Source organism: Streptomyces spiralis, assembly GCF_014654675.1.
In the GTDB taxonomy this organism is placed as follows: Bacteria; Actinomycetota; Actinomycetes; order Streptomycetales; family Streptomycetaceae; genus Streptomyces; species Streptomyces spiralis.
This window is the reverse complement of sequence record NZ_BNBC01000045.1, coordinates 1-56,514: the sequence shown is the minus strand read 5'-3', so window position 1 is coordinate 56,514 and position 56,514 is coordinate 1. Positions and strand designations below refer to the sequence as shown.

Sequence of the window (56,514 nt, the reverse complement as noted above, 5' to 3'; positions counted from 1 at the left end):
ACTGCGCGTGCCGTACGGCGATCCCGGCCACCCGGGCGGCCCGCTCGGGGTCGGCGACGTACACCGGCACGTCGTCGGGACCCTGCTCCTTGAAGGAGAACGGCACGGTGATCAGCCGGCCGTCGAACTCCGGGATCGCGACCTGCATCGCCGCGTCCATGGGGGACAGGGCGGCGTCGGACTCGTCCCAGGCGTTCTTCGACGACGTCAGGCACAGTCCTTGCAGGACGGGGATGTCGAGGTCGGCCAGCGCGCCGACGTCCCAGGACTCCTCCTCACCGCCCGCCGACGCCTGCGAGGCGTGCGTGCCGCCGGCGGCGAGCACGGTGGCGACCAGGGCGTCGGCCTGCCCCAGCAGCTCGTACAGCCCGGCGTCCGCGCCGCGCAGCGAACCGCAGTACACCGGCAGCGCGTTGGCGCCCCGGGCCTCGATCGCGTCGCACAGGGTGTCCACGAAAGCGGTGTTCCCGCTGAGTTCGTGGGCGCGGTAGAAGAGCACGCCGACGGTCGGGCGGCCGTCGCGGAGCTCGTGGGAGCCGTGGACGCCGTACTCCGGCATCTTCCGCGGTTCCTCGAAGCCCTCGCCGGTCAGCAGCACGGTGTCGGACAGGAACCGGGACAGCTCGAGCAGGTTCGCGGGGCCGCCCTCGACCAGGTACCTGAGCGCCTCGGCCACCACACCGGCCGGCACGGACGACTCGGCCATCAGTTCGGCGTCCGGCACGGCCTCCCCGCCCAGCAGCACGGTCGGGACCCCGGACGCCTTCAGCGCGGCCAGCCCCTCCTCCCAGGCGCGCTTGCCGCCGAGCAGCCGTACGACGGCGAGGTCCGCGCCGTCGAGCAGGCCGGGCAGCTCCTGCGCCACGTCCACCCGGGTGGGGTTGCCGATCCGGTAGGCGGCGCCGGAGGCCCGGGCCGCCAGCAGATCCGTGTCGGCGGTCGACAACAACAACACTGTGCTCATGCGGGCGCTCCCGGTGGGATGAAAGGCAGTCCTTGCGGCGCGCCCGACTCGATGAGCCGCCACAGCGCGTCCGTGTCCGCGTGCTGTTCGATCAGGTCGCCGAGCCGGTCCAGCTGCTCCTCGCGCAGCGCGGCGAACGAGGTGTCCGGGGCCGGCGTGAAACGGCGGCCCGCGGCGGCCGCGACCTCGCGCAGGAACGCCCGCCGGAAGGCGTCCGACTCCAGCGAGCCGTGCCAGTGCGTGCCCCAGGTCTGGCCGACCCGGCAGCCGTCCAGGCCGTGTCCCCGGTCATCGAAGATGAACGCCTCTCCGCCCGTGACGTCGGCGACCCCGTGATGGATCTCGTACCCCTCGACCGGCTCGCCGAGGGCCTCGCCCACCGGCCGGGTGAGGGTCTTCTCGCGGGCGAACCGCACCCGGACCGGGAGCACACCGAGGCCGGCGACGGCCCCGGCGCGCGACTCCACCTCGTCCTCGATGTGCTCGCCGAGGATCTGGAAGCCGCCGCAGACCCCGAGGACCGGACGTCCCTCGGCGGCCCGTCTCACGAGCGCGTCGGCGAGCCCGCGCTCGCGCAGCCACTGAAGCGCCCGTACGGTCCCGCGCGTCCCCGGAACCACCACCAGGTCGGCGTCGGCCAGCTCCTCCGGGCGGTCCACGAACCGCACGACGACACCGGGCTCGGCGGCGAGCGCGTCCACGTCGGTGAAGTTGGACATCAGCGGGATCGCGCACACGGCGACGCGCAGCACGTCCTCGCCGACGGGCGCAGCCACGGTCGACTCGCGGACGGTGCCCCGCAGGGACACGCGCAGCCCGTCCTCCTCGTCGATGCCGAGCCCGTGCCGGAAGGGCAGGACGCCGTACGTCCGCCGCCCGGTGAGGTCCTGGAGCATGTCCAGTCCGGGCTCCAGGAGACTGACGTCCCCCCGGAACTTGTTGACGAGGAACCCGGCGACGAGCTCCTGGTCCTCCGGTGAGAGCAGCGCGACCGTCCCGAAGAACGAGGCGAAGACACCCCCGCGGTCGATGTCCCCGACGACCAGCACAGGAAGCCGCGCGTTCCGCGCGATCCCCATGTTCACGATGTCCGTCCGGCGCAGATTGATCTCCGCCGGAGACCCCGCCCCCTCACAGATCACGGCGTCATACGTGCCCCGCAGCTCGGTGAGGCAGTCCAGCACGGTGCCCAGCAGCCGCTGCTGGCGTCCGCCGTGGTAGCCGCGCGCGCTCAACTCGCCCACCGGCTTGCCCAGCAGCACCACCTGGCTGCTCTGCTCCCCGCCCGGCTTCAGCAGCACCGGGTTCATCAGCGCGGTCGGCTCGATCCGGCAGGCCTGGGCCTGCATGGCCTGCGCCCGCCCGATCTCCGCGCCCTCGCGCGTGACGAAGGAGTTGAGGGACATGTTCTGCGCCTTGAAGGGCGCGACCTTGACGCCTTGCCGCACCAGCCACCGGCAGATCCCGGCCGTGACGACGCTCTTCCCGGCGTCGGAGGTGGTGCCGGCGACGAGCAGACCACCGCTCATGACCTACGTCCCTTCGTCGGACGGTTGCTGCGGATGCCGCGGTTGCACAGCAGCTTGACGGCGGCGCAGGTGCCGAGCGCGAGCCAGCTCACGCGCCGTGAGAGCCGTACGGCCCGCTCGATGTCCCCGACCCGCACGGCGCGCCCGGCGCCGTTGAGCACCGGCCGGTGCTCAACGCGCCCCCCGTACGACAACGTGCCGCCCATCCGCACCCCGAGCGCCCCCGCGAACGAGGCCTCGACCGGGCCGGCGTTGGGGCTCGGGTGCCGGTCGGCGTCGGCGCGCCAGGCGCGCAGGGCGCCCCGCGGGTCCGGGCCGGCCGCGGCCGCGAGGACGGCGGTGAGCCGCGCACCCGGCCAGCCGGCCAGGTCGTCCAGGCGCGCCGAGGCCCAGCCGAAGCGCCGGTACCGGGATGACTTGTGCCCGACCATGGCGTCCAGGGTGTTGACGGCCCGGAACCCGGCGAGCCCCGGCACCCCGGCGACGGCGCCCCACACCAGCGCGCCCACCACCGCGTCGGAGGTGTTCTCGGCCACCGACTCCACCACGGCCCGGGCGATACCGTCGGCGTCGAGCGCCTGCGGGTCGCGCCCGCACAGGTGCGGCAGCCGCGCGCGGGCGGCCGTCACGTCGCCCGCTTCCAGCGCCCGGCCGATGGTGCGCGCCTCCCGGGCGAGGGAGGTCCCGCCGACGACGGCCCAGGTGGCGACGCCGGTCAGGGCGGCGGAGGCGACGGGGGAGGTACGGACGGCGCGCGCGGCGGCGGCACCGAGCGCGGCGGCGCCGCCGGCGCACAGGGCCGTATGAAGTGCGCCCCAGCCCCGGTGGTCCCGCCACAGCACGCGTTCCACGGCGCCCGCGGCCCTGCCGAACACGGCGACCGGATGTCCCCGGCGAGGATCGCCGAGGAGGAGGTCACCGAGGAGGCCGGCGGCGGCGCCGTACGCGAAGACGCGATCGGCACCCATGGGTTCAGCCGACTTCGGGGTCGGGCAGAGCGTTGCTGATGGACCTCGGTCGGCAGCCGCGCATGGCGATATGTCCTCACTCAGGGTGTCCACGCCCTGGTTCGACGAGACCGGCGGTGAGAGTTCCTGGCTCCCGGGGTTCCTACCCCGGTGACAGTGGCGGGACCGCGCCGGATTCGCACCGGCTTCCTCTCCTGCCGCCGTACATGGCTCCGGCAGTCCACCACGCGCCGCGAACAGCCGTCAACTCGCTGTTGACCTGCGAAGGGATACTGAGATGAGGCCCACACCGGCGGCGCGAAAAGCCCGCCCCGCCCGTTCGCCGAGGTGGCGACGCGGACGGGGCGGGCGGTGGGACGCTCTTGACTTCCGGGGTCCGGACAGCGGTTCTGACCGGCTGTCAGCCCTTGCCGACGATGAGGTAGATGCCGTAGGCCACCGCGGCGGCACAGGCGGCGAAGCAGACGTAGGCGCCGGTGACCGCGAGGGCCCCGCCGCCGTCGCCCTGCGCGACGGTCCGCTCCCGCCGGGACAGACCCGCGATGCCGAGGGTGAACAGTGCCACCAGGCCCACGGTGACCGCGAGGCTGACGCCGAAGACGGAGCCGAGGGCTGCCCAGTCGATCTTCATGGTGATGCTTCCTTGGGTGCCGGGTGTGCGGGGGTCAGACGGTGGCGGCCGGCGGGGTGGCCGGAGTGGACGCGGCAGGCGCGGGCGCCGGATCGATGACGGACATGTCGATGACGGGCGGGTCGATGACTGTCGCGTCGATCACCGGCGCGTCGATGACGGGCGTGGTCGGCTGGGCGGGGATCGTCGCCGTGAGCGACTCGACCGCGGGGGACTCGTCCGTGGAGACCGGTGCCGTGGAGGCGGGCGCGGGGGCCGCCGGGGGCGGGGTCACGGCGGCGATCGCCTGGGTCACGACCCCGGCCGGCTCCTCGCTCGCGGTCCGGGTGACGTTGGTGTGGTCGACGACCTGGCGGCGGGAGATCTTCCAGATCGCCGCGCTCGAGGCCACGAGGAACACGGCGACGAGCGCGGTGCCCCAGTCGCCCAGCCCGGTGACCTCCTCCGCGCCCGCGCCGACCAGCGCCGCGGCCGGCAGCGTGAGCACCCAGGCGACGGCCATGCGGCCCGCGGTGGACCAGCGGACCACACCGCCCTTGCGGCCCAGGCCCGCGCCCATCACCGAGCCGGAGACGACGTGCGTGGTGGAGAGCGAGAAGCCGAGGTGGGACGAGGCCAGGATGGCGGTGGCCGCGCTGGTCTGAGCGGCGAAGCCCTGCTGCGGCTGGAGGTCGGTCAGGCCCGTGCCCATGGTGCGGATGATCCGCCAGCCGCCGATGTAGGTGCCGAGCGCGATCGCCAGACCCGCGGAGAGGATGACCCAGGTGGGAGGGTTGGAGCCGGGGGCGATGGCGCCGCCGGCGATCAGGGCGAGGGTGATGACACCCATCGTCTTCTGCGCGTCGTTGGTGCCGTGGGCGAGCGAGACCAGGCCGGCGGAGGCGATCTGCCCGGCGCGGTGGCCCTTCTCGGCCGCCTTGCCGTCCGCTTTCCTGCCGATCGTGTACGACAGCCGGGTCGCGAGCATCGCGGCGAGGCCCGCGACGACCGGGGCGGCGACCGCCGGGATGATGACCTTGGTGACCAGGGCGTCGCCGTGCACGGCGCCGACGCCGGCCGAGGCGATCGTGGCGCCGATCAGACCGCCCATCAGGGCGTGCGAGGAACTGGACGGAAGCCCGACCAGCCAGGTCAGCAGGTTCCAGAGGATCGCGCCGACCAGGGCGGCGAAAATGACCTCGGGACGGATGCCGGCCTCGTCGACGAGGCCCTTGGAGATCGTGTTGGCGACCTCCACGGAGAGGAAGGCGCCCACCAGGTTGAGCGCGGCGGACATGGCCACCGCGACCTTGGGCTTGAGTGCGCCGGTCGAGATGGTGGTGGCCATCGCGTTGGCGGTGTCGTGGAAACCGTTCGTGAAATCGAACGCGAGTGCGGTTACCACCACAATCGCGAGGATCAGCGAGAAGCTTTCCATTTACCCAGGCAATCGTTCGAGCGTCATTGGCTGGTTGAACGTAGGTAACCAGGGTGAACGGAAGATGAACTGGGTCGGTCCTCGGAGTGTCCGAATCTGCTTCCCCGAGGTTCCGTTTCGCCGGCGCGGGCCGTTGCCCGCGGCCCGGAGGACCGGCTGTCCCTGGCCTGCCGCACGTCCGGGCTGAAAGGATCACGGCATGGCTGAGCGGGACATGCGAGTGACGGATGCAACAGATCCCGGGGGCGCGCGGGAGGTGCGGGAGCCGGAGGCCCGCGCCTGGGGCGAGCTGGTCGCGACGGCCCGGCGCACGGTGACCGACGGGCTGGTGGTCGGCACCTCCGGCAACGTGTCGGTGCGCGTGGGGGAGATCGTGCTGGTCACGCCGTCGGGCGTGCCGTACGACCGGCTCACGCCGGACGACATCACCGGCGTCGGACTCGACGGCCGGCAGGTGCTCGGCACGCTGGTCCCGACCAGCGAGCTGCCCCTGCACCTGGCGATCTACCGCGCCACCGAAGCGGCCGCCGTCGTCCACACCCACGCCGTGCACGCGACGGCCGTCTCGACACTCGTCCCCGAGCTGCCCCTGGTCCACTACATGGCCGCCGCGCTCGGCGGTCCGGTGCGTGTCGCCCCCTACGCGACCTACGGCACCGAGGAACTGGCCCAGAACATGCTGCGCGCCCTCGCCGACCGCTCCGGCTGCCTCCTGCAGAACCACGGCACCGTCACCTACGGCGCCACCCTCGACCAGGCCTACGACCGCACGGCCCAGCTGGAGTGGATGTGCCGGCTGTGGCTGACCGCGTCCTCGGTGCCGGGCCTGGCCCCGTCCCTGCTGTCGAGCGAACAGCTGGCCCGGGTGACGGAGCGGCTGCGGGGCTACGGACAGCCGGCCAGTGAGGGGTGAAGCCGGCTCTTTCTGGAACTCGCAGGAACATGTCACCCCGACCCTTCCTCCCACTGGCCGGTGACCGGGTACGCCACGACACTGGACCTGTGCGCACAGTAGTCAGAGCGACGGCAGCGGCCGTCACCGCGACCCTGGCGGCCGGCGCGGCGAGCGTCGCCGCCGGCCGGCTCGCCAGCGACGCCGCGCTCAAGGCGCCCCCGGGCCGGCCCCTGCCCACCGAACCCAGGCTCACCGTGCACAGCACGGCCGCGGGCCAGATCACGCTCACGCGGGACCTGGCCTCCCTGCGGCCCGGCACCTACGGCCTGGCCGGCAACGGCTCCCACGCGGTCGTCGGTCCCGTCCTGCCGGACGCCCCGCACCTGCCCGACACCGTCGTACGCCGACTGGAACGGGTCACGCACGGCCTGCCGCACCCCCGCGACAAGGTCTGGCTCACCCCGAACCTGTACGTCGGCGACCCCCGTTCCGCCCTCGGCCTGCACCACGACGACGTGGAGGTCCCGGGCGAGCTCGGCACGCTGCCCGCCTGGCTCGTGCCGGGGGTCCGCGAGACCTGGGTGATCACCGTGCACGGGCTGGGCACCACCCGCGAACTCCCCCTGAACATCATGGAGTTCCTGCACCGCAGGCACTTCCCGGTGCTCGACGTCACCTACCGCGGCGACCCGGGCGCGCCCCGCTCCCCGGACGGCCTGAACCACCTCGGCGAGACCGAGTGGCGCGACCTGGACGCGGCGATCGGCTACGCCGTGCGGTACGGCGCCGAACGGGTCGTCCTGCACGGCTGGTCCACCGGCGCCACCATGGCGCTGCGCGCCGCCCTCGAGTCGGACCTGCGCGAGCGCGTCTCCGGGCTGATCCTGGACTCGCCCGTGCTCGACTGGGAGGCGACACTGCGCGCCCTGGCCAAGGCACGGCACACACCGCGCCCCCTGCTGCCGCTCGCGGTGCGTGCCGCGCAGGGCCGCGTGGGCCTGTACGGCGACCGGCTCGCCCGGGCGAACGACCCGGCGCGGCTCACCGTGCCGACGCTGATCTTCCACGGCCCCGGCGACGAGGTGGCCCCCTGGCGCTACTCCCGCCGCCTCGCCGCCCGCCACCCCAACCTGGTGGCCCTGCACACGGTCCCGAACGCCCCCCACAGCGCCATGTGGAACGCCGACCCCGACAGCTACGAGGAAGCCCTGCGCCGCTTCCTCACCCCGCTGATGTGACGGGGCCGCGCGGCCCCGGCGGACGGGCGGCCCGACGGGCGGGTGGGGGCGACCGGGCAGCCCGGGCCGAACACGCGGACGAGGCGTGTCGGGTGGGCCCCGCGCCCGGGCCCGACGGGACTGATCACGGGGGACCGGAGCGGCTGCGGAGACTCGGCCGGCCGCGGGGGGCGGTGGGCGGCCGAGGTGGTTCCGTTTGGGGATGTGGGGCTGGCTTGTTCCGCTCTGTCGGGCACCCTGGGGACCCCTGCGTTGGCCATCTCCGTCGCCCGCCGTGACATTCCGTTTGGGTTTTCGGACCGTCAAACGGAAGACTGCACCCGTGACGTCCCGTATCCCGCGCGACTCCAGGCTTCGACTCGTCCGACCACGACCCCTGGCCGCCGCCCCCCGAGCCGTGAACCAGCGGCGCCCGCGCCGCGCCGCACCGCGCCCCCCGGAGGGCACCCCGGCACCCGCGGAACTGGCCAGAATGGCGCGCTCCGGCCTCGCCGGGGCGGTCCGCGTCGCCCGCTGGGCCGACGCCGCCCTCGGACCCGGCCGGAACGGGGCGACCGCCGACGGCAAGGCCACCCTCTCCGAGGCGACCGCGCGGCAGGCCGCCGCCGAGCTGCGTCTGGGCGTCGACCAGGTCCGCGCCGACTGGGACACCGCCCGCCTCGCCGGCCTGGTCGAGGTGCACGGCGACAACGCCCGCCCCGGCTGGCGGCTGCGCGCCTGGGACCGCGACGACAGCGCCGTGCTGCGCGGCTGGGTCGCCCTCTTCGACGCCTGGTCGCTGGCCTGTCCGGAGCCCGGGGACCAGGAGGCCGCCGCCGTCGCCGAAGTCGTCTCGGCCATGCCGCAGGTGCTGTCCTTCCTCCAGCTCTCGGCCGGCCCCGTCCCGGTCGAGCAGCTCCTCGACCTCCTCCGGCAGCGCGTCACCGAGCTGCGCACCGCACGCTGCGAGGTGCCCTACGACGCCCAGCCCGCCGTACCCGCCGCCGAGCCGGCGAGCCTCGCGGGCCCCGCCGAGGCCGGTGCACTGGCCCCCCTGCTCGACTGGGCGCTGCGGGCGCTCGCCTCCGTCGGCGCGCTCACCTACGGCGACGGCCAGGCCACGCTCACCCCGCTGGGCAGCTGGGCGGTCTGGGTCAAGCTGGAGCAGATCTGCGTCGCCGCCCAGAGCCCCGCGGGGAACATCGAGCAGGCGGCCGAGGACATGCTCCGCGGCTGCGCCCAGCTGCGCCCGAACGCGGCCCGCGCCGAGTACCGGGCCTGGCTCGCCGCCCGCCCCGTCGGCAGCGCCGTCACCGAACTGCTCGGTGCCGCACGCGGCGAGGACGCCCTGCTGCGCGGGCTCGCCTTCGAGGCGCTGCGGGTCGTGGGCGCCCCCGCCGAGCCCGACGTACGCGCCGTGCTCGACGAGCCCGCGCTGCGGCCGTACGCCCTGCTGTGGCTGGCGGAGCACGACGGCGTCGACCCGGAGGACGCCCACGAGGTCCTCACCCGCGAGGAGGCCACGTGGCTGTGGGTGGACACCGCCGCCGCCGTCGCCGACCACGGAGAGGCCCCGATGCTCGTCCGCCACCTGGAGGCCGCGCTGCAGCCCACCGTCCCCGCGCTGCTGGACGAGGTACGGGCCGTCGGCCACCCCCGTACCGTGCAGGTGCTGGTCGCGCTCGCCGCCGCCCACCCCGACCCCGCCCTGGCGAAGGCGGTCCGCCGGGCCGCCTTCCAAGTGCACACCGGCGGCAGTTAGGCGCCTGCCCGCGGGAGGCGGCTCAGCCCTCCATGCGCGGGGCGTACGTGCCGAAGCTCCAGATGTTGCCCTCGGCGTCCCGGGCCATGTAGTCCCGGGACCCGTAGTCCTGGTCCGTCGGGGGCATCAGGATCTCCACGCCGTGGTCCACAGCGCGCTGGTAGTGGCCGTCCACGTCGTCCACCACGACGTACACCCCCACGGGGCCCGCGCCGCGCATCGCCTCGTCGAAGCGGCCGCCACGGCCCTTGGAGCCCAGCATCACCGCGCCGTTGCCCTGCACCAGCTCGGCGTGGTGAACCAGGCCGTCCTCGCCCTCGTAGACCGTCAGCTCGGTGAAACCGAGGGCCTCGGTGAGCAGTTTGATCGCCGCCTTCGCGTCCGCGTACAGCAGCGTGGGGTAGACGCTCGGGCGCCCGCCGCCGGTGTCCGCCATGCCGATCACTCCCTTGTGAGTCGGTACTCGCCGGAAAGTCCGGTTCGCCGCTCAGTCTGGCACCGGCCACTGACAACGCCCCGGCGCTCACGCCGCGAGCGGACGGGAAAACCGCTTGCACACCCCCGTTAGACTGTTTCGCATGGCCATTCTCCTTGCGCATTAGAGGGCGGGTACGTCCACAGCCGCCCATCCGCCCCCACCTGCCCTGGAGTCTGTCCGTGATCTCCGCTTCCGGCATCGAGCTGCGCGCCGGTGCCCGCATCCTCATCGAGAACGCCACTTTCCGCGTCGCCAAGGGCGACCGCATCGGCCTGGTCGGCCGCAACGGCGCCGGCAAGACGACCCTGACCAAGGTCCTGGCCGGCGAGGGCATCCCCGCCGCCGGTACCGTCACCCGCTCCGGCGAGGTCGGCTACCTCCCGCAGGACCCCCGCACCGGCGACCTCGACGTGCTCGCCCGCGACCGCATCCTCTCCGCCCGCGGCCTCGACGTACTGATCCGCAAGATGCGCGAGAACGAGCAGCGCATCGCCACCGGCAAGGGCTCCACCCGCGAGAAGGCGCTCAAGCAGTACGAGCGCCAGGAGACCGAGTTCCTCACCAAGGGCGGATACTCCGCCGAGGCCGAGGCCGCCACCATCGCCGCCGCGCTCAACCTGCCCGACCGGGTGCTCGGCCAGCCCCTGCACACGCTCTCCGGCGGTCAGCGCCGCCGTATCGAGCTGGCGCGGATCCTGTTCTCCGACGCGGACACGCTGCTCCTGGACGAGCCGACCAACCACCTCGACGCGGACTCGATCATCTGGCTGCGCGACTACCTGAAGACCTACCGCGGCGGCTTCATCGTCATCTCGCACGACGTCGACCTGGTCGACACGGTCGTCAACAAGGTGTTCTACCTGGACGCCAACCGTTCGGCGATCGACGTCTACAACATGGGCTGGAAGCTCTACCAGCAGCAGCGCGAGGCCGACGAGAAGCGCCGCAAGCGGGAGCGGGCCAACGCCGAGAAGAAGGCCGCCGCGCTCAACGCCCAGGCCGACAAGATGCGCGCCAAGGCGACCAAGACCGTCGCCGCGCAGAACATGGCCCGCCGCGCCGACAAGCTGCTCTCCGGTCTGGAGGCCGTCCGCCAGTCCGACAAGGTCGCCAAGCTCCGCTTCCCGGAGCCCGCGCCCTGCGGCAAGACCCCGCTGATGGCCGAGGGCCTGTCGAAGTCGTACGGCTCCCTGGAGATCTTCACCGACGTCGACCTGGCCATCGACAAGGGCTCCCGGGTCGTCATCCTCGGCCTCAACGGCGCCGGCAAGACCACCCTGCTGCGCCTGCTCGGCGGGGTCGAGACGCCCGACACCGGCGAGGTAGTCCCCGGTCACGGCCTCAAGCTCGGCTACTACGCCCAGGAGCACGAGACCCTCGACCCGGACCGCACGGTCCTGGAGAACATGCGCTCGGCGGCCCCCGACATGGACCTCGTCGAGGTCCGCAAGGTGCTGGGCTCGTTCCTCTTCTCCGGTGACGACGTCGACAAGCCGGCCGGCGTCCTCTCCGGCGGCGAGAAGACCCGCCTGGCCCTGGCCACCCTGGTCGTCTCCTCCGCGAACGTGCTGCTGCTCGACGAGCCGACCAACAACCTCGACCCGGCCAGCCGCGAGGAGATCCTCGGGGCGCTGCGCACCTACAAGGGCGCGGTCGTGCTCGTCACGCACGACGAGGGGGCGGTCGAGGCGCTCCAGCCGGAGCGGATCATCCTGCTGCCCGACGGTGTCGAGGACCTGTGGGGCTCCGACTACGCGGATCTCGTCGCCCTGGCGTGACCGGGACTCGCCCGGCCGGGGCTCCGGTCGGGCTCCGTGCCGCCTCCGGTCACCCTCTGCTCATCCTCTGATCAACGGCGTATGGATCATTCGGCCCATCGGTGATCCATCATCTGTGTGAGATCTCCTGGTATCGAGGTGTGTCGTACACGGATTTTCCGGCCGAGCCCTTACGTACCAAGGGTTCGGGCGTCGTGCGCCTGTGACCTGGGGCTTCGTGGAACAACCCGTTCGGCGGTATCGACGGCACCGTATGGAATGCCTGATTCCGCTTGTGGGGGCCGACTCCTGTCGTCACAACCATGTCTCACAGACCTTGCCGAATGGGTGGCCATCGGGCCCGGGAGGGGTGATCATGAGGAGACCAGAGCGCACTTCCCATGAGGAGGCACGGGTGGCCGAGACTCTGAAGAAGGGCAGCCGGGTGACCGGCGCCGCGCGCGACAAGCTCGCGGCAGACCTGAAGAAGAAGTACGACGCCGGTGCGAGCATTCGGGCGTTGGCCGAGGAAACCGGCCGCTCGTATGGCTTCGTGCACCGGATGCTCAGCGAGTCGGGCGTCACGCTTCGTGGGCGTGGCGGGGCGACGCGGGGCAAGAAGGCCCCGTCGGCCTGACCTCGGGAGGGGCCATCGGCTTCGATGGTGACCACCCGGTCGGGCAGCCGAACGACCGGGTGGTTACTGTGCAGTCACTTAGGATGCCCGCGCTGGCGTCCTGGACGACCGCACCCATCGGAGGCGCACCATGGCTTCGCCCGAGCACGACCTCGACCCGGTACGTGACCCAGTATCCGACGTACTCGACAAGGACGGCGTGCGGCTCACCGTGGACGACTCGATCGCCACGGTGACGCTGACCAACCCGGCCAAGCGCAACGCGCAGAGCCCCGCCCTGTGGCGGGCGCTCGCCGAGGCCGGGCGGCTGCTGCCGGGCTCCGTCCGTGTCGTGCTGCTGCGCGCCGAGGGCAAGTCCTTCTCCGCCGGCCTCGACCGGCAGGCGTTCACGCCGGAGGGATTCGACGGCGAGCCGTCGTTCATCGACCTCGCACGCGGCAGCGACGCCGAGCTGGACGCGACCATCGCCGAGTACCAGGAGGCGTTCACCTGGTGGCGGCGCAGCGACCTCGTGTCCGTCGCCGCGGTCCAGGGGCACGCCATCGGGGCGGGCTTCCAGCTGGCGCTCGCCTGTGATCTGCGCGTCGTCGCCGACGACGTGCAGTTCGCGATGCGCGAGACCAGCCTCGGGCTGGTACCGGACCTCACCGGCACGCATCCGCTGGTGGGGCTGGTCGGCTATGCCCGCGCCCTGGAGATCTGCGTGACCGGCCGGTTCGTGACCGCCGAGGAGGCGGTGAACACCGGGCTGGCCAACCTCGCCGTGCCCCGGGACCAGCTCGACGCGGCGGTCGGCGACCTGGCCTCGGCGATCCTCGCCGCGCCCCGCGACGCGGTGGTCGAGACCAAGGCCCTGCTCCGGAGCGCCCAGACCCACACCTACGAAGCCCAACGCACCGCCGAACGCCAGTCCCAGGCCCGCCGCCTGCGCGACCTGGCCGGCCTCGGCGAGTAACCGCCCAGCCGGCCCACGCGCTACGGCCGCGCCGTCCGGCCGGACCCGGTCGTCACTTCTCGCACCGGGCGCGCCGCCCGGTCCACCGGTGGTCGTCTTCACCGGCGACGACCGTCTGCGAGGAGCGGCGCGCGCCGTCGGGTCCGGGCCCAGGACGGCCGGTCGTACTCACCGGGCCTGTCTCCAACGGGCCCGCGTCCGGCCACGGCGTGACCACGTGACGGAGCCGCTTCCGGACGGCACCGCGCCTCCGGGGACGCCCGTCCGTGGGGCCAGCGGTCCCTGGAGGGGGACGGTGCCGTCGTGTGGGCGCCGTGGGCAGGTGACTGCCCGCGCGCCCGCGAGCCGGGCGGGGGTCAGAAGCCGTGCCGTGCGCCGCCGTCGACCGGGAGCATGATGCCGGTCAGGTAGGACGCCGCCGGGGACAGGAGGAACGCCGCCGCACGGCCGAACTCCTCCGGGGTGCCGTACCTGCGCAGGGGGATCCTGGACTCGTTCGCCGTGCGGGTCGCCTCCGGGTCCGCCGAGAGCCCGTCCAGCTCGCGCACGCGGTCCGTGTCGATGCGGGCCGGAAGCAGGCCGACGACCCGGATGCCGCGCGGTCCCAGCTCGTCCGCCAGGGACTTGGCGAACCCGGCGAGTCCGGGCCGCAGCCCGTTGGAGATGGTCAGCCCCGGGATCGGCTCGTGCACCGAACCGGACAGCACGAAGCCGATGACACCGCCCGCCTCCAGCTCCGCCGCCGCGGCCCGGGCCAGCCGCACCGCGCCCAGGAACACCGACTCGAACGCCGACTGCCACTGCTCGTCGGTGTTGTCGGCGACGAAGCCCGGCGCCGGCCCGCCGACGCTGACGAGGACGCCGTCGAAGCCGCCGAAGTGCTCCCGCGCGGCCGCGATCAGCCGCGCCGGTGCCTCGGCGTCGGCGTTGTCCAAGCCCACCCCCACGGCGTTCGCACCCAGCTCGGCCGCCGCGTCGGCGGCCCGCTTCCCGTCCCGTCCGGTGATGACCACCTTCGCCCCGTCGGCGACCAGCTCGCGCGCGGCGGCGTTGCCCAGCCCGCGGGTGGCCCCGGTGACGACGTACACCCTGTCCTTCAATCCAAGATCCATGGCCCCTATCCTGCCCGGTCGTCCCCGAACAGGGCGAGGGCGGTGTTCACCAGGCCGATATGGCTGAACGCCTGCGGGAAGTTCCCGAGCTGCCGGCCCGCGCCCGTCGCCTCGTCCACCCGGTACTCCTCCGCCAGCAGCCCCACGTCGTTGGCGAGGCCCACCAGCCTCTCGAACAGCTCCCGGGCCTCCCGGGTCCGGCCGGTCATGTGCAGCGCGTCGGCGAGCCAGAACGAGCACACCAGGAAGGTGCCCTCGCCGCCGGGCAGCCCGTCCACGGCGTCCGCGTCGGCGGCGTCCGTGTCGGTGCTGTAGCGGTGCAGCAGGCCGTCCTTGCCGAGCTCCGCGCGGACGGCGTCGATGGTGCCGGTCACCCGCGGGTCGTCCGGCGGCAGGAAACCCACACGGGGGATCAGCAGCAGGGCGGCGTCGAGCTCGCGCGAGCCGTAGGACTGCGTGAACGTGTTCCGCTCGGGGTCGTAGCCCTTGTCGCACACCTCGCGGTGCACCTCGTCGCGCAGCGCCCGCCAGCCCTCCAGGTCGCCGCGCAGCGCCCGCCAGCCCTCCAGGTCGCCGCGCAGCGCCGGGTTCTCCTCGAGCGTGCGCACCATCCGGTCGGCGGCCACCCACACCATCACCTTGGAGTGCACGAAGTGCCGCCGGCCGCCGCGCACCTCCCAGAGCCCCTCGTCGGGCTGCCGCCAGGCCCGGCGCAGGAAGTCCAGCAGGGAGCACTGCATCGACCACATGTGCGGCTGGGAGGACAGGCCCGAGCGACGGGCCAGCGACAGCGAGTCCAGGACCTCCCCGTACACATCCAGCTGAAGCTGTTTCACCGCGTCGTTGCCGATCCGTACGGGCGCCGAGCCGGCGAAGCCGGACAGCCACGGCAGCTCGTACTCCGGCAGCCGGCGCTCACCCGCGAGCCCGTACATGATCTGCAGATCCGCGGGGTTGCCCGCGACCGCGCGCAACAGCCAGTCGCGCCACGCCTCGGCCTCCTCCTGGTAGCCCGCCGACAGCAGGGCGCCCAGGGTGAGCGTGGAGTCGCGCAGCCAGCAGTAGCGGTAGTCCCAGTTGCGCACCCCGCCCAGGTCCTCGGGCAGGGAGGTGGTCGGGGCCGCGACGATGCCGCCCGTCGGGGCGTAGGTGAGCGCCTTCAGTGTGATCAGGGAGCGGACGACGGCGTCCCGGTGCGGGCCGGTGTAGCGGCAGCGCGCCGCCCAGGCCCTCCAGTCGACGACGCTGTGGTCCAGCGCCCGGAACGGGTCGACCAGCGGCGGGCGCGGATCGTGCGAGGGTGCCAGGTCAGCACGAACGCCACCTTCTCGCCCTCGGCGACGGTGAACTCCGCGTGGGTACGGAAGTGCTCGCCCCAGGTGCGCACCGGTGGCTCGCTGCGCAGCCACGCCGAGTCCGGCCCGGCGACGGCGACCCGGTGGCCGTCTGCCTTGCGCACCCAGGGGATGATCGAGCCGTAGTCGAAGCGCAGCCGGAGCGTGCTGCGCACGGTCACCCGGCCGCTGAGGCCCTCCACGATCCGTACCACGTCGGGGGCCCGGTCGCGCTGCGGCATCAGGTCGGTGACGCGGACCGAGCCCTCGGGGGTGTCCCACTCGGTGTCGAGGACCAGCGTGTCCGGGCGGTAGGCCCGGCGGGTACAGGGGCCCTCGGCGCCCTTGGGGGCGAGGCGCCAGTGGCCGTTCTCCTCGTCGCCGAGCAGCCGCGCGAAGCAGGCGCCGGAGTCGAAACGGGGCAGGCAGAGCCAGTCGATCGAGCCGTCCCTGCCGACCAGGGCGGCGGTCTGCTCGTCACCGATGAGCGCGTAGTCCTCGATCCGCGGGTACACGGATGTCCGGATTCCCGTTGGAGGCACCGGGCAATCAGGCGCCTTACACGGCGGCGGGTTCCGTCTCCTTCTTCGCCGCTTCCTTCGCCGCCCCCGCGCGCTCCTTGAGTTCGCGCCGGACCAGCACCAGCCAGCCCACGGGGACACCCGCGGCGAACAGCCACCACTGGACGGCGTACGGCAGGTTGATGTCCCCTATGCCGATCCAGCTGGTGTCCTCCTTGGGCGAGGGGAGCAGTTCGGGACTGCCGCCCTTGGGCGCGGGAGAGGTCAGCTCGATGTAGCCGCCGAACACCGACTTGGCGGAGGCGTCGCCCGAGTCACGCAGGAGCGCGCCGACCTGTTCGCTGTTGATCAGCATGATCTGGCGGTCGGGCAGCCCCTTGAGGTTCTTGATGCCGCTCGCGGCCGTCGTCTCGTCCCGCATCAGCCGGCCGGTGACGGTGATCTCGCCCGACGCCGGTGCCGGAATGCTGGGGAAGGCGGTCTGCGAGGCGGAGGAGGGGATCCAGCCGCGGTTGACGAGGAGGGTCCGGCCGTCGTCCAGCACGAACGGGGTCAGGACGTGATAGCCGACCTGGTCGTCCGCGTTCGTACGCCGGCGCACCACCAGTTCGTGCGCCGTGTCGAAGTGGCCCCTGGCGGTCACCCGGCGGTAGATGGCGTCGTGCGCGACGGATCCGCCGACCGAGGTGAGCGACTCGACGGGCACGGGCTTCGCCGCCAGCGAGGCGGTGATCACCTGGTTCAGCTTCTGCCTGTGGTCGTGGCGGTGCAGCTGCCAGAAACCCAGCCAGATCATCGTCGGGATGAGCAGGAGAGCCACGAGGGTGATGATCACCCACTGGCGGGTCAACAGGAAGCGGTACACCCCACGACGGTACCTCCCCGGCCGTGGGGTTCTTCCCGCAGGGGGTGCCGGGTGTCCTCAGACATGGTCGACGATTCCGACCTTCCCCTCAGCGCGGGCGCAGTGCCCGCCGCAGAACCAGTGGCCCTCGACCTCGACGCCCTGCCCGATGATCTGCACCCGGCAGTGCTCGCAGATCGGCGCCATGCGGTGGATCGCGCAGGCGAAGCAGTCGAAGACGTGCACCGCGCCCTGGGCGTGCACCTCGAAGGTCATACCGTAGTCATTGCCGCATACTTCACATCTGGCCATGCGCCACAGGGTGGGCCGTGGCCGCCTCGCGGGCGAGCGGCCGCCGGGCGAGTCGCCCGGCAATCACCCGTACGCCCGCCGGTCACCCGTACGCGCGCTCGTCCGCCGCTCCGGCGGTCCCTCAGTCGCCGTCCGCCGGTTCCACGTCCCCGAGCAGCTGCCCGAACGCCGCCTCGTCCACCACCGGTGTGCCGTACAGCCGCGCCTTGACCACCTTCGACGTGCCCGAGTCCGGGTCGTTGGTGACGAGCAGGCTGGTCAGCCGGGACAGGCTGGTGGCGACATGCAGCCCGGCCTCCGTCGCGCGGTCCTCCAGCAGCTCGCGGTCGACGGAGGTGTCACCGGAAAAGGCGATCCGCATGCCCTGCTTGAGACGTTTGCCCTCTTCGTAACGGCCCGGGTTGGGATAGGGGCAGGCGGGTCTTTTGCGGGACGGGCGCCAACTGCCCGCCCGGTAGCCGCCGTAGCCACCGGACGGCTGCCGGGGGACGGGCCGGTCCGACCACTCCGTCAGCGGCCGGCACTCCAGCAGCGGCAGCCGCACGCCGTCGGCCGCCGCGGCCGCGAGGCTCGGCCGGAACGCCTCCGCCAGCACTCGCGCGTCGTCCAGCGCGTGGTGTGCCCGCCGCTGTACGACGCCGAAGTGCGCCGCCAGCGACTCCAGTTTGTGGTTGGGCAGCGGCAGCCCCAGCTCCTTGGAGAGCGCGATGGTGCACAGCCGCTGCCGCACCGGTGCCTCGCGCTTCGCGCGCGCGTACTCCCGGGCGATCATCTGCCAGTCGAACACCGCGTTGTGCGCGACGAGCACCCGGCCGGCCAGCCGGGCGGAGAACTCGTCGGCGATGTCCTCGAAGAGCGGCGCCCCTTCGAGCACCTCGCTCGTCAGACCGTGGATCCACACCGGTCCCGGATCCCGCTCCGGGTTGACCAGCGTGTACCAGTGGTCCTCCACCTCGCCGCGCGCGTCCAGCCGGTAGACCGCCGCCGAGATGATGCGGTCGTCCCGGGCCAGGCCGGTGGTCTCCACGTCAACGACCGCGTATCCCTGCGGATACGCGGCCGGCCACGGTGTGGGGGACGGCCCTGCGAGCGTGCGGTCTTCGAGCATGGTCACTGAGGATACGGGCCGCGACTGACAGCCCGGTCCTTCAGGTGGCCATCGCACCACACGCGCACACCGGCACGCCCGCACGCCACTTCGCGCGCCGGTCACGCGCGCGTGCCGCAAACCGGGCGAAGCGCATCAGAGTTCACCCGGCCGGGCGCCACCCCGCCGCGCAGCGGCGCCGGCCACCTGTGCGTCAGCTCCAGCGGATCGGCAGCGGCAGAGCCGTCAGCAGCCCCGACACCATGACCACCACGGCCAGGCCGGCGACCTCCGCGCGCGCGGGGGTGCACGCCGTCAGCGGGTCGGGCGCCCGGCGCAGCCGGAGCCGCGCCCGGAGGGCCAGCAGGACGACGCAGGCCACCAGGACCACCTTGGCGAGCAGGGTGCGGCCGTAGGCCGTCGCCGTCAGCTGGTGCAGCACCGTCTCCGGCGGCATCCGGCGCAGGGTGCTGCACACGCCCGTCGCGGTGACCGCGGCGAGCAGCACGGGCGCCACGCGCGCGTAGCGGCCCAGCAGCGCGGCGGCCGCCTCGGTGCCGCGCCGGCGCCGCAGCGTGCGCAGGGTGTGCAGCAGACCGCCCGCCCACAGCGCCCCGCACACCAGGTGCGCGAGCGTCAGACCGGAGCCGAGCAACGGGCCGCTCTCGGTGGGGGGATGGGCGCGCAGCGCCTCGGCCACGGCCACCGCGGCGAGCGGCAGGACCTGGAGTCGCAGGTGGCGTGAGAGCGCGCACAGACCGGCCAGAAGGAAGGCGTTGACCTCGAGCAGGGCCAGTGAGCCGTCCCGGGTGCGGTAGAGGCCGCCCATGTCGATCCGGGTCGGGCTGTGCGGCACCAGGTTGCCGGTGGCCACCATGGAGGCGAGTCCGAGGGCGGCGAGGAAACCGGCGGCGGCCGCGTACAGGGACCGGCTGCGGGGCGGCTCCGCCGTGGGGCCGGGGAGGCCGTCGGCCAGCCGGTTCACGAACAGTTCGCCGACGGGGACGCACAGCGCCGCGAACAGCACCGTCCGCAGCAGCGCCGTGCCGCCGGTTCCGGGGGCGGCGGCCTCTCCGGTGCCGTGCAGGGCGGCGGACGGACCGAGCAGCGGGATCAGCGCGGCGAGCGCCACCAGGGCGAGGACGGCGGCCGCCCGTAACGTCGCGGCCCGCCGCCCCCTCCCGCCGGCGTCTGCCGCCTCGGAGGCCGGTCGTATGAGCGTCACCCCAGGATCTTCACCAGCCGCCACAAACGGGGCAAGTGGGTACAAGCAACTGAGGGAACGGCATTCCGCCCGACGGCGTCCGCTCGACGCCACGCCCGTGTGCTCACGCCCAGCGGGCCACGTCCGCCCCCCAGTGGCCGGGTGGCCGGGCCCAGAGGGCGGGGCCGCCGGCGAAGGCCACGGGCGGCAGGGCGTACCGCAGCCGGCCGATCCCGCTGTCCGTCTCGCCGAGCCACGGCTCCGGCCCGTCGTACGGGGCGCCCGGCACGGAACTCGGGACCGCGCCCGTCCCGGCGGAACCCGGCGCACCGCCCGGCTCGCTCGCACCCGGACCGCTTCCCTGCGTCAGCCACGTCGCCGTCCGCGCCAGCGACAGCCGTACGACCCGGCTGCCGCCCTCGGCGGACTGCTCGGTCAGGGCCCGCAGCACCGCCCCCGCCAGGAGATAGCCCGTGCCGTGGTCCAGCGCCTGCGCGGGCAGCGCGCCCGGCCGCCGCGCCGACCCCTCGACCGCCGCGATGCCGGTGGCGACCTGGACGAGGCTGTCGAAGCCGCGCCGTCCGCCCCACGGCCCGTACCCGCCCCACGCCGACAACTGCGCCACGACCAGTCCGGGCCGCCGCTCGGCCAGCGCCTCGGGGGAGAGGCCGAAGCGGTCCAGGCCGCCCGGGCGGTAGCCGGTGACGACGACGTCCGCCTCGGCCAGCAGTTCCTCGAAGGCCGTCCGGCCGGCCGCCAGGTCCAGGAGTGCCGACCGCTTCCCGAAGCCCGTGTCGGCGTGCTGGTCGGCCAGTTCGGGCAGTTGCGGCGCGTCCAGGCGCAGCACGTCCGCGCCCAGCAGGGCGAGGGCGCGGGTGGCGACGGGCCCGGCGATGACCCGGGTCAGGTCCAGGACGCGGAGCCCGGCGGCGGGCAGCGCCGGCGAGCCCTCGAGGGCAGGGAGCACGCGCGCGCGTGCCTCGTCCGGCCGCTCGCTCTGAACCAGCGGCCGGGCGGCCACCGCGGTGGCCTGCTCGTGCGCGCCCCACTCCTCGGGCGTGCGCAGCGCGACGGCGAGGCCGCCGGCCGCGTACACGGCCTCCTCGACGTCGAGCGCGGACCGCTCGGCGAGCGCGGCCTCCACGGCCGCCGGCTCCGCGTCCTGCGGCAGCCCCAGCGCCAGGAGCAACCGCTGCCGGTGGTGCGGGTAGTTGGCGTGTGTGCGCACCCAGCCGTCGGCCGTCCGCCAGAACCGTGACAGCGGCGCGAAGGTGAGCGGTGGCCGCCCGTCGACCAGGAGATGCCGCTCACTGGTGAACGCGGTGGCCACGGCACCGTCGTCCACGCGCACCGCGGGCACCTCGGCGAGCCCGGCCCGTCGTGCGGCCAGCTCCGCGGCGGCCAGCGCGCAGGCGCCCACGCACGCGCGTGCCAGCTCCCGTACGGGAAGGCGCGCCCCGAGCGCGCCTTCCCGCTCCACGGTGGTGATCCGTGACACGAGGGCGGGATCGCCGCCCAGCGCGGACCATGCGAACCTGATGTCAGTCATGACTTCACTATGCAGTATTGACTGAATCAATATACGGTCCCGCGTACCCCCACTGGACGGCTATGTGTCGGCTACTTGGTCACCGCGGCCAGCGCGTCCGCCGTGCCCCAGCCGTAGAAGCCGTTGCGGTTCTTCGTGCCCTCGCACACCGCGTCGACCTTGCCGTCCCCGTTGATGTCGTACGGGTCCGTGCACGGCGTGGCGCTGGCCTCCGCGTACAGCAGCGCCTTCACCAGGGCCGCGGGGGCGTTCGGATGCGTCGACTTGATCAATGCCGCAACCCCGGCGACATGCGGGCTCGCCATCGACGTACCGGCCATGTAGCCCCACTTGCCACCCGGCAGCGGACCCAGGATCAGGCCGCTGGTCGCCGGCGGCTCGGGCTTCTGGTACACCGTGGAGTCGCCGCCCGGCGCGGCGATGTCGATGACACCGAGACCGTAGTTGGAGAAGGACGACTTGACGCCCTTCGCACCGGTCGCCGCCACCGTGACGACACCCGGCAGCTGGGTCGGGATGTCGTAGCACTTGTGCGGGTCGATCACCCGGTCCCCGGGCGTGGAGTCGTTCGGGGAGGCCGGGTCGGTGATCGAGTGGGAGGCCAGGTCGTAGTTCTCGTTGCCCGCCGCCGCGACGTTGACCGTGCCCTTGCGCTCCGCGTACTGCGAGGCCCGCCGGACGGCCTCCACCAGCGCCTTCTGGTCCGGGTCGTCCGTGCAGTTGAAGTACCACGGGTCGGTGTAATAGCTGTTGTTGGTCACGTCGACACCGTGCTCGGCCGCCCACACGAAGCCGCACACCACGGCCTCCGTGTAGAAGAACCCGTCCGGGTTGGCGACCTTGATGCCGGCCACCTTCACCCCCGGCGCCACACCCGTGATGCCGACGCCGTTCTTCGCGCCCGCGATCTCCCCGGCCACATGCGTGCCGTGCGGGCTCTCGGCGGCGCTCGGCCGCCAGGCGCCGTCGGTGGTGTCCGGCTTGCCCGCCACACAGTTGACGGAGGCGGCGCGGTCGAAGTTCGGGGCGATGTCCGGGTGGGTGTCGTCCACACCCGTGTCGATGACGGCGACGGTGACCTTCGGGCTGCCGAGCGTCTTCTCGTGCGCCTTGTCGGCCTTGATGGCGGGCAGGTCCCACTGCAACGGCTCCAACGGGTCCTGCCCGTCGGCCGCTTCGGACCCCGCCTCGGCCACCTGCGCGGCGGTCAGCGCCTTGGGCGTGCCCAGGTCGGTCGTCGACTGCGCGGGCAGCGGCGCCGTACGCGTGGCGCCCGCGGATTCCACCCCGGGCGTCCTGCGTATGGCCTTGGCGAAGCCCGGGTCGGCGGAGTGGACGACGATGACGCCTATCTGGTCGTACGACGTCACGATCGTGCCGCCGGCCGTCGCGATCGCCTTCTTCACCTGGGCCGAGACGCCGTGTCCGGGACGGACGTTGACGACGTAGCTCAGCGAGGCCGCGTCGGTCTCGGTGGCGGTGGACTGCGCTCGGGGCGACGCCGAGGCCACGGCCGGCAGGAAGCCGAGTGAGGCGGTCAGCGACAGCGCGACCGGTACGGCCAGGGCGAGTCGGCGTCTGGAACGCAGATGAGCCATGGGGTCTCCACATCATCCGGATACAGAACCGCCCGAGACACAGGTGTGCTGCTCGGGCGGTCACATGACGGTGGTGCAGGGCGAAGCTATCCCGCGCCCTCACCGGCCAGCAATGACTTGGCAATGACTTCCCCAGGCCACTTGCGAAAGAACGCGCGGAACTTGAACCGGTTCTCGTGCGGCGCCGTGGACCTTGGACGGGAGCCCCAGCACCCTCGGGCCCCTGTCACATACGCATCCGCATCCGGTCCGACCGCAGCCGGACCCGCTGTCGCAACGCGAGGAGACTGACGTGGCCACCGAGACACCGCCACCCTCGAATACCCAGGTCCCCCTCCCCTCCACCGAGGAGTTCGCCGCGGTGCAGGAGAGCGCCGAGTTCGGTGAACTGCGCCGCTCCTACCGCTCCTTCGCCTTCCCCCTGACCATCGCCTTCGCCGCCTGGTATTTGCTGTACGTCCTGCTGTCCAACTACGCGGGCGACTTCATGGGCACCAAACTCTTCGGCAACATCAACGTCGCCCTGGTCCTCGGACTCGCCCAGTTCCTCACCACGTTCCTCATCGCCTGGTGGTACGCGCGGCACGCCGCCGCCAAGCTCGACCCCAAGGCGGAGGCCATCAAGTCCCGGATGGAGGGCGGAGCATGACCACCGCACACCCCGCAGCGCACACCCTGCTGGCCGCCGGTGAGGCGAGCGAGCACCGCACCCTGATCATCACCCTGTTCGCCGTCTTCGTCGCCGCGACCCTCGTCATCACCGTCTGGGCCGGCCGCCAGACCAAGGACGCCGCCGACTTCTACGCCGGCGGACGGCAGTTCACCGGATTCCAGAACGGCCTCGCCGTCTCCGGCGACTACATGTCCGCCGCGTCCTTCCTCGGCATCGCCGGCGCCATCGCGCTGTTCGGCTACGACGGCTTCCTGTACTCCATCGGCTTCCTGGTCGCCTGGCTGGTCGCCCTCCTCCTGGTCGCCGAACCGCTGCGCAACTCCGGCCGCTACACCATGGGCGACGTCCTGGCGTACCGGATGCGCCAGCGTCCCGTCCGCACCGCCGCCGGTGCCTCCACCATCGTCGTGTCGATCTTCTACCTGCTGGCCCAGATGGCGGGCGCGGGCGTCCTGGTCTCGCTGCTGCTCGGCATCACCAGCGACGGCGGCAAGATCGGCATCGTCGCCCTGGTCGGCGTACTGATGATCGTGTACGTCACCATCGGCGGCATGAAGGGCACCACCTGGGTGCAGATGGTCAAGGCCGTGCTGCTGATCGTCGGCGCGATCCTGCTGACCTTCCTGGTGCTGCTGAAGTTCGACTTCAACGTCTCCGACCTGCTCGGCAGCGCCGCCGACAACAGCGGCAAGGGCGCCGCCTTCCTGGAGCCCGGCCTGAAGTACGGCGCCACCGGCACCACCAAGCTGGACTTCCTCTCGCTCGGCATCGCCCTGGTGCTCGGCACCGCCGGCCTGCCGCACATCCTGATCCGCTTCTACACCGTCCCGACCGCCAAGGCCGCCCGCAAGTCCGTGATCTGGGCGATCGGCCTGATCGGCGCCTTCTACCTGATGACCCTCGCCCTCGGCTTCGGCGCCGCCGCCCTCATCAAGCCGGACGAGATCATCGCCTCCAACAAGGCCGGCAACACCGCGGCCCCGCTGCTGGCCCTGCACCTGGGCGGCGTGGACTCCAACTGGGGCGCCATCCTGCTCGCCAGCATCTCGGCCGTCGCCTTCGCCACGATCCTCGCCGTCGTCGCGGGCCTGACCCTCGCCTCGTCGTCCTCGTTCGCCCACGACATCTACGCCAACGTCATCAAGAAGGGCACCGCCACCGAGAAGCAGGAGCTGGGCGCGGCCCGCTGGGCGACCGTCGGCATCGGCGCCGTCTCCATCGTCCTCGGCGCCCTCGCCCGCGATCTGAACGTCGCCGGACTGGTGGCCCTCGCCTTCGCGGTCGCCGCCTCCGCCAACCTGCCCACGATCCTCTACAGCCTTTTCTGGAAGCGGTTCACCACCGCCGGCGCCCTGTGGTCGATCTACGGCGGCCTGGTCACCGCGGTCGGCCTGGTGCTGTTCTCGCCGGTGGTCTCGGGCAAGCCCACGTCGATGTTCCCGGACGTCGACTTCCACTGGTTCCCGCTGGAGAACCCGGGTCTGATCTCCATCCCGGTCGGCTTCCTGCTGGGCGTCCTCGGCACCCTGCTGTCCAAGGAGACCCCGGACAAGGGCAAGTACGCGGAACTGGAGGTGCGCTCGCTGACGGGCACCGGGGCCCACTGAGACGTCGGGTGCGGCCGTGTCGTAGGTCCCTACGACACGGCCGCGTCCGACCTCGTCGGGATCACCCCTCGGCCGATGTCGGTGGTGTCACGTAGGCTCACAGGTGACGGAAGACGAGTGTTCCGGACGAGGGAGGGGGCCACGTGCTCATCGACACCTACGGCCGAGTGGCCACCGACCTGCGGGTCTCGCTCACCGACCGATGCAATCTGCGCTGCACCTACTGCATGCCCGAGGAGGGCCTGCAGTGGCTGGCCAAGCCCGACCTGCTCACGGACGACGAGATCGTCCGCCTGATCGACATCGCGGTCACCTCCCTGGGCGTCAATGAGGTCCGCTTCACCGGCGGCGAGCCCCTGCTGCGCCCCGGTCTGGTCGGCATCGTCGAGCGCGTCGCAGCCTTGGACCCGCGCCCCCAGATGTCTCTCACCACCAACGGCATCGGTCTGAAGCGCACGGCGACGGCCCTCAAGGCGGCCGGTCTGGACCGGGTCAACGTCTCCCTCGACACGCTCCGCCCGGACGTCTTCAAGGCGCTCACCCGCCGCGACCGCCACAAGGACGTCATCGAGGGGCTGCACGCCGCCCGCGAGGCCGGCCTGACCCCGGTGAAGGTCAACACCGTCCTGATGCCGGGCCTGAACGCCGACGAGGCCCCGGACCTCCTGGCCTGGGCCGTGGAGCGCGACTACGAGCTGCGCTTCATCGAGCAGATGCCCCTGGACGCCCAGCACGGCTGGAAGCGCGACGGCATGGTCACAGCCGGCGACATCCTCGCCTCCCTGCGCACCCGCTTCGAGCTGACCCCCGAGGGGGCCGGGGCGCGCGGCTCCGCGCCGGCCGAGCGCTGGCTCGTCGACGGCGGCCCGCACCGCGTCGGTGTCATCGCCTCCGTCACCCGCCCGTTCTGCGCGGCCTGCGACCGCACCCGCCTCACGGCCGACGGGCAGGTCCGCACCTGTCTGTTCGCCACCGAGGAGACCGACCTGCGCGGCGCCCTGCGCTCCGGCGCCCCCGACGAGGAGATCGCCCGCATCTGGCGGCTGGCGATGTGGGGCAAGAAGGCGGGCGCGGGTTTGGACGATCCGTCCTTCGTCCAGCCGGACCGGCCGATGTCCGCCATCGGCGGCTGAGGTTCCGCCCCAGGGGGTGTCTCCGCCCGGGCTCGGGCGCCTTCGGAGGATCAGGAGCCGTCAGGCGCTTCGGGGCGTTCGGAGGCTTCCCACTCCTTCAGAAGGACCACGTCCTTCAGGAACCCCCGCACCCCGAGGAACTGCGACAGGTGCTCCCGGTGCTCCTCGCACGCCAGCCATGTCTTGCGGCGCTCCGGTGTGTGGATCTTCGGGTTGTTCCAGGCCAGCACCCACACGGCGGCGGCACGGCAGCCCTTGGCGGAGCAGATCGGGGTCTCGTCAGTCACAACTTCGTCTCACAGCCACGGCATACAAGGCGACGCCGAGCAGCCACGGGGGGAGCTGCCCGGCGTCGGTCTGTCGCTCCGACGGGGGATGCGGAGCGCGTACGAAGTATGTCACGGGTAACCCGTCGCCCGGCACCGGAACAACATGATTGATCTGAGCATTTCTTGAGCTTCCCGTCGAATGCCCGTCCGGGCCGGCCGTCGGCGCCGTCACACCCCGTCGTGGGGCTCGCGTGCCGCGCCCGAGGCGCTGCCAGGGGTGCCGTTCGGGGTGCCGTTCGCCGGGCCCGCCGCCGGGTCGGCGGTGGTGTCCCGCGCGCCGGACTCAGCGAAGCCGTCCTCCTCGTTCCGCTGCGACGTGATCATCGGCTTCGTCGGCATGGCGACGAACGTCGACGGCAGCTTCGGGGCGTTCTCCCGCCCCGCGTTGGCGATCACCACGGCGATGTAGGGCAGCACCAGCCCGAGCACCAGCGCCACGATCGCCACATACCGCTCGACGTTCCACAGCGCCACCGCGAGGAGCACCGACACCGTACGGACCGACATCGAGATGACATACCGGCGCTGACGGCCGCGCACGTCCTCCTGCAGGCCCGTCCGGGCTCCCGTGATCCGGAACACCTCGACGTGGCCACCGCCATGCTGCTTCCGCATCACAACCCACCATTCGCCCGCATCGGACAGTTCCTCGGCTCCCTGCCCGGTCGCCCACCCACAGGGAACACCGGTCCGCACCTGCTCCACGTTACGCCGCGCCGACCGCGCCTACGAGGCCGGGGCACCCTCTGCCTGCGCGAACGACCCGCGTGCGTTCACGCGGGCGCACGCGGTGCCTCCGCCCGGCCACGCCCCCGGCGCCCGACGCGTACAGCCGCGCCCGGCATGCGGCGCGGGGCCGTCCGGCCGACACTGACCGTAACGGTCACATCGAGCCGGAGGAGGCGGCCATGGGCTGGTTGTGGGCGATCATCGTGGGCTTCGTGCTCGGCCTGATCGCCAAAGCGGTGATCCCCGGCAAGCAGCACAGCCCGCTGTGGCTGACCACCATCTTCGGCATGATCGGCGCGGCCGTCGGCAACGCGGTCGCCCGCGCCGCCGGCGTCGCCGAGACCCGCGGCATCGACTGGAGCCGGCACATCTTCCAGATCGTGGCCGCCATCATCATCGTCGCCATCGGCGACATGGCGTACATGGCGCTGTGGGGCAACAAGAAGCGGCAGCGGGAGCGGGCGTAGCGCGCCGCGCACGAGGAAGGGGGTGGCCTCCTGGGAGACCACCCCCGTCCTCATGCAGCGTCCCTTCAGGCGCCGGTGACCTCGACCGCCGCCAGGTTCTTCTTGCCCCGGCGCAGCACCAGCCAGCGGCCGTGCAGCAGGTCATCGGCGGCGGGGACCGCGTCCTCGGCGGTCACCTTGACGTTGTTCACGTAGGCACCGCCCTCCTTGACCGTGCGGCGCGCGGCCGACTTGCTGGCGACCAGGCCGACCTCGGCGAACAGGTCGACCACCGGGCCCAGCTCGGTCACCCGCACGTGCGGCACCTCGGACAGCGCCGCGGCCAGCGTCCGCTCGTCCAGCCCGGCCAGCTCGCCCTGGCCGAACAGGGCCTTGGAGGCGTCGATCACCGCGGCCGTCTGGTCGGCGCCGTGCACCAGCGTCGTCAGCTCCTCCGCCAGCGCGCGCTGCGCGGCCCGGGCCTGAGGACGCTCCAGGGTCTGCTCCTCCAGCTCCTCCAGCTCCTCCCGGGAACGGAAGGACAGGATGCGCATGTACTTGGAGATGTCCCGGTCGTCCACGTTCAGCCAGAACTGGTAGAACGCGTACGGCGTCGTCATCTCCGGGTCGAGCCAGACGGCGCCGCCCTCGGTCTTGCCGAACTTGGTGCCGTCCGCCTTCGTCATCAGCGGAGTCGCCAGCGCGTGCACGCTCGCGTCCGGCTCCAGCCGGTGGATCAGGTCCAGGCCCGCCGTCAGGTTGCCCCACTGGTCGCTGCCGCCCTGCTGGAGCGTGCAGCCGTGGCGCCGGTAGAGCTGCAGGAAGTCCATGCCCTGCAGGATCTGGTAGCTGAACTCGGTGTAGCTGATGCCCTGGTCGGACTCCAGACGGCGGGCCACCGAGTCCTTCGTCAGCATCTTGTTGACGCGGAAGTGCTTGCCGATGTCCCGGAGGAACTCGATCGCCGACAGGTTCTGCGTCCAGTCCAGGTTGTTCACCATGACCGCGGCGTTCTCGCCCTCGAAGGACAGGAACGGCTCGATCTGGCGGCGCAGCTTGTCCACCCAGCCGGCGACCGTCTCCGGGTCGTTCAGCGTGCGCTCCGCGGTCGGGCGCGGGTCGCCGATCAGGCCCGTTGCGCCGCCGACCAGCGCCAGCGGCCGGTGACCGGCCTGCTGGAGCCGGCGCACGGTGAGCACCTGCACCAGGTGCCCCACGTGCAGCGACGGCGCGGTCGGGTCGAAGCCGCAATAGAACGTGACGGGACCGTCCGCGAGCGCCTTCCGCAAAGCGTCCTCGTCAGTGGACAGGGCGAACAGCCCCCGCCACTTCAGCTCGTCGACGATGTCCGTCACGGTTCTCGTGTCTCCTCGATGATCTCGTGGGTGGTCCCGCCGGTGATCACGGGTGATCGTGCCGGCGGTTCCGGGCCAGTCGGGTGACAGCCGACTACGAGGTTATACGCCCTGGCTGACAGAGCTCATATTGAAATCGGGGACGCGCAGCGCCGGCATCGCGGCCCGGGTGAAGTAGTCGCTCCACTCCCGCGGCAGGGTCTTCTCGGTCCGCCCGGCCTCCGTGGCCCGGCCCAGCAGGTCCACCGGCGACTCGTTGAACCGGAAGTTGTTGACCTCGCCGGTCACCTCGCCGTTCTCGACCAGGTACACCCCGTCCCGGGTCAGCCCCGTCAGCAGCAGCGTCGCCGGGTCAACCTCGCGGATGTACCACAGGCAGGTCAGCAGCAGGCCGCGCTCGGTGGCGGCGACCATCTCCTCGAGGGAGCGCTCGCTGCCGCCGTCCAGGATCAGGTTCCCGGCCGACGGGGCCACGGGCAGCCCGGTCAGGCCCGCGCTGTGCCGGGTGGTCAGCAGGTTCCGGAGCTCTCCGTCGCCGATCCACTCGGTCGCCCGTACCGGCAGCCCGTTGTCGAACACGGACTGGTCGCCGCCGGAGGAGTGCGCGACCACGAACGGGGCGCACTCCAGACCGGGCTGGTCCGGATCGCTGCGCAGGGTCAGCGGCAGCCCGCTGAGCTTCTCGCCGACGCGGGTGCCGCCGCCCGGCTTGGAGAACACCGTCCGCCCTTCGGCCGCGTCCCGGCCCGACGAGGACCACGTCTGGTAGATGAGCAGATCCGCGACGGCGGTCGGCGGCAGCAGCGTCTCGTAGCGCCCCGCGGGCAGCTCGATCCGCCGCTCGGCCCAGCCGAGCCGTACGGCCAGCTCCGCGTCCAGCGCCGCCGGGTCGACGTCCTTGAAGTCCCGCGTGGACCGTCCGGCCCACGCCGAGCGCGTACGGTCCGGGGACTTCGCGTTCAGCTCCAGCGTGCCGTTGGGCTGGTCGTGGCGCAGACGCAGACCCGTCGAGGTCCCCAGGTAGGTGGACACCAGCTCGTGGTTGGCGAAGCCGTACAGCTCACGGCCACCGGCACGCGCGCGTGCGAAGGACTCGCCGAGGGCCGGGGCGAAGTCCGCGAACACCGCCGAGGAGGTCTCGGCGGGCGCGTCGGTGAAGTCCGGGGACTCCGGCACGCCCGTGACCAGCGGCTGCGCGTCCTCGGCGGGCCCGGCCCCGCGTGCGGCGGCCTCCGCGGCCCGCACCAGCGGCTCCAGCTCCTCCTCGGTCACGGCCGACCTGGACACGACACCCGACGCGGTGCCCTCCTTCCCGTCGACGGTCGCGACGACGGTGAGCGTGCGCCCGCGCGTGACACCGTTCGTGGTGAGCGCGTTGCCCGCCCAGCGCAGGTTGGCGGTGGAGTGCTCGTCCGCGATGACGACGCACCCGTCCGCCCGGGACAGTGCGAGGGCACGCTCGACGACCTCGTGCGGCTTGCTGGTACGCGGGCTCATCGACCGGCCTCCTGGGTGGTGTTCAAGATGTTGACGCCCTTGAAGAGGGCGGAGGGGCAGCCGTGGGACACGGACGCGATCTGGCCCGGCTGGGCCTTGCCGCAGTTGAAGGCGCCGCCGAGGACGTACGTCTGCGGGCCGCCGACGGCCGCCATGGAGCCCCAGAAGTCGGTCGTGGTCGCCTGGTAGGCGACGTCCCGCAGCTGCCCGGCCAGCCGCCCGTTGACGATCCGGAAGAACCGCTGCCCGGTGAACTGGAAGTTGTACCGCTGCATGTCGATCGACCACGACCGGTCGCCGACGACGTAGATGCCCCGGTCGACGCTGCCGATGAGATCCTCGGTCGACATCCCCGCCGGATCCGGCCGCAGCGACACGTTCGCCATGCGCTGCACCGGCACCCGGCCGGGGGAGTCCGCGTAGGCGCACCCGTTGGACCGTTCGAACCCGGTCAGCTTCGCGATCCTGCGGTCCAGCTGGTAGCCGACCAGCGTGCCGTCCTTCACCAGGTCCCAGGACTGCGCCTCGACTCCCTCGTCGTCGTAGCCGACGGTCGCCAGGCCGTGCTCGGCGGTGCGGTCGCCGGTGACGTTCATCAGCTCCGAGCCGTACTTCAGCTTGCCGAGCTGGTCGAAGGTGGCGAAGGAGGTGCCCGCGTAGGCGGCCTCGTAGCCGAGGGCCCGGTCCAGCTCGGTGGCGTGCCCGATGGACTCGTGGATGGTCAGCCACAGGTTGGAGGGGTCCACGACCAGGTCGTAGACGCCCGCCTCGACGCTCGGCGCGCGCATCTTCTCGGCCAGCAGCTCGGGGATCTGTTCGAGTTCGGCGTCCCAGTCCCAGCCGGTCCCGGTGAGGTACTCCCAGCCGCGCCCCACGGGCGGGGCCAGCGTCCGCATGGAGTCGAACTCCCCGCTGGAGTCGTCCACGGACACGGCCGTCAGCTGCGGATGCAGTCGCACCCGCTGCTGGGTGGTCACGGTGCCCGCCGTGTCGGCGTAGAACTTGTTCTCGTGCACCGTGAGCAGCGAGGCGTCGACGTGGTCCACGCCGTCGGCCGCCAGCAGCCGCCTGCTCCAGTCGGTGAGCAGTGCGGACTTCTCCTCGTCCGGCACGGTGAAGGGGTCGATCTCGTACGACGACACCCAGGTCCGCTCGGCGTGCACGGGCTCGTCGGCCAGCTCCACCCTCTCGTCGGCCCCGGCCGCCTTGATCACCTGCGCGGACAGCTGCGCCATCGCCACGGCCTGCGAGGCCACCTTGGCGGCCGCGTCCAACGTCAGATCCACTCCGGAGGCGAACCCCCATGTACCGCCGTGCACGACCCGCACCGCGTACCCGAGGTCGGTGGTGTCCGACGACCCGGCCGGCCGGGCGTCCCGCAGCCGCCAGGACGCACTGCGCACCCGCTCGAACCGGAAGTCGGCGTGCTCGGCCCCGAGCGCCCGCGCGCGTGCCAGCGCGGCGTCGGCGAGGGCGCGCAGTGGAAGGGCCGTGAAGGCCTCGTCGATCGTATGTGGCACCGGGATCTCCCTGCTCTCGTCGCCTGTCGGACCGATCATGTCTCGCGGGCGGCGGCGCGGACCACACGTTTGCGGGCCCGGTCCGCCGTTTTCTGTAGGGACTCGACAGCGGGGCCCGTACGTCACTGTCGGTGCCCGATTGTCCGCTCTCGCGTCCGGACCGATAGGTTTTCGGGTGAAGCCGCCTGCTCATCGAGGTGTCCGGGCGAGCTGTGAACGCTTCAGACCGCTACGAAAGGGTGATCCGTTGAGCCGCTCGGTTCTCGTCACCGGAGGCAACCGGGGCATCGGCCTCGCCATCGCCCGCGCGTTCGCCGACGCCGGCGACAAGGTCGCGATCACGTACCGGTCGGGTGAGCCGCCGGCCGACCTGACGGATCTGGGCTGCCTCGCCGTCAGGTGCGACATCACCGACCCCGAGCAGGTGGAGCAGGCCTACAAGGAGATCGAGGCCCAGCACGGCACGGTCGAGATCCTCGTCGCCAACGCCGGCGTCACCAAGGACCAGCTCCTGATGCGCATGTCCGAGGAGGACTTCGCCTCCGTCATCGACACCAACCTCACCGGCACCTTCCGTGTCGTCAAGCGTGCCAACCGCGGCATGCTGCGCGCCAAGAAGGGCCGTGTCGTCCTGATCTCCTCGGTCGTCGGCCTGCTCGGCTCCGCGGGGCAGGCCAACTACGCCGCCTCCAAGGCCGGCCTGGTCGGCTTCGCGCGCTCCCTCGCCCGTGAGCTGGGCTCGCGCAACATCACCTTCAATGTCGTCGCCCCCGGCTTCGTCGACACCGACATGACCCGGGCACTGAGCGACGAGCAGCGCGAGGCGATCATGGCGCAGGTGCCGCTGGGCCGCTACGCGCAGCCGGAGGAGATCGCCGCCGCGGTGCGGTTCCTCGCCTCGGACGACGCCTCGTACATCACTGGAGCCGTCATCCCCGTTGACGGCGGACTGGGAATGGGTCACTGATCACCATGAGCGGAATTCTCGAGGGCAAGCGCGTCCTGATCACCGGTGTGCTGACGGAGGCCTCCATCGCCTTCCACGCCGCGAAGCTGGCCCAGGAGCAGGGCGCCGAGGTCATCCTCACCGCGTTCCCGCGGCCCACGCTGACCGAGCGCATCGCCAAGAAGCTCCCCAAGCCCACCAAGGTCGTCGAGCTGGACGTCACCAACGACGAGCACCTGGCGCGCCTGGCCGACATCGTCGGCGAGGAGCTGGGCGGCCTCGACGGCGTCGTGCACTCCATCGGCTTCGCGCCGCAGGACGCGCTCGGCGGCAACTTCCTCAACACGCCGTTCGAGTCGGTCGCCACCGCCATGCACGTCTCGGCCTTCTCGCTGAAGTCGCTGACCATGGCCTGCCTGCCGCTGATGCAGAACGGCGGCTCGGTCGTCGGCCTCACCTTCGACGCGCAGTTCGCCTGGCCGCAGTACGACTGGATGGGCCCGGCCAAGGCCGCCCTGGAGGCGACCAACCGCTACATGGCGCGTGACCTGGGCAAGCAGAACATCCGCTGCAACCTCGTCTCGGCGGGCCCGCTCGGCTCCATGGCCGCCAAGTCCATCCCGGGCTTCAGCGAGCTGGCCTCCGTGTGGGACACCCGCTCCCCGCTGGAGTGGGACCTGAAGGACCCCGAGCCGGCCGGGCGCGGCATCGTCGCCCTGCTGAGCGACTGGTTCCCGAAGACCACCGGCGAGATCATCCACGTGGACGGCGGTCTGCACGCCATCGGCGCCTGACCCGCACAGCCGCTCAAGGGCCCGCTTCCCCCAGGGGAGCGGGCCCTTCGCGTCACCCGATCGGCTCATCCGGCCGGGCGGGGCGGACCGGTCCTCGCGCACCCTGGGACTGCGCTCACCTCGCGTTTTCCCTCCCCAGCACGGCCGAGGAGGTCCCCTGTGCGTCCGTTCCGCAGCGTGGCCTCGGCGACCCTGGCCGCGGGGCTGGGACCCCTCCTGCTCCTGCCGTACGGCGCATGGGCGGCCGAGCCGTTCGGCGCGACGTGCCGCAGCACCGTCTCCGGGTCCGAGGTGACCGCCTACTGCCACAACCCGTACCCCGAGACCGACCGCGTCGCCCTGCATATCGAGTGCGCACGGTGGTGGGACCTGGACGGCGACGGCGCCCCGGTGGACGTGGGGCCCGCGCAGACCGTCCGGATGACCGGCCGCTGCTGGAAGGAGATCCGCGCGGTGTGGATCAGTCACCTGCGGGCGGACTGAACCCGAGCCGGGCCGCACGGCACAGGAACGGGTAGCTCGCCGCCTCGGCGGCGGCCGCCTCCGCGTCGCCCGTGCGGATGGCGTCGACCAGCCGCGTGTGGTCCATGTACGTGTCCGGGGTCAGCCCCGCGCCGACGTCCGCGCGCAGCCAGTCCCGCAGCACCTCGCCCAGGTCCGCGTACATCGCGGTCATCACGTCGTTGTGGGAGGCGGCCACCACGGCCAGGTGGAAGGTCGCGTCCGCGGTCACGAACGCCTCCGCGTCGCCGGAGGCCCAGGCCTCCTCCCGCCGCACGAGCAGCGCGTCCAGCTGCTTGAGGTCCTTCTCGCCGCGCCGCTCGGCGGCCAGCTTCGCCGCGGCCGACTCCAGCGTGGAGCGCAGCTCGGCGATGTGCCGCGGGTCGGCGCCGGCGAACCGGCGGTGCATCACGCCGGCCAGCTCGCTGGTCGCCACGACGTACGTGCCGGAGCCCTGGCGGATGTCCAGCAGGCCGTTGTGCGCCAGTGCGCGGACCGCCTCGCGCACGGTGTTGCGGGCGACACCGAGCTGCTCCACCAGCTCCGGCTCCGTCGGGATGCGGGAGCCGACCGGCCACTCGCCCGACGTGATCTGGTGCCGCAGCGCTGCGATGACCTGCTCGGACAGCGCCGACCGGCGTGGATGGCTCAGGGGCATGGCACACCTTCGCACGCGGGACCCGGAAGCCGACTCCCGGGCCGTGGACAGTCAATCATCCCATCATTCTATGATGGGCCTCATGCCACGCGAGGAAACCACCCGGACGACGACGCCCACGACCGAGCCGCAGCCCCCGGCCGCGACCGCCGCTTCCCGGGTACCCGGGACACCACCGGAGCCCGGGAAGGCATCCACGCGCGCGTGGGCCACGCGCCTCGTCATGGTCGGCATCGTGCTGGCCGCCGTGAACCTGCGTCCCGCCATCACCAGCCTCGGCGCCCTCCTGGAGGAGGTCCGCGACGGACTCGGGATGAGCGGCAGCGTGGCCGGTCTCCTCACCTCCGTGCCCCCGCTCTGCTTCGCCGTCTTCGGCGTCATGGCCCCCCGGCTGGCCCGCCGCTTCGGCCCCGCCGCGGTGGTGTGCGCCGGCATGGTTGCCATCACCGCCGGGCTGCTCATACGTCCCTACGCCGGGAACACGGTGGGCTTCCTCGTCGCCAGCGCGCTCGCGCTCATGGGCATCGCCGTCAGCAACGTCCTGATGCCGGTCATCGTCAAGCGCTGGTTCCCCGACCGGGTCGGATCCATGACCGGCCTGTACTCCATGGCCCTGGCCCTGGGCACCTCGACCGCCGCCGCGGTGACCGTGCCGCTGACCGGCGCCCTCGGCGGCGGCTGGCAGCCCGGCCTCGCGGTGTGGGCGGCGCTCGCGGCCGTCGCCGTACTGCCGTGGCTGCCGCTGGTACGCGACCGGGGCAGCGCGCCGGCCGACCGGGCACCGGCCGAGCAGCAGTCCGTGCGGCGCGAGACCGCGCGCGCGGAGCAGGCCCCGCAGGCCCCCGCGCTGCGGATCACCCGCAGCCGCACCGCCTGGGCGCTGGCCGTCTTCTTCGGCCTCCAGGCCACCGCCGCCTACATCACCATGGGCTGGATGGCCCAGATCTTCCGGGACGCGGGCGTGTCCGCCGGCACGGCCGGACTGCTGCTCGCGGTCACCATGGTGATGGGCGTACCGCTGGCCTTCGTCATCCCCCGCCTGGCCACCCGGCTGCCCCACCAGGGCTCCATCGTGGTCGTGCTCGGCGTCTGCGGCCTGGCCGGATACGCCGGTCTCTACCTCGCGCCGGCCGCCGGCGCCTGGGCCTGGGCGCTGCTGCTCGGCGTGTCGAACTGCGCCTTCCCGCTGGCGCTCACCATGGTCGGCATGCGCGCCCGGACCGGCGCGGGCGTCGCCCAGCTGTCGGCGTTCGCCCAGAGCACCGGCTACCTGATCTCCATCCCGGGACCGCTGCTGGTCGGCGTGCTCTACCAGAGCAGCGGCGGCTGGGGGGTGCCCATCGCGCTGATGACCGGCCTGATGATCCCGCAGATGGTGGTGGGCTGGCTGGCGGGGCGCGACCGCACCGTGGAGGACGAGGCGACGCGCTGAACCGCCCCCGGCGCACCCGCGCCGGGGCCCGGGTGCGAGACTGGGGCCATGCAGCCTGTGCTCGACCCGAACCCCCAGAACAGCCAGAAGAAGATGCTGCTCGTCTTCGGTGCGTTCTTCGCCATCTTCGTGATCATCGGCATCATCGCGACGATCGCGTCCCCCTGACCCCCACGACGATCGCGTCCCCCTGACCCCGGGGTGGGGGTAACCCCCGATCCCCTAGGGGGTGAGGGTCAGGGTCAAGTGGGTGGATCACCGGATGGGCCGGGGCCCGCCGGTTCCGTAATTTCGAGGTGTGGTCGCGAGTGGCGGTCACAGGAGCACTCGAAGCCCCACGGAGGCGATCATGTCGGCCCGAACGCACTCCCGGCCCCACCCGGCGACCACGGGCGGCGTCGACATGCGGTTGCCGTGGTGGGCCCTGGCCCTGCCCGCCCTCGCCTTCCTCACCCTGCTCGCCCTGATACTCAACCCGTCGGGCGGCCATGCGAGCGCGGGCGACCCCGCGATCACGCAGCTGCTCCAGCACGCCCAGGACCTGTTCTCCCGCTGACGCGGTGGCCCCGCCCCGGCACCTCCGGCGCGAGCCGCGCCGGCCGCGAAGCCGCATGTCAACTCCCTGCGCCCCATGGCCTGTTTCGTGCGAAGCTGGGAGCCATGAGCGTCGCAGAACCCCGCAGGATTGTCCTCTTCCGGCATGCGAAAGCCGACTGGCCCCAGGTGTCCGACCACGAACGACCGCTGGCTGAGCGGGGCCGCATGGACGCCGCTGTGGCCGGCCGCAAGCTGGCCGACTCCGGTGTTCCCTTCGACCTTGCCCTGTGCTCGACCGCGACCCGGACCCGTGAGACCTGGAAGCTCGCCGTCCACGAGCTGCCGCACCGGCCGAAAACCGTCTACGAGGAGCGGATCTACGAAGCCTCGCCCGGCGAGCTGATCACGGTGCTCAACGAAACGCCGGACGACATCCACAACGTCATCCTGATCGGCCACAACCCGGGTGTTCAGGGACTCACCGAGGTGGTGTGCGGCGCGTCCGAGGCCGAGGCCCGCGAGCGCATGAGCCGCCGCGGCTTCCCGGCCGCCGCCTTCGCCGTCGTCACCTTCGAGGGCTCCTGGAAGAGCCTGGAGCCGGGGGTCGCCACGCTGGTCGACTACTGGGCGCCGTCGGAGTAGCCCTACCCTCCGGCCACCACCCGTGGACCGGGCCCGGCGCCTGCGCGGCCGCCGGGCCCAGGGCCACCGATCCGGCCCCGAGGAACGTCACCGGGGGGCGGCGTCCGGGCCGCAGGGCCTCCCGCCCTGTCAGGCCCCGTCCGGCCTCAGCCCTCCTCGTGCGCGTCCGCCGCCTCGACCTCTTCGCGGGTGACACCCAGCAGATACAGCACGGTGTCCAGGAACGGCACGTTCACCGCGGTGTGCGCCGCCTCACGCACCACCGGCTTGGCGTTGAAGGCCACGCCGAGACCGGCCGCGTTCAGCATGTCCAGGTCGTTCGCGCCGTCACCGATCGCCACCGTCTGCGACAGCGGGACGCCCGCCTCGGCCGCGAACCGGCGCAGCAGCCGCGCCTTGCCCGCCCGGTCCACGATCTCCCCGGTGACCCGGCCCGTCAGCTTCCCGTCGACTATCTCCAGCGTGTTGGCCTGCGCGAAGTCCAGCCCCAGCCGGTCCTTGAGGTCGTCCGTGACCTGGGTGAAGCCGCCGGAGACGACACCGACCTGGTAACCGAGCCGCTTCAGCGTACGGATCAGGGTGCGCGCGCCCGGCGTCAGCCGTACCTCGCTGCGCACCTTGTCCACCACCGAGGCGTCCAGCCCCGCCAGCAGCGCCACCCGTGCGTGCAGCGACTGCTCGAAGTCCAGCTCGCCGCGCATCGCGGCCGCCGTCACCTCGGCGACCTTGTCCTCGCAGCCCGCGTGCGCCGCGAACAGCTCGATCACCTCGTCCTGGATGAGGGTCGAGTCCACGTCCATGACGACCAGACGCTGCGCCCGCCGGTGCAGGCCCGCCGAGACGACCGCGACATCGACACCTAGTGCCGCCGCGTCCGTGACCAGGGCGGTGCGCAGCGGCTCCGTCTCCACGCCGGACACCGCGAACTCCACCGCCGTGACCGGGTACTTGGCCAGCCGGAAGATGCGGTCGATGTTGCCGCCGGTCTTGGTGATCCGCGCGGCGATCTGCGCGGTCGCCTCCGCCGTGAGGGGGTGGCCGAGCACGGTGACCAGGGAGCGCCCGAGGCCGCGCGGCCGGTTGTCGCCACGGCCGGAGATGATCTCCGCCTGCATCTTCATCGACTCGGCCCAGCTGTGCACGGTGGCCCGCAGGTCGCCCTCCAGCCCGGCGGGCGGCTGGGTGACGAGCGCGCACAGCACCATCCGGCCACGGGTGACGACCTGCTCGATGTCGACCACGTCGACGGAGTAGGCGGCGAGGGTGTCGAAGAGGCCGGCCGTGATGCCCGGCCTGTCCTTCCCGAAGATCTTGACGAGAAGGGTGAGGTCATCGGAACTCTGCGAAGCGCTCATGGTGATTCCACCGTATCCGGCACCCAGTGCCTGACGCCCCTCAGGTCCGCCTGGCGGACAGGGGACTCGGCCGCACGGCGGGGTCACTTCCGGGGCGGTGTCCTCGGCGTCCTCGGCGGCCTCGGCGGAGGGGGTGGAGGGGGCGCGTCCGGCGGATCGTCCTCGGGCCGGGGCGCCACCGGCGGCGGAGGCGGCGGGGGAGGCGGCCACGTCCCGGACCGCGGCCGGGAGCGCCGCCCCCGCGGACGCGGCGGCGGTGCGACGGGGCCGACCATCGTGGGCGCCCCGGCCACGTCCTCCGGGGCGGGCGTGGGCGTCGCCCGCCCCGCCGCGGAACCGTCCTTCCGGCCGCCCCTCTCCTCCGGCGACCGGGAGCTCTCCGGTGGCTGGGAGCCCTCCGACGGCTGGGTGTCCTCCGGCCGCGGGGTGTTCTCCGGCGGCCGGGCGGCCTGCGTTGGCCAGGCGCTCCGCGGCGGCCGGGCATCCTCCGGCGTTCGGACGTCCTGCGTGGGCCGGGCGTCGTCCGGTGTACGGGTTTCCTCGGGTGGTCGGGCGGTCTCCGGTGGCCGGCTGGGCGCTGGTGGCCGGGCGTCCTCCGGCGGCCGGGGTGCGGCCTCCGGGCGGCCGCCCTTCTCCCTTCCCCGTAGCTCGCCGGGCAGCCGGAGGTACGGGTTGGTGGCCGGGTTCGGCGGCCGGAACGGCGTACCGGGGGAGTAGGGGCCGGCCTGCCCCGCAGGGCGCCACGGTTCGTCATCGTCGCCGGAGGACGGGGCATCGGCCCGTACGCCGGACCGGCCCCCGGGCCGGACGGACCCCCCCACGTCGCCCCCGGCACCGACCGCCGGACGAGGGCCGCGACCCGGAGCCGGTCCCGCACTCCCTGGTCCCGTACCCCCTGGCACCGCACCACCTGGATGAGCCCCCGCGCCGCCGACGCCCCCGCCCGCCTCCTCGACGCCCCCGCCCGCCTCCATGACACCCAGTGCCAGCGGCGCCGCGCGCCGTCCCGCCATCCCGGCCGCGGTCGCCAGCAGCGCCCCGACGGCCCCCGCCCCGGCGCCCCACACCGCACCCAGCAGCAGGGCCGTGCCCAGATGCCCGTGCAGCTCGATCCCCGCGCCGAACGCGTCGACGCCGAGCACGGACAGGGAGGCGTTCGCGGACACGTCCGTCAGCCAGGCGAGCAGCGGCAGCGCCACAGCCGTGACAACCCCCAGCCGCAGCGCACACCGCCCCACGAATCCCAGGGTCCCCCGTCCCCGTGCCGGCGCCCCGGCAGCGCGGCCGGCGGGCGCCACCGGTGTGCGCACCGCGGTCAGCGCCCCCGCCAGCAGCATCATCAGCGCCGCCGCCACCCCCAGCAGCCACACCTGCCCGTCCAGGTCGGCCAGTCGCGCCAGCGTGACCGGCCGGTCGGAGCCCGCGTCCAGCAGCCGGTCCAGCGGATCCGGCAGCAGCGTGGCGAGCACGCCCGTGGCCCTGCCGTCGAACGGGACGAAGAGACCGACCGGAACACCGAGCCAGACCCCGTTGGGCGCGCCGAGCAGCGCGGCCCCCGCGATGCGCCGGGGGTGGGGGTCGCCCACCGCCGCGTATCCGGCCGCGGCCAGACCCGCCACCACCGCGGTCAGCAGCACGGTGACGAGTGCGGACACGGCCGGCCGCACCACCCGGTGCACGGCGGCCCAGCCGCGCGGCAGGGGAGTGCGGCGCGAGGCGAGCAGCGCGATCAGCAGGATCCCGGCCGACCAGCCGAGCCCGCCGAGCAGCGTGGGCGCTGTGTCGACACGGAAGCCGACGGCCGCCTTGGCGTCGATGAGCTTGCCGATGTTGTCGGGCAGGAGCCCGCCGATGTCGCCCAGGTCGCCGAGCCCCGGAATGCTCAGACCGCCCGATCCTCCGCCGGTCCCGCCGCCCGGCAGCCGGTCCAGGCCCAGCGAGGCACCGTCGATGGTGACCACGTCGTGCCCGGCCCAGGCCAGCCCGCCCATCATCGTCATGAACAGCGTCACCACCGCCACCGCGCGGGCGAGCAGTTCGGCCGGGGCGATGTCAACTCCGGCCGCGCGCACGGACCGTAGGAAGAACCACGACAGCAGCAGCGCCCCGACCAGGCTCACGCCCAGTGGCGTGATCTGGATGGCGGTGTGCGCCGCCGCCCCCTTCAGACCGAACACGGACACGTCCCCGGACGGTGTGACCGCACCACCGGCCCCAAGTGCCACCACCGCGGCGGTCATCGGGCCGAGCGAACCGGCCGAGTCCGCCCCGAGCAGATGCAGCCCGAGCACGGCGGTGGCCGCCATGCCCGTCAACGCCCAGCTCACACAGGCGATCGCGGACAGCAGCACATCGAGCCACGGCAGAGGCGCGGCCGGCCCGGCGGTCCCGGCTTTGGTGGCAGTCTTCGTGGCAGCACTCATGGCAGACCCCCCGATCCACGGCACGGCGTGACCGCCGCACATGTCCCCCTCGCGTGGAATACCACTCTCCGGCCGGGTTTCAACCCCGTCAACGCCGTCGGCCGAAGCGTGCGTTACCCACTCATGACAAGGCCCGGGTTTCGGTCACAGGCCGGAGCCTGAAATAGTTCCCCACGATGTTCGACATCCCTAGACTCCCTGTGACGGGGGTAATTCGGGGGACAACTCAGTGGGGCATGGAGTGCCGGAACTCGTACTGGAAACCAATGGACGGACCTGGACGCTCGACCCGTCCAGGCCTTACACCCTGGGACGCGATCCGCAGGGAGACATCGCCTTCGACGACGCCAGGGTCTCCTGGCGGCACGCGACGGTCAGCTTCAACGGCAGCAGTTGGGTCATCGAGGACCACGGCAGCACCAACGGCACATTCGTGCAGGGCCAGCGGATCCACCAGATGGAGATCGGCCCCGGCTCGGCCGTCCACCTCGGCAACGCCACCGACGGACCGCGACTGAACCTCTCGGCCGCCGCTTCCGCCGTCGCCACGCCGCAGGCCCAGCCCCAGCAGCAGCCGTACGCCGCGCAGGGCGCGAACCCCGGCTGGGGCCAGCCGGGCCAGCAGCCGCCCGCCGCCCAGCAGGCCGCGCAGCAGCAGGCACCGCAGGCCGGCTGGCAGCAGCCGCAGCAGGCGCCGTCGATCCCGCAGCAGCAGGGCCCCGGTGGTGGCGCGGGGGCGCCGCCGGTCTACGGCGACCGCAGCCCCACCACGTTCCACCAGTTCTCCCTCGGCCGGGTGATGCGCATCGGCCGTGCGCTGGAGAACGACCTGGTCGTCTCCGACCTCCAGGTCTCCCGCCACCACGCGGAGTTCCACGCCACGCCCGACGGCCGCTTCGAGATCCGCGACCTGGGCTCGCACAACGGCACGTACGTCAACGGCCAGCCGATCGCCAAGGGCGGCTCGGCGCTGCTCGGGCCGAACGACATCGTCGGCGTCGGCCACTCCACGTTCCGCCTGGTCGGCGACCGGCTCGAGGAGTTCGTCGACACCGGTGAGGTGTCCTTCTCCGCCCGCCACCTGACCGTCACGGTCGACGGCGGCAAGCAGATCCTCAAGGACGTCTCCTTCGGCGTCCCGGAGAAGTCGCTGATCGCGGTCATCGGCCCGTCCGGCTCCGGCAAGTCCACCCTGCTCAAGGCGCTCACCGGCTACCGCCCCGCCGACCAGGGCGAAGTCCTCTACGACAACCGGAACCTCTACAAGCAGTTCGCCGAGCTGCGCCAGCGCATCGGTCTGGTCCCGCAGGACGACATCCTGCACAAGGAGCTGACCGTCAAGAAGGCCCTGAAGTACGCGGCCAAGCTGCGCTTCCCGGCCGACACCACGGCCGCCGAGCGCGACGCCCGCATCGACGAGGTGCTGCGCGAGCTGAAGCTCGACATCCACAAGGACAAGAAGGTCACCTCCCTCTCCGGTGGCCAGCGCAAGCGCGTCTCGGTGGCCCTGGAGCTGCTCACCAAGCCGTCCCTGATCTTCCTGGACGAGCCGACCTCCGGCCTCGACCCGGGCATGGACCGCGATGTCATGCAGCTGCTGCGCGGCCTGGCCGACGACGGCCGTACGGTCCTCGTGGTCACCCACTCCGTGGCCGAGCTGGCGCTGTGCGACAAGCTGCTCGTGATGGCACCGGGCGGTTCCGTCGCCTACTTCGGCCCTCCCGAGGAGGCGCTGAACTTCTTCGGCTACGACACCTGGGCCGACGTCTTCTCCGCCTTCGAGAACTACCGCGACTACGACTGGGCGGGCCGCTGGAAGGGCTCGCAGCACTACCAGATGTACGCCGCGGACATCGACGCCGTCGCCCCGCAGTCCGTACACATGCCTCCGCCGCAGGCCATGAAGCCGCCCAAGCCGCAGGGCTGGGGCTCGCAGCTGCTGACCCTGATCCGCCGGTACGTCTCGGTGATCGCCTCCGACAAGGGCTTCCTGGCGCTGACGGTGATCCTGCCGGCGGTGCTCGGCGCGGTCAGCCTGCTGATCGACCACAACCGCGGCCTGCTGGTCAACCCGGTCAACCCCAAGACGGGCGTGCACGTCCCGAACGGCACGGCCACCACGGTGCTGCTGATCCTCGCGGTCGGCGCGTGCTTCGCGGGCGCCGCGAACTCCGTCCGCGAGCTGATCAAGGAACGGGTCATCTACGAGCGGGAGCGCGCCACCGGCCTGTCCCGCTCGGCGTATCTGATGTCCAAGGTCGTCGTGCTGGGCGCGGTCACCGTGCTGCAGGGCCTGATGGTCGGCCTGATCGGCTTCTCCAGCCGCGAGATCCCCGACCAGGGGCTCGTGCTGGGCGGCTCGACGCTGTTCGAGCTGTGCCTGCCGATCATGGCGCTCGGCTTCACCTCGATGATGTTCGGCCTGGTCATCTCCTCGCTGGTGAAGACCGCCGAGAAGACGATGCCGCTGCTGGTGATGTTCGCGATCATCCAGGTGGTGTTCACCGGCTGCCTGTTCACGCTGCACGGCACGGTCGGCGTGAACGAGTTCTCGTACCTGATGCCCTCGCGCTGGGCGGTGGCCGCGGCCGGCGCCACGCTCGACTTCAACAACATCGCCCCGAACACCGACGACCCGACCAGCACCGACCCGCTGTGGAACCACGAGGCCTCGGCCTGGGGCGTCGACATGGTCGCGCTGATCGTCCTCGGCGTCGTCTGCGGCTTCCTGGTGGCGCGCTTCCTGCGCCGTCACGAGCCGGAGGTCATGCGCAAGTAGGACCGTCCACGACGACGTAGGACCGTCCACGACGACGTAGGACCGTCCACGACGGCGAACGGCCGTCCATGACACGGCTGAGGGCGGCACCCCCACACCGGGGTGCCGCCCTTCCGCGTTGTCGTCAGAGGCCCGCGCCGACCTCCGAGGTCAGTACGCGCTGTTGACGTTGTCCATCGAACCGTAGCGGTGCGCCGCGTAGTTGCAGGCGGCGGTGATGTTCGCGACCGGGTCGTAGATGTTCCACGACGTGCCCGGGACGTGGTACGTGCGGAAGGTCGGGTCGATGACCTGGAGCAGACCCTTGGACGGGATGCCGTTGCGGGCGTTGATGTCCCAGAGGTTGATGGCCTTCGGGTTGCCCGAGGACTCCCGCATGATGTTGCGGTGCAGGCCGCTGTAGGAGCCGGGGATGTCGTGCTGCTTCATGATCGACAGCGACTGACGGATCCAGCCGTCGAGGTTGTTGCCGTAAGTGGTGGCGGCGGCGACCGTCTGCATCTGCGGGCGCTGCGCGGACCGGCTCGCGGCCTTGGCCTGGCGGGCTGCCTCGGCCTTGCGCTTGGCGGCGGCCTCGGCCTTCCGCTTCGCGGCCTGCTGCTTGGCGGCGGTCTGCTTCTTGGCCTCGATGGCCTGGATCTTCACGCTGTCACCGGCGAGCTGGTCGGTGACGTCGGCCTTGACGTCCTTGACCGGCTGCGAGCCCACCTGGACCGGAGCGGCGACGGTGTCGGCCGAGACGGTCGTGGCGCCCTCGGCGCCGGCGACGGCGACGGGCACGGCGACGGCGGCGGCGGTGAGGGTGGCGGCACCGGCGACGGCGGCCTTCTGGACCCTGGTCAGCGTACGACCGCGGCGGACGAGCTCGTCGGTCTTCGCCCGGGTCATCGTACGGCCCTGATTGAGGAACTCGGTGGCCTTGGTCAGGGCACGACTATGGCGGAGAGAACGGAAGTTTGCGGACATGGCGAATGGACCTCTTCGAGTAGCGCGGAGGTCGCTCTCCGGACTGCGGGAGGGGGTCCTTCCCGCGCAAACGCCGCGAGCGGAACCCGCGGCGCTGAGCGACGAGAGCCATTCTTAGCGATCGCAAAATCGTGGGGCAAAGGTGTGACGTACGAAGCCGGGTAGTGGATCAGGAACAGACAAAACGGGACAGACGAGGGCGTCTGTCCCGTTCGTTGGGGGTCGTTCTGTCTCCTATGCCCGCTCGTACGTGATGTGGGTCCTATGTGCGTCCTCACATCGCGGGGGCGGCTTCCTTACCAGGAGTTGCCGTTGCAACTCTCTGTGTGAGCGTTCTGGGCAGGGAGGACGAGGTGCACGTCGCCGAACTCGTGCCACAGGTAGCGCCCGCGCAGGGCCTCCTCGTAACTCCGGTCGATCGCCGCCCGCCCGGCCACCGCCTCCAGCATCAGCAGATGCGAGGCCTCCGGCTCGTGCAGCCCGGTCAGCAGCCCGTCCACGACCCGCACCCCGCGCTCGGGCGTCACCACCAGATCCGTCCATCCCCTCGCCGCCCGGACCACCCCGTCGGTCCCGGCCGCGCTCTCCAGGGCCCGCACCGCCGTCGTCCCCACCGCGATCACCCGGCCGCCTCCCGCCCGTGCCGCGTCGACCAGCCGGGCCGACGCCTCCGGCACCGAGAACCGCTCCGGATACGGCGGCTCGTGCGCCTCCGCCGAGGCCACCCCCGTGTGCAACGTGACGGGGGCGAACTGCACCCCACGGCTCACCAGCTCCGCCACCAGCCGCGCGGTGAAGGGCCGCGCCGCGCTCGGCATCTCCGCACTGCCCGCCCCGTCGGCGGACGGAACGGCGAACACCGTCTGGTACACGGACAACGGCTGGTCCCGCTCCGTATAGGAGTAACGAATCGGCCGGCCGTGCGCCCGCAGCATCCCGAGGACCTCCGCCCCCGACGCCCGGGCCCACCACAGCCGGTCCGCGTGAGCGCTCAGCGGCTCCTCCAGCACCAGCCGCACGCCCTCCGGCAGCACCACCTCCGTACCCACAGGACCGCCCGCCCGTCTCCCACCGCCGCCCTTCCACCGAGTGCTTCGCGCACTGCCCTGGTTACGCGCGCGCGTGGTGCCCCTACCGTCGGGATCCCGCAGCTCGATGGCCCACCGTCCGTCGTCCCCGCGCGTGGAGAAGTGCACCACCACGCGCGCGGGCCCGATCCGCCCGTCCACCGCCGCGGCCAGCGTGGGCGAGGTGTTCACCACGAGCAGGTCACCGGCCCGCAGCAACCCCGGCAGCTCCCGGAAGGAGTGGTGCGACACCTCCGTCCCCCGCGACACCAGCAGCCGTACGTCGTCCCGGTCCAGCCCGGGACCGCGCTGCTCCACCGGCAGCCGCGCCGACAGCTCCTCCGGTATCCGTACGGCGAGGGTCACCGCGCCTCCAGAAGGGAGGGCGCCGCATAGCGACCGCTGGCCGGACGATCGTCCAGCAGCCGCAGGAAGGCGGGCACCACGCTCTCCGGCGCCGGGCGCGGACCGTCGTCGTCCGGTACGGCCGCCGCGTACAGGTCGGTCGCCATGTCCCCCGGGTCCACCGCCCACACCCGCAGCCCCGGCTCCTCCTCGCCGAGCACCGCCGTGAGGTGGTCGAGAGCCGCCTTCGACGCCCCGTAGCCGCCCCACGTCTCGTAGGCCTCGGCGGCCGCGTCCGAGCTGACCGCGATCACCGTGCCCGCCCCGGACGCCCGCAGCAGCGGCAGCGCCTCCTGGACCAGCCCCAGCGCGGCCACCACGTTCACCTCCAGCGCCCGCCGCAGCCCCTCCGGGGCAAGCGCCTCCAGCCGTACGAGCGGCTCCGCGCCCAGCGCGCTCGCGTTGCTCACCAGCAGATCCAGACCGCCCAGCCGCCGCGCGGCCGCCACCAGCTCCGCCCGATGGCCAGAGTCCGTGACGTCACCGGACAGCGCCGTCACACGCGTGCCGTACGTCGTGAGCCGATCCGCCGTCTCCTTCAGGACCGCCGCCGTTCTGGCGTCGAGCACCAGATCCCAGCCGCGCGCGGCCAGCGCCTCGGCCAGCGCCCGCCCCAGCCCCTTCGAGGCTCCCGTGATGATCGCTACCGGCATGACACGTCTCCTCGTCCCACCCGCCTCTTGATCGGCGGTGACCCCAACCTAGGAACCGGGCCGCCCGCCACGCCTCGGACGCGGGCCGCAAACAGCCGGGGCCCTTCGCCCTACACCGCACGGCCCGGGCTCGCGACCTGGGTCCACCGGGCCCGCGACCTAGTCCACCGGTCCTACGCCCACCGGCGCAGACCGCGCCGCCACAGGTCCGATCCGCACTGTCACACCCCGCCGGTACCGTGAGGGCATGAGTCAAGGTCCCCGGTCCGGGCTGTCCGCGGTGAGCTCCGCGCTGCTGGCCATGAGCAGGCACCTGGAGGTGCGCGACGTCCTGAAGACGATCGTCGCCTCGGCCCGCGGGCTGCTCGACGCCCAGTACGCGGCCCTCGGCGTCCCGGACGACCACGGCGGCTTCGCCCAGTTCGTGGTGGACGGAGTCAGCGACGAGCAGTGGCGCGCCATCGGCCCGCTCCCGCGCCAGCACGGCATCCTCGCGGCCATGCTCCACGAGGCCAGGTCGCAGCGCCTGGCCGACGTGCGCAAGGACCCGCGCTTCGAGGGCTGGCCGGCCGCCCACCCCGAGCTGTCCGACTTCCTGGGTCTGCCCATCCGCGACGGCGACGAGGTCCTCGGGGCCCTGTTCCTCGCCAACAAGCGCTGCCCCAGACCGGAGGGCGGCTGCGGCTTCACCGAGGAGGACGAGGAACTGCTCTCGATCCTCGCCCAGCACGCCGCGATCGCCCTGACCAACGCCCGCCTCTACGAGCGCAGCCGCGAGCTGACCATCGCCGAGGAACGCTCCCGCCTCGCCCACGAGCTGCACGACGCCGTCAGCCAGAAGCTGTTCTCCCTGCGCCTGACCTCCCAGGCCGCCGCCGCCCTCGTCGACCGGGACCCGGCGCGCGCCAAGGGTGAACTGCAGCAGGTCGCCGTGCTCGCCGCCGAGGCCGCCGACGAACTGCGCGCCGCCGTCGTGGAGTTGCGTCCCGCCGCTCTCGACGAGGACGGCCTGGTCGCCACCCTGCGTACCCAGGTCCAGGTCCTCGACCGCGCCCACAGCGCGCACGTCACCTTCACCGCCCGCTGCTTCCGCGCCCTGCCGGCCGCCCAGGAGGAGGCCATGCTCCGCGTCGCCCAGGAGGCCCTGCACAACGCGCTGCGGCACTCCGGCGCCGAACATGTCGACGTCACCCTCGAGCGCCGGGGCCGGGGAGCCGTCCTGCGCGTCACCGACGACGGCAGGGGCTTCGACCCCCGGGCGATCCGGCGCGCGGGCCGCCACCTCGGCCTGGTCTCCATGCGGGACCGGTCGAACGGGGCCGGTGCCACGCTGACGGTGGAATCGGCGCCCGGCAAGGGCACCACGATCGAGATGGAGGCCCCCGGTGGCTGACGCAATCAAGGTGCTGGTCGTCGACGACCACCAGGTGGTCCGCCGGGGCCTGCGCACCTTCCTCGAGGTGCAGGAGGACATCGAGGTCGTCGGCGAGGCAGCGGACGGCGCGGAGGGTGTCGCCCGCGCCGAGGAGCTGCGGCCCGACGTCGTCCTCATGGACGTCAAGATGCCCGTCATGGACGGCGTCGAGGCCCTGCGCCGGCTCCGGGAACTCGGCAACCCGGCGCGCGTACTGATCGTCACCAGCTTCACCGAGCAGCGCACGGTCGTCCCGGCGCTGCGCGCGGGCGCCGCCGGATACGTCTACAAGGACGTGGACCCCGACGCGCTCGCCGGCGCCATCCGCTCCGTGCACGCGGGACACATCCTCCTCCAACCGGAGGTCGCGGGCGCCCTGCTGTCCGAGGAGGAGAACAACACCGGGCAGGGCAGGGGGAGTTCGCTCACCGAGCGGGAACGGGAGGTCCTCGGCCTGATAGCGGACGGCCGCTCCAACCGCGAGATAGCCCGCGCCCTCGTCCTGTCCGAGAAGACGGTGAAGACCCACGTGTCGAACATCCTCATGAAGCTCGACCTGGCCGACCGCACCCAGGCCGCGCTGTGGGCCGTACGCCATGGCGTGACCGGCTGAACGGCTGACCTGCCGCCTGCCGCCTGCCGCCTGCCGCCTGCCGCCCGCCGCCCGCGGACCCGCAGGTCTGCTGCTGCCCACGGCAATTCGGAGGGTTCCACTCCGGACTGAGATTCATACCGTCGTGGGAATGTCCCCCGGATGGCGCAACCTCCGCCTGCCCCGGCCGTTCTCCAGTGCGTGCCGCGGCGACTGCCGTGGCGAACACCAGAAGGGCTGAGAAGTGAAGAACCTGAAGAAGGCAGCGGCCGTGACGATGGTGGCCGGCGGGATCGTGGCCGCCGGTGCCGGAATGGCCTCCGCCCACGACGGCGCCTCGGCCGCCGGCGTCGCCAAGGGCTCCCCGGGCGTCGTCTCGGGCAACGTCATCCAGGCCCCGATCCACATCCCGGTCAACGCCGTCGGCAACAGCGTCAACGTCATCGGCGTCCTCAACCCGGCCTTCGGCAACCTCGGCCTGAACCACTGACCAAGGCCCACCCACCGCTGCCCACGGCCTCCCGGCTCCACCGGGAGGCCGTCAAGGCCGACAAGGGGGGCTGGGGGCACAGCCCCCAGGGCGCTCACACGGACGCACGGTGCGCATCACCCCACGGTCACCGCACCCTCTTCTCCCGCTCCTCCACAACGGAGTTGTACGCAGCCACCTGCGCCCGCCGAGCCGTCCGCTCCACCGGCCGCAAGGCAGCACCCCGCGCGGCCATCTCGGACGCGCTCACCGCACCCCCGTGCCCGTTGTCGTACGCCAGCGAGATCAGCAGTCCCACCCGCTGCGCCAGCTCCAGCACCCGCACCGCCCGCGGCGGATACCCCGGCGCCAAGACCTCCCGCCCCCGCTCCGCCCGCGCCCGGTACGCGTCGATCGCCGCCTCGGCAACCGGCCCCGACGCGGCGACGTCCAGGCGCGACAGCACCTCGGTCGCATCCCGCAGCGCCTCCGCCAGCTCCCGCTCGGCCTCGCCCAGCGACGGCACATCGGCCGGCGGCGCCTCCCGCACCGGCAGCACGTGCCACACCACCTCGACGTGCACATCCCCCTCGGGCCCCGCTTCGGAGACCTCGGGCACCAGCCCGAACGCGGCGCCGTGACAGACCACCGCCTCCTCGGCGTCCATCGCCCGCGCGTTGAACTCCGGCGGCCCGCTCAACCCCAGCGGATGGCCCGGCGCGGGCAGCGCCACCCGCAGCGCGCCCACCCCGAGCGTCCGCAGCCGCCCCAGCGCGAGCGTCAGCCCCACGGGCCCGGATTCGCCGGGCAACCCCTCCACCCGATGGACGGCGTCCTCACCCACGATGGCGAGCACGGCGTCGTCCGGCGAGACAAGTCCGGCAAGAAGGGCATTTCCCCAAGCGGCAAGGCGTCCAGAGCGCGGTTCCGAAAGCATGCCTCCACCCTAAGGACCGGACCGATGGAACGGCCCGCCCATCTCGTGGCGTAGATTCGTTGGGGGCTGCGCCCACCGGCGCGGCGGACCGAGCCACAGGCGTACGCGACAGCCGAGACCGGCGGCACACTGCAAGGGGAGACAACGCGCTCATGAGCGATGTTCTGGAGCTTCAGGACGTATCCGTGGTCCGCGAGGGCCGGGCTCTGGTGGACCAGGTCTCCTGGTCGGTCAAGGAAGGCGAGCGCTGGGTCATCCTCGGCCCCAACGGCGCCGGCAAGACCACCCTCCTCAACGTCGCCTCCAGCTACCTCTTCCCCAGCAAGGGCACCGCCACGATCCTCGGCGAGACCCTCGGCAAGCCCGGCACCGACGTCTTCGAGCTGCGCCCGCGCATCGGCGTGGCCGGCATCGCCCTGGCCGAGAAGCTCCCCAAGCGCCAGACCGTCCTGCAGACCGTGCTCACCGCCGCCTACGGCATGACCGCCGGCTGGCACGAGGACTACGAGGACGTCGACGAGCAGCGCGCCCGCGCCTTCCTCGACCGCCTCGGCATGACCGACTACCTCGACCGCCGCTTCGGCACCCTCTCCGAGGGCGAGCGCAAGCGCACCCTGATCGCCCGCGCCCTGATGACCGACCCCGAGCTGCTGCTCCTGGACGAGCCCGCCGCCGGGCTCGACCTCGGCGGCCGCGAGGACCTGGTCCGCCGCCTCGGCCGGCTCGCCCGCGACCCCATCGCCCCCTCGATGATCATGGTCACCCACCATGTCGAGGAGATCGCCCCCGGCTTCACCCACGTCCTGATGATCCGCCAGGGCAAGGTCCTCGCCGCCGGCCCCCTGGAGCTCGAACTCACCTCCCGCAACCTCTCCCGCTGCTTCGGCCTCCCGCTCGTCGTCGAGCAGGTCGGCGACCGCTGGACCGCCCAGGGCCTCCCGCTGGCCTGAGCCACCCGTCGTCCCGGGCCACCCCCTTCGCGCCCTGTCCGCCGTAGGACCCGCGGCCCTACCATGACCATGTGAACGACATCGACGCATGGGTGTGGTGGCTCGTCGGCGCCGCGGCGCTCGGAATCCCGCTCGTGGTGACCGCGATGCCGGAGTTCGGCATGCTCGCGGTCGGCGCCGTCGCCGCCGCGGTCGTCGCCGGGTTCGGCTTCGACGTCGTCGTCCAGGTCATCGCCTTTCTCGTCGTCTCGGTCGCCCTCATCGCCGTCGTGCGGCCCATCGCGGCCCGGCACAGCAGACAGCGCCCCCAACTCGCCACGGGAATCGATGCGTTGAAGGGCAAGCAGGCCGTCGTGCTCGAACGCGTCGACGGCTCCGGCGGCCGGATCAAACTCGCCGGGGAGATCTGGTCGGCGCGCGCGCTCGACACCGGCCGCGCCTACGACGTGGGCGCGGAGGTCGACGTCGTCGACATCGAGGGGGCCACCGCCATCGTCATCTGACCCGCACCGAACGAGCTGGACCGAACGACGGGGACCGGGACACCGGACCCGGGTCCCCGGGACCGACCGACCTGGACCGAACGCCCCCCACGGCATGCGACGGTCTGTCAGACTCGACCAGCAAGATCTTCAACAGCCCACAGGATCTTCCGAGAGCGCCGAGGCGGAGAAGGGTACGGGAAGCAACGATGGCACCGGTCATCATCGTCCTGATCGTTCTGGTGGTGTTGGTCTTCATCGCCCTGATCAAGACGATCCAAGTCATCCCGCAGGCCAGCGCCGCCATCGTGGAGCGCTTCGGCCGTTACACGCGGACGCTCAACGCGGGCCTCAACATCGTCGTCCCGTTCATCGACACCATCCGCAACCGCATCGACCTGCGCGAGCAGGTCGTCCCGTTCCCGCCGCAGCCGGTGATCACCCAGGACAACCTGGTCGTCAATATCGACACCGTCATCTACTACCAGGTGACCGACGCCCGGGCCGCCACCTACGAGGTCGCCAGCTACATCCAGGCCATCGAGCAGCTCACCGTCACCACCCTGCGCAACATCATCGGCGGCATGGACCTGGAGCGCACCCTCACCTCCCGCGAGGAGATCAACGCGGCCCTGCGCGGCGTCCTCGACGAGGCCACCGGCAAGTGGGGCATCCGCGTCAACCGCGTCGAACTCAAGGCGATCGAGCCGCCGACCTCCATCCAGGACTCGATGGAGAAGCAGATGCGCGCCGACCGTGACAAGCGCGCCGCCATCCTCCAGGCCGAAGGTGTCCGGCAGTCCGAGATCCTGCGCGCCGAGGGCGAGAAGCAGTCCCAGATCCTGCGCGCCGAGGGTGAGGCCAAGGCAGCCGCCCTGCGCGCCGAGGGCGAGGCCCAGGCCGTCCGCACGGTCTTCGAGGCGATCCACGCCGGCGACCCGGACCAGAAGCTCCTGTCCTACCAGTACCTCCAGATGCTGCCGAAGATCGCCGAGGGCGACGCCAACAAGCTCTGGATCGTCCCCAGCGAGATCGGCGACGCCCTCAAGGGCCTGTCCGGCGCCATGGGCAACCTGGGTGCCATGGGCGGCGGTTCGGGCGGCGGCACCTCCTCGAACTCCGGCGGGGCCGGTACGGAGCGCCGCGAGAAGCCGTCCATCGACTGAGCAGTGACATGCCAACGGCGACGGGGCCCGCCTCCTTCAGGAGGCGGGCCCCGCTGTCACACCGACCGGCCGACTACGCCGCCGACTGCGCGAGCCACTCCGGCAGCGCCGTGAGATCGTCCGCCCCGAGCGCCAGCAGCATCGCGTCCGCCGGCGTCGGCTCGAACGGCTCCCTCAGCAACGGCATCCCCGCCTGCTCCGGAGTCCGGTCCGCCTTGCGGTGATTGTCCTCCGCACACGAGGCCACCGTGTTCAGCCAGGTGTCCTGTCCGCCCTGCGACCGCGGCACCACGTGGTCCACGGTCGTCGCCCGCCGCCCGCAGTACGCACACCGGTGCCGGTCCCGCACCAGCACACCCCGCCTCGACCACGGCGCTTGTCTTCGGAACGGCACCCGCACGTATCTGCACAACCGGATCACCCGGGGCGCGGGTATGTCCACCGCCGCTCCCCGCATACGCAGCTCGGGGTGGGCCTGCTCGACCACGGCCTTGTCCTGGAGCACCAGAACGACGGCTCGGTTCAGCGTCACCGTCGACAGCGGCTCGAAGCTCGCGTTCAGCACCAGCGTGTCCCGCATCCGGCCCACCTCCCGTGTGCACCTGCCCACCCCCCGGCGGGCTCGGATCAACTCTGGACGGGCGCGCCGTGATGGACAACGCAATAAAAATGCCCGCCTCCGATCACTTCCAAGACCGGAGGCGGGCAAACGTTCGGTGAACGCCGTTTTCCGCGGCGGACACGTCGGGGCGATACGTCAGCCCTCGGCGGGGTTCTCGTACTCACCGATCAGCTGGGCGCGCGCCAGTGTGTGGAACCGCAGGTTGAAGCCCACCACCGCGGGGGAGGCGTCCGCGTCCGGACCGAGCTTCTCCTGGTCGACGGCGTACACCGTGAAGACGTACCGGTGCGGTCCGTCCCCGGGCGGCGGCGCGGCACCCCCGAAGTCCTTCGTCCCGTAGTCGTTGCGCGCGTGCACGACGCCGGCGGGCAGCCCCTCGAACTTGCCACTGCCCGCACCCGCCGGCAGCTCCGTCACCGAGGCCGGGATGTCGAACAGCACCCAGTGCCAGAACCCACTGCCCGTCGGCGCGTCCGGGTCGTAGCAGGTCACGGCGAAGCTCTTGGTCTCCGCCGGGAACCCCTCCCAGCGCAGCTGCGGCGAGGTGTTCCCCGCCGCGTGGACCTGAGCGTCCTTGAGCGTCCCGCCCTCCTGGACGTCGTCGCTCGTGACCGTGAAGGACGGCACGGGCGGATGGAAGTCGTGGGGGAGCGGCCGCCTCTTGAGCTCGGTCACCTCGGTACCTCCTGATAGATACGGGCTGATCCGTTACGCGTGATCCCTGATCAACGGAATCACCGGTCCCGAGCCTAGAACCAGTTGCGCTTGCTCCCGACCTCGGCGATCCACTGGTGCAGATACGCCGCCCAGTCGGTCGCCTGGTAGTCGTGCAGACCCACCTGGAACGACCGGTAGGTGTCGCTGCCGTCGCTGAACAGACCCGGCTTCTTGTCCATCTCCAGCACCACGTCCATCGCGTGCTCGTCCGCCACGAAGCTCAGCTCGACCTGGTTCAGCCCCCGGTACTGCGACGGCGGGTAGAACTCGATCTCCTGGTAGAACGGCAGCCGCTGCCGCGTCCCGCGGATGTGCCCGCGCTCCATGTCCGCGGTCTTGAACCGGAAGCCCAGCTGGATGAACGCGTCCAGGATCGCCTTCTGAGCCGGCAGCGGGTGCACGTTGATCGGGTCCAGGTCACCGGAGTCCACGGCACGCGCGATCGACAGCTCCGTGGTCACGCCGATGTGCATGCCCCGCAGCGCCTGCCCGTCGATCATCGTGACCGGAGTCTCCCAGGGGATCTCCAGGCCGAACGGCACCGCGTGCACCGCGCCGGCCTGCAGCTCGAAGGCACCGCCGAGCCGGACCTTGGTGAACTCGATGTCCTGCTTGTACTCCTGGTCGCCGCTCTCGACCTCGACCTTCGCCTGGAGCCCGACCGACAGCCCCTCGATCTCCTGGTTCACGGACCCGCCCTGGATCCGCACCTCACCCTGGACGACGCCGCCCGGCACGACGTTGACCTCGTGCAGGACGGTCTCCACCGACGCCCCACCGGCCCCGAGGCTCGCGAGCAGCTTCTTGAACGCCATTGACTCTCCCTTTACGTATGGATCCCTGATCCCTACATACGCGATCCGTCCGCCACCGGTTCCGCGCCCACAGCCTTGCAACAGACCTCACAGATCGACGACCCCTGGGACACCACCCGGCTGGACTACCCTCGTAAGCCATGATCGCGCCCTCGGACCGTACGCCCCTGCCCAGAGAGTTCTTCGACCGCCCTGTAGTGGAAGTCGCTCCCGACCTCCTGGGGCGCCTCCTGGTGCGTACGACCCCGGACGGCCCCATCGCCCTGCGCCTGACGGAGGTCGAGGCCTACGACGGCCCGAACGACCCCGGCTCCCACGCCTACCGTGGCCGCACCGCCCGCAACGAGGTGATGTTCGGTCCCCCCGGCCATGTGTACGTCTACTTCACCTACGGCATGTGGCACTGCATGAACCTGGTCTGCGGACCGGAGGGCCGTGCGAGCGGGGTCCTGCTGCGCGCCGGCGAGATCGTCGAGGGCGCCGAGCTGGCCCGCACCCGCCGAATCTCGGCCCGCAACGACAAGGAACTGGCCAAAGGTCCGGCCCGTCTGGCCACCGCCCTGAACGTCGACCGGTCCCTCGACGGCACCGACGCCTGCGCCGCCGGCGACACCCCGATACGGATCCTGACCGGCACCCCGATCCCCTCCGACCAGGTACGCAACGGTCCGCGCACGGGCGTCGCGGGCGAGGGCGGCAACGGAGATGTCCACCCGTGGCGCTTCTGGATCGCCGACGACCCGACGGTGAGCCCCTACCGGGCCCACGCGCCGAGGCGCCGCAGAAGTTGACTCGCACCCGCAAGGTGCGTAACGTAGCCCGAGCCGCTGAACCGGGTACGGCGTTTGCCAGCAGCCGGAGCGGCCAACCCACTACTTATCGAGCACCCCTCAGCGGGGTCGTTTCTGGTGTGTTCGCATGCCCGAATTCGAACCGGCTGAACCCGATTATGAATCGGGGCGGGAATCGGCTAACGTAGTGAATGTCGAAAGGCAGACGGGCGAAAGCCAGGAAGTCCCGAGACAAAAACTCCCGCCGGCCGGGAATCGGATCGAAAAGATCTGATAGAGTCGGAAACACCGAAGGGAAGCGCCCGGAGGAAAGCCCGAGAGGGTGAGTACGAAGGAAGCGT

General features: G+C 72.1%; 53 protein-coding genes, 1 pseudogene and 1 riboswitch (1 of these 55 only partly in view). Of the genes and pseudogenes, 25 read left to right on the top strand and 29 right to left on the bottom strand.

Going from position 1 to position 56,514, the window contains the following annotated elements:
- The 5 genes from cobN to IE318_RS34440 all read right to left on the bottom strand — a co-directional run.
- On the bottom strand, positions 1-964 hold the beginning of the coding sequence (gene cobN, locus IE318_RS34460; protein ID WP_189906678.1) for a cobaltochelatase subunit CobN. It extends 2,690 nt beyond the left edge of the window; 964 of the gene's 3,654 nt are visible here — the first part of the coding sequence; it begins with the start codon at positions 962-964; the stop codon falls past the left edge of the window.
- A complete protein-coding gene (locus IE318_RS34455) occupies positions 961-2,493 on the bottom strand; it encodes a cobyric acid synthase (RefSeq protein ID WP_189906676.1) in 1,533 nt (510 codons plus the stop codon). The genes cobN and IE318_RS34455 overlap by 4 nt, the downstream gene beginning before the upstream one ends.
- Complete coding sequence (locus IE318_RS34450) at positions 2,490-3,461, bottom strand: cobalamin biosynthesis protein (protein ID WP_189906674.1); 972 nt, start codon at positions 3,459-3,461, stop codon at positions 2,490-2,492. Before IE318_RS34450 ends, IE318_RS34455 begins: the two co-directional genes overlap by 4 nt.
- Positions 3,462-3,562: 101 nt before the next feature.
- Positions 3,563-3,701, bottom strand: a riboswitch (cobalamin riboswitch).
- A gap of 160 nt (positions 3,702-3,861) precedes the next feature.
- Positions 3,862-4,092 carry a hypothetical protein gene (locus IE318_RS34445; RefSeq protein ID WP_189906672.1) on the bottom strand — a complete coding sequence of 77 codons (231 nt, stop codon included), beginning with the start codon at positions 4,090-4,092 and terminating at the stop codon, positions 3,862-3,864.
- Positions 4,093-4,126: 34 nt separating this feature from the next.
- On the bottom strand, positions 4,127-5,509 hold the full coding sequence (locus tag IE318_RS34440) for an inorganic phosphate transporter (RefSeq protein WP_189906671.1): 1,383 nt from the start codon (positions 5,507-5,509) through the stop codon (positions 4,127-4,129).
- A 199-nt stretch (positions 5,510-5,708) separates the two neighbouring features.
- Here IE318_RS34440 and IE318_RS34435 point away from each other — a divergent pair, with 199 nt between their 5' ends.
- The 3 genes from IE318_RS34435 to IE318_RS34425 all read left to right on the top strand — a co-directional run bounded on the left by IE318_RS34435 (position 5,709) and on the right by IE318_RS34425 (position 9,383).
- Positions 5,709-6,422: a class II aldolase/adducin family protein gene (locus IE318_RS34435; RefSeq protein WP_189906670.1), complete on the top strand. Its 714-nt coding sequence runs from the start codon at positions 5,709-5,711 to the stop codon at positions 6,420-6,422.
- An 89-nt stretch (positions 6,423-6,511) separates the two neighbouring features.
- Complete coding sequence (locus IE318_RS34430) at positions 6,512-7,642, top strand: alpha/beta hydrolase (RefSeq protein ID WP_189906669.1); 1,131 nt, start codon at positions 6,512-6,514, stop codon at positions 7,640-7,642.
- A gap of 322 nt (positions 7,643-7,964) precedes the next feature.
- Entirely contained in the window at positions 7,965-9,383 is a 1,419-nt protein-coding gene (locus IE318_RS34425) for a hypothetical protein (RefSeq protein ID WP_189906668.1), read from the top strand.
- 22 nt (positions 9,384-9,405) lie between these two features.
- On the opposite strand, the gene IE318_RS34420 is transcribed toward IE318_RS34425, so the two are convergent.
- A complete protein-coding gene (locus IE318_RS34420; protein ID WP_189906667.1) occupies positions 9,406-9,819 on the bottom strand; it encodes a VOC family protein in 414 nt (137 codons plus the stop codon).
- Between the two features lie 221 nt (positions 9,820-10,040).
- Here IE318_RS34420 and IE318_RS34415 point away from each other — a divergent pair, with 221 nt between their 5' ends.
- The 3 genes from IE318_RS34415 (at position 10,041) to IE318_RS34405 (ending at position 13,210) form a co-directional block, all read left to right on the top strand.
- Complete coding sequence (locus tag IE318_RS34415; RefSeq protein WP_030180811.1) at positions 10,041-11,639, top strand: ABC-F family ATP-binding cassette domain-containing protein; 1,599 nt, start codon at positions 10,041-10,043, stop codon at positions 11,637-11,639.
- A 394-nt stretch (positions 11,640-12,033) separates the two neighbouring features.
- Positions 12,034-12,255 carry a helix-turn-helix domain-containing protein gene (locus IE318_RS34410; protein ID WP_029385158.1) on the top strand — a complete coding sequence of 74 codons (222 nt, stop codon included), beginning with the start codon at positions 12,034-12,036 and terminating at the stop codon, positions 12,253-12,255.
- A gap of 130 nt (positions 12,256-12,385) precedes the next feature.
- Positions 12,386-13,210 (top strand): enoyl-CoA hydratase/isomerase family protein, encoded by an 825-nt coding sequence (locus IE318_RS34405; protein WP_189906666.1) that lies wholly within the window; start codon positions 12,386-12,388, stop codon positions 13,208-13,210.
- Positions 13,211-13,566: 356 nt separating this feature from the next.
- On the opposite strand, the gene IE318_RS34400 is transcribed toward IE318_RS34405, so the two are convergent.
- The 8 genes and pseudogenes from IE318_RS34400 to IE318_RS34365 form a co-directional block, all read right to left on the bottom strand.
- Positions 13,567-14,322 (bottom strand): SDR family oxidoreductase, encoded by a 756-nt coding sequence (locus IE318_RS34400; RefSeq protein ID WP_189906665.1) that lies wholly within the window; start codon positions 14,320-14,322, stop codon positions 13,567-13,569.
- Between the two features lie 5 nt (positions 14,323-14,327).
- Positions 14,328-16,171: pseudogene (locus tag IE318_RS34395) on the bottom strand (glycoside hydrolase family 15 protein).
- A gap of 43 nt (positions 16,172-16,214) precedes the next feature.
- Positions 16,215-17,042, bottom strand: a complete 828-nt coding sequence (locus IE318_RS34390; protein WP_189906663.1) for an SURF1 family cytochrome oxidase biogenesis protein — start codon at positions 17,040-17,042, stop codon at positions 16,215-16,217.
- A 57-nt stretch (positions 17,043-17,099) separates the two neighbouring features.
- Positions 17,100-17,333, bottom strand: coding sequence for a metallothionein (locus IE318_RS34385; protein ID WP_189906661.1), 234 nt, complete (start codon positions 17,331-17,333; stop codon positions 17,100-17,102).
- A gap of 121 nt (positions 17,334-17,454) precedes the next feature.
- Entirely contained in the window at positions 17,455-18,441 is a 987-nt protein-coding gene (locus IE318_RS34380) for a DEDDh family exonuclease (RefSeq protein WP_189906659.1), read from the bottom strand.
- A gap of 193 nt (positions 18,442-18,634) precedes the next feature.
- A complete protein-coding gene (locus IE318_RS34375) occupies positions 18,635-19,645 on the bottom strand; it encodes a CopD family protein (protein WP_189906657.1) in 1,011 nt (336 codons plus the stop codon).
- Positions 19,646-19,748: 103 nt separating this feature from the next.
- A complete protein-coding gene (locus tag IE318_RS34370; protein WP_189906655.1) occupies positions 19,749-21,173 on the bottom strand; it encodes a CoA transferase in 1,425 nt (474 codons plus the stop codon).
- A gap of 71 nt (positions 21,174-21,244) precedes the next feature.
- Positions 21,245-22,771, bottom strand: a complete 1,527-nt coding sequence (locus IE318_RS34365; RefSeq protein ID WP_189906653.1) for a S8 family peptidase — start codon at positions 22,769-22,771, stop codon at positions 21,245-21,247.
- 292 nt (positions 22,772-23,063) lie between these two features.
- Between IE318_RS34365 and IE318_RS34360 the strand changes: the two genes are divergently transcribed.
- From IE318_RS34360 to moaA, 3 genes are all read left to right on the top strand, one after another.
- Positions 23,064-23,420: a DUF485 domain-containing protein gene (locus IE318_RS34360; protein ID WP_189906651.1), complete on the top strand. Its 357-nt coding sequence runs from the start codon at positions 23,064-23,066 to the stop codon at positions 23,418-23,420.
- Positions 23,417-25,051, top strand: coding sequence for a monocarboxylic acid transporter (locus tag IE318_RS34355; protein WP_189906649.1), 1,635 nt, complete (start codon positions 23,417-23,419; stop codon positions 25,049-25,051). Before IE318_RS34360 ends, IE318_RS34355 begins: the two co-directional genes overlap by 4 nt.
- Positions 25,052-25,194: 143 nt before the next feature.
- Positions 25,195-26,184 carry a GTP 3',8-cyclase MoaA gene (gene moaA, locus IE318_RS34350; RefSeq protein WP_189906648.1) on the top strand — a complete coding sequence of 330 codons (990 nt, stop codon included), beginning with the start codon at positions 25,195-25,197 and terminating at the stop codon, positions 26,182-26,184.
- A gap of 50 nt (positions 26,185-26,234) precedes the next feature.
- Here the strand turns inward: moaA and IE318_RS34345 are convergent, their stop codons facing one another.
- Positions 26,235-26,471, bottom strand: coding sequence for a hypothetical protein (locus tag IE318_RS34345; protein WP_030182671.1), 237 nt, complete (start codon positions 26,469-26,471; stop codon positions 26,235-26,237).
- Positions 26,472-26,681: 210 nt separating this feature from the next.
- Complete coding sequence (locus IE318_RS34340; protein ID WP_189906647.1) at positions 26,682-27,128, bottom strand: DUF3099 domain-containing protein; 447 nt, start codon at positions 27,126-27,128, stop codon at positions 26,682-26,684.
- 293 nt (positions 27,129-27,421) lie between these two features.
- Between IE318_RS34340 and IE318_RS34335 the strand changes: the two genes are divergently transcribed.
- Entirely contained in the window at positions 27,422-27,709 is a 288-nt protein-coding gene (locus tag IE318_RS34335) for a GlsB/YeaQ/YmgE family stress response membrane protein (RefSeq protein ID WP_189906646.1), read from the top strand.
- A gap of 65 nt (positions 27,710-27,774) precedes the next feature.
- On the opposite strand, the gene tyrS is transcribed toward IE318_RS34335, so the two are convergent.
- The 3 genes from tyrS to IE318_RS34320 all read right to left on the bottom strand — a co-directional run bounded on the left by tyrS (position 27,775) and on the right by IE318_RS34320 (position 32,099).
- Positions 27,775-29,043 (bottom strand): tyrosine--tRNA ligase, encoded by a 1,269-nt coding sequence (tyrS, locus tag IE318_RS34330; protein WP_189906645.1) that lies wholly within the window; start codon positions 29,041-29,043, stop codon positions 27,775-27,777.
- A gap of 102 nt (positions 29,044-29,145) precedes the next feature.
- Positions 29,146-30,540, bottom strand: a complete 1,395-nt coding sequence (locus tag IE318_RS34325; RefSeq protein WP_189906644.1) for a metallopeptidase TldD-related protein — start codon at positions 30,538-30,540, stop codon at positions 29,146-29,148.
- Positions 30,537-32,099, bottom strand: a complete 1,563-nt coding sequence (locus IE318_RS34320) for a TldD/PmbA family protein (protein WP_373311357.1) — start codon at positions 32,097-32,099, stop codon at positions 30,537-30,539. Before IE318_RS34320 ends, IE318_RS34325 begins: the two co-directional genes overlap by 4 nt.
- 208 nt (positions 32,100-32,307) lie before the next feature.
- Here IE318_RS34320 and fabG point away from each other — a divergent pair, with 208 nt between their 5' ends.
- From fabG to IE318_RS34305, 3 genes are all read left to right on the top strand, one after another.
- A complete protein-coding gene (gene fabG / locus IE318_RS34315; RefSeq protein WP_030182681.1) occupies positions 32,308-33,027 on the top strand; it encodes a 3-oxoacyl-[acyl-carrier-protein] reductase in 720 nt (239 codons plus the stop codon).
- Positions 33,028-33,032: 5 nt separating this feature from the next.
- Positions 33,033-33,800, top strand: coding sequence for an enoyl-ACP reductase FabI (fabI, locus tag IE318_RS34310; protein WP_030182686.1), 768 nt, complete (start codon positions 33,033-33,035; stop codon positions 33,798-33,800).
- Between the two features lie 159 nt (positions 33,801-33,959).
- On the top strand, positions 33,960-34,283 hold the full coding sequence (locus IE318_RS34305; RefSeq protein WP_030182688.1) for a hypothetical protein: 324 nt from the start codon (positions 33,960-33,962) through the stop codon (positions 34,281-34,283).
- Here IE318_RS34305 and IE318_RS34300 read toward each other — a convergent pair.
- Positions 34,261-34,959, bottom strand: a complete 699-nt coding sequence (locus IE318_RS34300; protein ID WP_030182691.1) for a FadR/GntR family transcriptional regulator — start codon at positions 34,957-34,959, stop codon at positions 34,261-34,263. The genes IE318_RS34305 and IE318_RS34300 overlap by 23 nt on opposite strands.
- Before the next feature lie 70 nt (positions 34,960-35,029).
- Here IE318_RS34300 and IE318_RS34295 point away from each other — a divergent pair, with 70 nt between their 5' ends.
- From IE318_RS34295 to IE318_RS34285, 4 genes are all read left to right on the top strand, one after another.
- Entirely contained in the window at positions 35,030-36,391 is a 1,362-nt protein-coding gene (locus IE318_RS34295; protein ID WP_189906643.1) for a CynX/NimT family MFS transporter, read from the top strand.
- 48 nt (positions 36,392-36,439) lie between these two features.
- Positions 36,440-36,559, top strand: coding sequence for an SGM_5486 family transporter-associated protein (locus IE318_RS46200; protein ID WP_107473521.1), 120 nt, complete (start codon positions 36,440-36,442; stop codon positions 36,557-36,559).
- A 181-nt stretch (positions 36,560-36,740) separates the two neighbouring features.
- The gene (locus IE318_RS34290) at positions 36,741-36,947 is read left to right on the top strand and encodes a hypothetical protein (protein WP_030182696.1); all 207 of its coding nucleotides are present in this window, start codon (positions 36,741-36,743) and stop codon (positions 36,945-36,947) included.
- Between the two features lie 104 nt (positions 36,948-37,051).
- Positions 37,052-37,570, top strand: a complete 519-nt coding sequence (locus IE318_RS34285) for a SixA phosphatase family protein (protein WP_030182701.1) — start codon at positions 37,052-37,054, stop codon at positions 37,568-37,570.
- A gap of 146 nt (positions 37,571-37,716) precedes the next feature.
- On the opposite strand, the gene serB is transcribed toward IE318_RS34285, so the two are convergent.
- A complete protein-coding gene (gene serB / locus IE318_RS34280; RefSeq protein WP_030182704.1) occupies positions 37,717-38,925 on the bottom strand; it encodes a phosphoserine phosphatase SerB in 1,209 nt (402 codons plus the stop codon).
- A gap of 83 nt (positions 38,926-39,008) precedes the next feature.
- On the bottom strand, positions 39,009-41,348 hold the full coding sequence (locus tag IE318_RS34275; protein WP_229903933.1) for a streptophobe family protein: 2,340 nt from the start codon (positions 41,346-41,348) through the stop codon (positions 39,009-39,011).
- Positions 41,349-41,589: 241 nt separating this feature from the next.
- Between IE318_RS34275 and IE318_RS34270 the strand changes: the two genes are divergently transcribed.
- The gene (locus tag IE318_RS34270; protein ID WP_189906642.1) at positions 41,590-44,127 is read left to right on the top strand and encodes an ABC transporter ATP-binding protein/permease; all 2,538 of its coding nucleotides are present in this window, start codon (positions 41,590-41,592) and stop codon (positions 44,125-44,127) included.
- Positions 44,128-44,277: 150 nt separating this feature from the next.
- Here the strand turns inward: IE318_RS34270 and IE318_RS34265 are convergent, their stop codons facing one another.
- The 3 genes from IE318_RS34265 to IE318_RS34255 all read right to left on the bottom strand — a co-directional run bounded on the left by IE318_RS34265 (position 44,278) and on the right by IE318_RS34255 (position 47,218).
- A complete protein-coding gene (locus IE318_RS34265) occupies positions 44,278-45,015 on the bottom strand; it encodes a transglycosylase SLT domain-containing protein (RefSeq protein ID WP_189906707.1) in 738 nt (245 codons plus the stop codon).
- Between the two features lie 374 nt (positions 45,016-45,389).
- Positions 45,390-46,526 (bottom strand): S-adenosylmethionine:tRNA ribosyltransferase-isomerase, encoded by a 1,137-nt coding sequence (locus IE318_RS34260; protein WP_189906640.1) that lies wholly within the window; start codon positions 46,524-46,526, stop codon positions 45,390-45,392.
- Positions 46,523-47,218, bottom strand: a complete 696-nt coding sequence (locus IE318_RS34255; protein WP_189906638.1) for an SDR family NAD(P)-dependent oxidoreductase — start codon at positions 47,216-47,218, stop codon at positions 46,523-46,525. Before IE318_RS34255 ends, IE318_RS34260 begins: the two co-directional genes overlap by 4 nt.
- Before the next feature lie 247 nt (positions 47,219-47,465).
- On the opposite strand from IE318_RS34255, the gene IE318_RS34250 reads away from it, so the two are divergent.
- The 3 genes from IE318_RS34250 to chpE all read left to right on the top strand — a co-directional run bounded on the left by IE318_RS34250 (position 47,466) and on the right by chpE (position 49,714).
- Complete coding sequence (locus IE318_RS34250) at positions 47,466-48,611, top strand: GAF domain-containing sensor histidine kinase (RefSeq protein WP_189906636.1); 1,146 nt, start codon at positions 47,466-47,468, stop codon at positions 48,609-48,611.
- On the top strand, positions 48,604-49,245 hold the full coding sequence (locus IE318_RS34245; RefSeq protein WP_030182724.1) for a response regulator: 642 nt from the start codon (positions 48,604-48,606) through the stop codon (positions 49,243-49,245). Before IE318_RS34250 ends, IE318_RS34245 begins: the two co-directional genes overlap by 8 nt.
- 223 nt (positions 49,246-49,468) lie before the next feature.
- Entirely contained in the window at positions 49,469-49,714 is a 246-nt protein-coding gene (gene chpE / locus IE318_RS34240; protein ID WP_030182727.1) for a chaplin ChpE, read from the top strand.
- Positions 49,715-49,841: 127 nt separating this feature from the next.
- Here the strand turns inward: chpE and IE318_RS34235 are convergent, their stop codons facing one another.
- Positions 49,842-50,630 carry an Rv1486c family protein gene (locus tag IE318_RS34235; protein ID WP_189906634.1) on the bottom strand — a complete coding sequence of 263 codons (789 nt, stop codon included), beginning with the start codon at positions 50,628-50,630 and terminating at the stop codon, positions 49,842-49,844.
- Positions 50,631-50,782: 152 nt separating this feature from the next.
- On the opposite strand from IE318_RS34235, the gene IE318_RS34230 reads away from it, so the two are divergent.
- From IE318_RS34230 to IE318_RS34220, 3 genes are all read left to right on the top strand, one after another.
- Positions 50,783-51,580: an ABC transporter ATP-binding protein gene (locus IE318_RS34230; protein ID WP_030182735.1), complete on the top strand. Its 798-nt coding sequence runs from the start codon at positions 50,783-50,785 to the stop codon at positions 51,578-51,580.
- 71 nt (positions 51,581-51,651) lie between these two features.
- Positions 51,652-52,083, top strand: a complete 432-nt coding sequence (locus IE318_RS34225) for an NfeD family protein (protein ID WP_189906632.1) — start codon at positions 51,652-51,654, stop codon at positions 52,081-52,083.
- Positions 52,084-52,271: 188 nt separating this feature from the next.
- A complete protein-coding gene (locus IE318_RS34220) occupies positions 52,272-53,228 on the top strand; it encodes an SPFH domain-containing protein (RefSeq protein WP_189906630.1) in 957 nt (318 codons plus the stop codon).
- 73 nt (positions 53,229-53,301) lie between these two features.
- Here the strand turns inward: IE318_RS34220 and IE318_RS34215 are convergent, their stop codons facing one another.
- From IE318_RS34215 to IE318_RS34205, 3 genes are all read right to left on the bottom strand, one after another.
- Positions 53,302-53,808, bottom strand: a complete 507-nt coding sequence (locus IE318_RS34215; RefSeq protein ID WP_189906628.1) for an HNH endonuclease — start codon at positions 53,806-53,808, stop codon at positions 53,302-53,304.
- Positions 53,809-53,985: 177 nt separating this feature from the next.
- Positions 53,986-54,525 (bottom strand): YbhB/YbcL family Raf kinase inhibitor-like protein, encoded by a 540-nt coding sequence (locus tag IE318_RS34210; RefSeq protein WP_189906626.1) that lies wholly within the window; start codon positions 54,523-54,525, stop codon positions 53,986-53,988.
- Between the two features lie 74 nt (positions 54,526-54,599).
- The gene (locus IE318_RS34205; RefSeq protein ID WP_189906624.1) at positions 54,600-55,382 is read right to left on the bottom strand and encodes a sporulation protein; all 783 of its coding nucleotides are present in this window, start codon (positions 55,380-55,382) and stop codon (positions 54,600-54,602) included.
- 140 nt (positions 55,383-55,522) lie between these two features.
- Between IE318_RS34205 and IE318_RS34200 the strand changes: the two genes are divergently transcribed.
- Entirely contained in the window at positions 55,523-56,173 is a 651-nt protein-coding gene (locus tag IE318_RS34200) for a DNA-3-methyladenine glycosylase (RefSeq protein ID WP_030182757.1), read from the top strand.
- The last annotated feature ends 341 nt before the right edge of the window (positions 56,174-56,514 follow it).

Coding starts and splice junctions, on each gene's coding strand:
- IE318_RS34455 (WP_189906676.1), bottom strand. CDS start 2,493: ATGAGCGGTGGTCTGCTCGTCGCCGGCACCACCTCCGACGCCGGGAAG.
- IE318_RS34450 (WP_189906674.1), bottom strand. CDS start 3,461: ATGGGTGCCGATCGCGTCTTCGCGTACGGCGCCGCCGCCGGCCTCCTC.
- IE318_RS34445 (WP_189906672.1), bottom strand. CDS start 4,092: ATGAAGATCGACTGGGCAGCCCTCGGCTCCGTCTTCGGCGTCAGCCTC.
- IE318_RS34440 (WP_189906671.1), bottom strand. CDS start 5,509: ATGGAAAGCTTCTCGCTGATCCTCGCGATTGTGGTGGTAACCGCACTC.
- IE318_RS34435 (WP_189906670.1), top strand. CDS start 5,709: ATGGCTGAGCGGGACATGCGAGTGACGGATGCAACAGATCCCGGGGGC.
- IE318_RS34420 (WP_189906667.1), bottom strand. CDS start 9,819: ATGGCGGACACCGGCGGCGGGCGCCCGAGCGTCTACCCCACGCTGCTG.
- IE318_RS34405 (WP_189906666.1), top strand. CDS start 12,386: ATGGCTTCGCCCGAGCACGACCTCGACCCGGTACGTGACCCAGTATCC.
- IE318_RS34400 (WP_189906665.1), bottom strand. CDS start 14,322: ATGGATCTTGGATTGAAGGACAGGGTGTACGTCGTCACCGGGGCCACC.
- IE318_RS34385 (WP_189906661.1), bottom strand. CDS start 17,333: ATGGCCAGATGTGAAGTATGCGGCAATGACTACGGTATGACCTTCGAG.
- IE318_RS34380 (WP_189906659.1), bottom strand. CDS start 18,441: ATGCTCGAAGACCGCACGCTCGCAGGGCCGTCCCCCACACCGTGGCCG.
- IE318_RS34370 (WP_189906655.1), bottom strand. CDS start 21,173: ATGACTGACATCAGGTTCGCATGGTCCGCGCTGGGCGGCGATCCCGCC.
- IE318_RS34365 (WP_189906653.1), bottom strand. CDS start 22,771: ATGGCTCATCTGCGTTCCAGACGCCGACTCGCCCTGGCCGTACCGGTC.
- IE318_RS34355 (WP_189906649.1), top strand. CDS start 23,417: ATGACCACCGCACACCCCGCAGCGCACACCCTGCTGGCCGCCGGTGAG.
- IE318_RS34340 (WP_189906647.1), bottom strand. CDS start 27,128: ATGCGGAAGCAGCATGGCGGTGGCCACGTCGAGGTGTTCCGGATCACG.
- IE318_RS34335 (WP_189906646.1), top strand. CDS start 27,422: ATGGGCTGGTTGTGGGCGATCATCGTGGGCTTCGTGCTCGGCCTGATC.
- IE318_RS34325 (WP_189906644.1), bottom strand. CDS start 30,540: ATGAGCCCGCGTACCAGCAAGCCGCACGAGGTCGTCGAGCGTGCCCTC.
- IE318_RS34320 (WP_373311357.1), bottom strand. CDS start 32,099: ATGATCGGTCCGACAGGCGACGAGAGCAGGGAGATCCCGGTGCCACAT.
- fabI (WP_030182686.1), top strand. CDS start 33,033: ATGAGCGGAATTCTCGAGGGCAAGCGCGTCCTGATCACCGGTGTGCTG.
- IE318_RS34300 (WP_030182691.1), bottom strand. CDS start 34,959: ATGCCCCTGAGCCATCCACGCCGGTCGGCGCTGTCCGAGCAGGTCATC.
- IE318_RS34295 (WP_189906643.1), top strand. CDS start 35,030: ATGATGGGCCTCATGCCACGCGAGGAAACCACCCGGACGACGACGCCC.
- IE318_RS46200 (WP_107473521.1), top strand. CDS start 36,440: ATGCAGCCTGTGCTCGACCCGAACCCCCAGAACAGCCAGAAGAAGATG.
- IE318_RS34290 (WP_030182696.1), top strand. CDS start 36,741: ATGTCGGCCCGAACGCACTCCCGGCCCCACCCGGCGACCACGGGCGGC.
- IE318_RS34285 (WP_030182701.1), top strand. CDS start 37,052: ATGAGCGTCGCAGAACCCCGCAGGATTGTCCTCTTCCGGCATGCGAAA.
- serB (WP_030182704.1), bottom strand. CDS start 38,925: ATGAGCGCTTCGCAGAGTTCCGATGACCTCACCCTTCTCGTCAAGATC.
- IE318_RS34275 (WP_229903933.1), bottom strand. CDS start 41,348: ATGAGTGCTGCCACGAAGACTGCCACCAAAGCCGGGACCGCCGGGCCG.
- IE318_RS34265 (WP_189906707.1), bottom strand. CDS start 45,015: ATGACCCGGGCGAAGACCGACGAGCTCGTCCGCCGCGGTCGTACGCTG.
- IE318_RS34255 (WP_189906638.1), bottom strand. CDS start 47,218: ATGCCGGTAGCGATCATCACGGGAGCCTCGAAGGGGCTGGGGCGGGCG.
- IE318_RS34250 (WP_189906636.1), top strand. CDS start 47,466: ATGAGTCAAGGTCCCCGGTCCGGGCTGTCCGCGGTGAGCTCCGCGCTG.
- IE318_RS34235 (WP_189906634.1), bottom strand. CDS start 50,630: ATGCTTTCGGAACCGCGCTCTGGACGCCTTGCCGCTTGGGGAAATGCC.
- IE318_RS34230 (WP_030182735.1), top strand. CDS start 50,783: ATGAGCGATGTTCTGGAGCTTCAGGACGTATCCGTGGTCCGCGAGGGC.
- IE318_RS34220 (WP_189906630.1), top strand. CDS start 52,272: ATGGCACCGGTCATCATCGTCCTGATCGTTCTGGTGGTGTTGGTCTTC.
- IE318_RS34215 (WP_189906628.1), bottom strand. CDS start 53,808: ATGCGGGACACGCTGGTGCTGAACGCGAGCTTCGAGCCGCTGTCGACG.
- IE318_RS34205 (WP_189906624.1), bottom strand. CDS start 55,382: ATGGCGTTCAAGAAGCTGCTCGCGAGCCTCGGGGCCGGTGGGGCGTCG.
- IE318_RS34200 (WP_030182757.1), top strand. CDS start 55,523: ATGATCGCGCCCTCGGACCGTACGCCCCTGCCCAGAGAGTTCTTCGAC.